Origin of the sequence: Hydrogenophaga sp. (assembly GCF_011772445.1) — a bacterium.
In the GTDB taxonomy this organism is placed as follows: domain Bacteria; phylum Pseudomonadota; class Gammaproteobacteria; order Burkholderiales; family Burkholderiaceae_C; genus Hydrogenophaga.
Genome location: NZ_WVZN01000024.1, coordinates 1 through 55791 on the forward strand (window position 1 = coordinate 1; position 55791 = coordinate 55791).

Annotated in this window: 53 protein-coding genes, 2 rRNA genes and 3 pseudogenes (1 of these 58 only partly in view); 46 read left to right on the forward strand and 12 right to left on the reverse strand. The window is 69.2% G+C overall.

Going from position 1 to position 55791, the window contains the following annotated elements; translation table 11 throughout:
* Nucleotides 1-642, forward strand: a 23S ribosomal RNA gene (locus GTO19_RS10555); the annotation flags it as partial.
* A 154-nt stretch (nt 643-796) separates the two neighbouring features.
* A 5S ribosomal RNA gene (gene rrf / locus GTO19_RS10560) occupies nt 797-909 on the forward strand.
* 88 nt (nt 910-997) lie between these two features.
* Here rrf and GTO19_RS10565 read toward each other — a convergent pair.
* Complete coding sequence (locus tag GTO19_RS10565) at nt 998-1957, reverse strand: MBL fold metallo-hydrolase (RefSeq protein WP_291020894.1); 960 nt, start codon at nt 1955-1957, stop codon at nt 998-1000.
* A gap of 26 nt (nt 1958-1983) precedes the next feature.
* Nucleotides 1984-2724 (reverse strand): hypothetical protein, encoded by a 741-nt coding sequence (locus GTO19_RS10570; protein ID WP_291020895.1) that lies wholly within the window; start codon nt 2722-2724, stop codon nt 1984-1986.
* A gap of 94 nt (nt 2725-2818) precedes the next feature.
* Between GTO19_RS10570 and GTO19_RS10575 the strand changes: the two genes are divergently transcribed.
* Complete coding sequence (locus GTO19_RS10575; RefSeq protein WP_291020896.1) at nt 2819-3754, forward strand: alpha/beta fold hydrolase; 936 nt, start codon at nt 2819-2821, stop codon at nt 3752-3754.
* On the opposite strand, the gene phhA is transcribed toward GTO19_RS10575, so the two are convergent.
* Nucleotides 3676-4530, reverse strand: a complete 855-nt coding sequence (gene phhA, locus GTO19_RS10580; protein WP_291020897.1) for a phenylalanine 4-monooxygenase — start codon at nt 4528-4530, stop codon at nt 3676-3678. The genes GTO19_RS10575 and phhA overlap by 79 nt on opposite strands.
* 17 nt (nt 4531-4547) lie before the next feature.
* Nucleotides 4548-5669: a 4-hydroxyphenylpyruvate dioxygenase gene (hppD, locus tag GTO19_RS10585; RefSeq protein ID WP_291020898.1), complete on the reverse strand. Its 1122-nt coding sequence runs from the start codon at nt 5667-5669 to the stop codon at nt 4548-4550.
* A 117-nt stretch (nt 5670-5786) separates the two neighbouring features.
* Here hppD and GTO19_RS10590 point away from each other — a divergent pair, with 117 nt between their 5' ends.
* The 9 genes from GTO19_RS10590 to GTO19_RS10630 all read left to right on the forward strand — a co-directional run bounded on the left by GTO19_RS10590 (nt 5787) and on the right by GTO19_RS10630 (nt 15301).
* Nucleotides 5787-6260, forward strand: a complete 474-nt coding sequence (locus GTO19_RS10590) for an Lrp/AsnC family transcriptional regulator (protein ID WP_291020899.1) — start codon at nt 5787-5789, stop codon at nt 6258-6260.
* Nucleotides 6261-6333: 73 nt separating this feature from the next.
* Complete coding sequence (locus GTO19_RS10595) at nt 6334-7005, forward strand: GNAT family N-acetyltransferase (protein WP_291020900.1); 672 nt, start codon at nt 6334-6336, stop codon at nt 7003-7005.
* A 95-nt stretch (nt 7006-7100) separates the two neighbouring features.
* A complete protein-coding gene (locus GTO19_RS10600) occupies nt 7101-7967 on the forward strand; it encodes an HlyC/CorC family transporter (RefSeq protein WP_291020901.1) in 867 nt (288 codons plus the stop codon).
* 73 nt (nt 7968-8040) lie between these two features.
* The gene (gene lnt, locus GTO19_RS10605; protein WP_291020902.1) at nt 8041-9852 is read left to right on the forward strand and encodes an apolipoprotein N-acyltransferase; all 1812 of its coding nucleotides are present in this window, start codon (nt 8041-8043) and stop codon (nt 9850-9852) included.
* 127 nt (nt 9853-9979) lie between these two features.
* Nucleotides 9980-10885: a glycine--tRNA ligase subunit alpha gene (glyQ, locus tag GTO19_RS10610; RefSeq protein ID WP_291020903.1), complete on the forward strand. Its 906-nt coding sequence runs from the start codon at nt 9980-9982 to the stop codon at nt 10883-10885.
* A 21-nt stretch (nt 10886-10906) separates the two neighbouring features.
* Nucleotides 10907-13057, forward strand: a complete 2151-nt coding sequence (gene glyS, locus GTO19_RS10615) for a glycine--tRNA ligase subunit beta (RefSeq protein ID WP_291020904.1) — start codon at nt 10907-10909, stop codon at nt 13055-13057.
* Between the two features lie 7 nt (nt 13058-13064).
* On the forward strand, nt 13065-13643 hold the full coding sequence (gmhB, locus tag GTO19_RS10620) for a D-glycero-beta-D-manno-heptose 1,7-bisphosphate 7-phosphatase (RefSeq protein ID WP_291020905.1): 579 nt from the start codon (nt 13065-13067) through the stop codon (nt 13641-13643).
* Nucleotides 13644-13653: 10 nt separating this feature from the next.
* Nucleotides 13654-14397 carry a 1-acyl-sn-glycerol-3-phosphate acyltransferase gene (locus GTO19_RS10625; protein ID WP_291020906.1) on the forward strand — a complete coding sequence of 248 codons (744 nt, stop codon included), beginning with the start codon at nt 13654-13656 and terminating at the stop codon, nt 14395-14397.
* A 7-nt stretch (nt 14398-14404) separates the two neighbouring features.
* Nucleotides 14405-15301 (forward strand): M48 family metallopeptidase, encoded by an 897-nt coding sequence (locus tag GTO19_RS10630; protein ID WP_291020907.1) that lies wholly within the window; start codon nt 14405-14407, stop codon nt 15299-15301.
* Here GTO19_RS10630 and GTO19_RS10635 read toward each other — a convergent pair.
* Nucleotides 15288-16355, reverse strand: a complete 1068-nt coding sequence (locus GTO19_RS10635) for an MBL fold metallo-hydrolase (RefSeq protein WP_291020908.1) — start codon at nt 16353-16355, stop codon at nt 15288-15290. The two genes, GTO19_RS10630 and GTO19_RS10635, sit on opposite strands and share 14 nt — an antisense overlap.
* Before the next feature lie 123 nt (nt 16356-16478).
* Here GTO19_RS10635 and GTO19_RS10640 point away from each other — a divergent pair, with 123 nt between their 5' ends.
* From GTO19_RS10640 to GTO19_RS10685, 10 genes and pseudogenes are all read left to right on the forward strand, one after another.
* Complete coding sequence (locus tag GTO19_RS10640; RefSeq protein ID WP_291020909.1) at nt 16479-16883, forward strand: MerR family DNA-binding transcriptional regulator; 405 nt, start codon at nt 16479-16481, stop codon at nt 16881-16883.
* A gap of 97 nt (nt 16884-16980) precedes the next feature.
* The gene (locus tag GTO19_RS10645) at nt 16981-17439 is read left to right on the forward strand and encodes a PaaI family thioesterase (RefSeq protein WP_291020910.1); all 459 of its coding nucleotides are present in this window, start codon (nt 16981-16983) and stop codon (nt 17437-17439) included.
* Between the two features lie 33 nt (nt 17440-17472).
* A complete protein-coding gene (locus GTO19_RS10650) occupies nt 17473-18654 on the forward strand; it encodes an isovaleryl-CoA dehydrogenase (RefSeq protein WP_291020911.1) in 1182 nt (393 codons plus the stop codon).
* A 37-nt stretch (nt 18655-18691) separates the two neighbouring features.
* Nucleotides 18692-19348: a carbonate dehydratase gene (gene can, locus GTO19_RS10655; RefSeq protein WP_291020912.1), complete on the forward strand. Its 657-nt coding sequence runs from the start codon at nt 18692-18694 to the stop codon at nt 19346-19348.
* A gap of 31 nt (nt 19349-19379) precedes the next feature.
* On the forward strand, nt 19380-20561 hold the full coding sequence (locus GTO19_RS10660) for an acetyl-CoA C-acyltransferase (RefSeq protein ID WP_291020913.1): 1182 nt from the start codon (nt 19380-19382) through the stop codon (nt 20559-20561).
* A gap of 10 nt (nt 20562-20571) precedes the next feature.
* Nucleotides 20572-21148 (forward strand): annotated as a pseudogene (locus tag GTO19_RS10665) (SDR family NAD(P)-dependent oxidoreductase).
* Between the two features lie 12 nt (nt 21149-21160).
* The gene (locus GTO19_RS10670) at nt 21161-21793 is read left to right on the forward strand and encodes a pyridoxamine 5'-phosphate oxidase family protein (RefSeq protein WP_291020914.1); all 633 of its coding nucleotides are present in this window, start codon (nt 21161-21163) and stop codon (nt 21791-21793) included.
* A gap of 2 nt (nt 21794-21795) precedes the next feature.
* Nucleotides 21796-22926 (forward strand): annotated as a pseudogene (locus GTO19_RS10675) (acyl-CoA dehydrogenase family protein).
* 120 nt (nt 22927-23046) lie between these two features.
* The gene (gene trkA / locus GTO19_RS10680) at nt 23047-24438 is read left to right on the forward strand and encodes a Trk system potassium transporter TrkA (RefSeq protein ID WP_291020915.1); all 1392 of its coding nucleotides are present in this window, start codon (nt 23047-23049) and stop codon (nt 24436-24438) included.
* A gap of 13 nt (nt 24439-24451) precedes the next feature.
* Nucleotides 24452-25915, forward strand: a complete 1464-nt coding sequence (locus GTO19_RS10685) for a TrkH family potassium uptake protein (protein WP_291020916.1) — start codon at nt 24452-24454, stop codon at nt 25913-25915.
* 3 nt (nt 25916-25918) lie between these two features.
* On the opposite strand, the gene GTO19_RS10690 is transcribed toward GTO19_RS10685, so the two are convergent.
* Nucleotides 25919-26623 carry a glutathione binding-like protein gene (locus GTO19_RS10690; protein ID WP_291020917.1) on the reverse strand — a complete coding sequence of 235 codons (705 nt, stop codon included), beginning with the start codon at nt 26621-26623 and terminating at the stop codon, nt 25919-25921.
* A gap of 98 nt (nt 26624-26721) precedes the next feature.
* On the opposite strand from GTO19_RS10690, the pseudogene GTO19_RS10695 reads away from it, so the two are divergent.
* Nucleotides 26722-27068, forward strand: a pseudogene (locus tag GTO19_RS10695) (YchJ family protein).
* Nucleotides 27065-27706, forward strand: coding sequence for an HAD family phosphatase (locus GTO19_RS10700; protein ID WP_291020918.1), 642 nt, complete (start codon nt 27065-27067; stop codon nt 27704-27706). Before GTO19_RS10695 ends, GTO19_RS10700 begins: the two are co-directional and overlap by 4 nt.
* A 9-nt stretch (nt 27707-27715) precedes the next feature.
* Here GTO19_RS10700 and GTO19_RS10705 read toward each other — a convergent pair whose 3' ends face one another.
* From GTO19_RS10705 to GTO19_RS10715, 3 genes are read right to left on the reverse strand one after another with little or no spacing between them, the layout of a single operon-like run.
* A complete protein-coding gene (locus GTO19_RS10705; RefSeq protein WP_291020919.1) occupies nt 27716-28831 on the reverse strand; it encodes an alpha-hydroxy acid oxidase in 1116 nt (371 codons plus the stop codon).
* The gene (locus GTO19_RS10710) at nt 28816-29496 is read right to left on the reverse strand and encodes a Fe2+-dependent dioxygenase (RefSeq protein WP_291020920.1); all 681 of its coding nucleotides are present in this window, start codon (nt 29494-29496) and stop codon (nt 28816-28818) included. The genes GTO19_RS10705 and GTO19_RS10710 overlap by 16 nt, the downstream gene beginning before the upstream one ends.
* A gap of 55 nt (nt 29497-29551) precedes the next feature.
* Nucleotides 29552-30526: an AraC family transcriptional regulator gene (locus GTO19_RS10715; protein ID WP_291020990.1), complete on the reverse strand. Its 975-nt coding sequence runs from the start codon at nt 30524-30526 to the stop codon at nt 29552-29554.
* 167 nt (nt 30527-30693) lie between these two features.
* Here GTO19_RS10715 and GTO19_RS10720 point away from each other — a divergent pair, with 167 nt between their 5' ends.
* The 15 genes from GTO19_RS10720 to GTO19_RS10790 all read left to right on the forward strand — a co-directional run bounded on the left by GTO19_RS10720 (nt 30694) and on the right by GTO19_RS10790 (nt 42263).
* On the forward strand, nt 30694-32301 hold the full coding sequence (locus tag GTO19_RS10720; protein WP_291020921.1) for a carboxyl transferase domain-containing protein: 1608 nt from the start codon (nt 30694-30696) through the stop codon (nt 32299-32301).
* A gap of 43 nt (nt 32302-32344) precedes the next feature.
* Entirely contained in the window at nt 32345-32674 is a 330-nt protein-coding gene (locus tag GTO19_RS10725) for a type II toxin-antitoxin system VapB family antitoxin (RefSeq protein WP_291020922.1), read from the forward strand.
* Complete coding sequence (locus tag GTO19_RS10730; protein WP_291020923.1) at nt 32671-33072, forward strand: PIN domain nuclease; 402 nt, start codon at nt 32671-32673, stop codon at nt 33070-33072. Before GTO19_RS10725 ends, GTO19_RS10730 begins: the two co-directional genes overlap by 4 nt.
* A complete protein-coding gene (locus tag GTO19_RS10735; RefSeq protein WP_291020924.1) occupies nt 33060-33587 on the forward strand; it encodes a DinB family protein in 528 nt (175 codons plus the stop codon). Before GTO19_RS10730 ends, GTO19_RS10735 begins: the two co-directional genes overlap by 13 nt.
* 27 nt (nt 33588-33614) lie before the next feature.
* On the forward strand, nt 33615-34751 hold the full coding sequence (locus GTO19_RS10740) for an acyl-CoA dehydrogenase family protein (protein ID WP_291020925.1): 1137 nt from the start codon (nt 33615-33617) through the stop codon (nt 34749-34751).
* 1 nt (nt 34752) lies between these two features.
* Nucleotides 34753-35535 carry an enoyl-CoA hydratase/isomerase family protein gene (locus tag GTO19_RS10745; RefSeq protein WP_291020926.1) on the forward strand — a complete coding sequence of 261 codons (783 nt, stop codon included), beginning with the start codon at nt 34753-34755 and terminating at the stop codon, nt 35533-35535.
* 117 nt (nt 35536-35652) lie between these two features.
* Entirely contained in the window at nt 35653-36273 is a 621-nt protein-coding gene (locus tag GTO19_RS10750; RefSeq protein WP_291020927.1) for a DUF4126 domain-containing protein, read from the forward strand.
* A gap of 1 nt (nt 36274) precedes the next feature.
* Nucleotides 36275-38284: an acetyl/propionyl/methylcrotonyl-CoA carboxylase subunit alpha gene (locus tag GTO19_RS10755; RefSeq protein WP_291020928.1), complete on the forward strand. Its 2010-nt coding sequence runs from the start codon at nt 36275-36277 to the stop codon at nt 38282-38284.
* A 36-nt stretch (nt 38285-38320) separates the two neighbouring features.
* Nucleotides 38321-39241, forward strand: a complete 921-nt coding sequence (locus GTO19_RS10760) for a glyoxylate/hydroxypyruvate reductase A (protein WP_291020929.1) — start codon at nt 38321-38323, stop codon at nt 39239-39241.
* A 13-nt stretch (nt 39242-39254) separates the two neighbouring features.
* On the forward strand, nt 39255-40166 hold the full coding sequence (locus GTO19_RS10765; RefSeq protein WP_291020930.1) for a hydroxymethylglutaryl-CoA lyase: 912 nt from the start codon (nt 39255-39257) through the stop codon (nt 40164-40166).
* Nucleotides 40167-40223: 57 nt separating this feature from the next.
* Nucleotides 40224-40448 carry a type II toxin-antitoxin system PrlF family antitoxin gene (locus tag GTO19_RS10770; protein ID WP_291020931.1) on the forward strand — a complete coding sequence of 75 codons (225 nt, stop codon included), beginning with the start codon at nt 40224-40226 and terminating at the stop codon, nt 40446-40448.
* Nucleotides 40441-40857: a PIN domain-containing protein gene (locus GTO19_RS10775; protein ID WP_291020932.1), complete on the forward strand. Its 417-nt coding sequence runs from the start codon at nt 40441-40443 to the stop codon at nt 40855-40857. Before GTO19_RS10770 ends, GTO19_RS10775 begins: the two co-directional genes overlap by 8 nt.
* Complete coding sequence (locus GTO19_RS10780) at nt 40854-41369, forward strand: YbaK/EbsC family protein (protein WP_291020933.1); 516 nt, start codon at nt 40854-40856, stop codon at nt 41367-41369. Before GTO19_RS10775 ends, GTO19_RS10780 begins: the two co-directional genes overlap by 4 nt.
* 1 nt (nt 41370) lies before the next feature.
* Nucleotides 41371-41595 (forward strand): DUF1289 domain-containing protein, encoded by a 225-nt coding sequence (locus GTO19_RS10785; protein WP_291020934.1) that lies wholly within the window; start codon nt 41371-41373, stop codon nt 41593-41595.
* Nucleotides 41592-42263 carry a 2-hydroxychromene-2-carboxylate isomerase gene (locus tag GTO19_RS10790; protein ID WP_291020935.1) on the forward strand — a complete coding sequence of 224 codons (672 nt, stop codon included), beginning with the start codon at nt 41592-41594 and terminating at the stop codon, nt 42261-42263. Before GTO19_RS10785 ends, GTO19_RS10790 begins: the two co-directional genes overlap by 4 nt.
* Before the next feature lie 3 nt (nt 42264-42266).
* Here the strand turns inward: GTO19_RS10790 and GTO19_RS10795 are convergent, their stop codons facing one another.
* Both GTO19_RS10795 and GTO19_RS10800 read right to left on the reverse strand, forming a co-directional pair.
* Nucleotides 42267-43559: a serine hydrolase gene (locus tag GTO19_RS10795; RefSeq protein WP_291020936.1), complete on the reverse strand. Its 1293-nt coding sequence runs from the start codon at nt 43557-43559 to the stop codon at nt 42267-42269.
* Nucleotides 43560-43619: 60 nt separating this feature from the next.
* A complete protein-coding gene (locus tag GTO19_RS10800) occupies nt 43620-44732 on the reverse strand; it encodes a substrate-binding domain-containing protein (protein ID WP_291020937.1) in 1113 nt (370 codons plus the stop codon).
* An 88-nt stretch (nt 44733-44820) separates the two neighbouring features.
* Between GTO19_RS10800 and GTO19_RS10805 the strand changes: the two genes are divergently transcribed.
* From GTO19_RS10805 to GTO19_RS10830, 6 genes are all read left to right on the forward strand, one after another.
* Nucleotides 44821-46545 carry an NADH-ubiquinone oxidoreductase-F iron-sulfur binding region domain-containing protein gene (locus GTO19_RS10805; protein WP_291020938.1) on the forward strand — a complete coding sequence of 575 codons (1725 nt, stop codon included), beginning with the start codon at nt 44821-44823 and terminating at the stop codon, nt 46543-46545.
* Entirely contained in the window at nt 46542-49370 is a 2829-nt protein-coding gene (locus GTO19_RS10810; RefSeq protein ID WP_291020939.1) for a molybdopterin-dependent oxidoreductase, read from the forward strand. Before GTO19_RS10805 ends, GTO19_RS10810 begins: the two co-directional genes overlap by 4 nt.
* A gap of 70 nt (nt 49371-49440) precedes the next feature.
* Nucleotides 49441-49878, forward strand: a complete 438-nt coding sequence (locus GTO19_RS10815) for a universal stress protein (protein ID WP_291020940.1) — start codon at nt 49441-49443, stop codon at nt 49876-49878.
* A 182-nt stretch (nt 49879-50060) separates the two neighbouring features.
* Nucleotides 50061-50540: a type III secretion system chaperone gene (locus GTO19_RS10820; RefSeq protein WP_291020941.1), complete on the forward strand. Its 480-nt coding sequence runs from the start codon at nt 50061-50063 to the stop codon at nt 50538-50540.
* A 10-nt stretch (nt 50541-50550) separates the two neighbouring features.
* Nucleotides 50551-51012, forward strand: a complete 462-nt coding sequence (locus tag GTO19_RS10825) for a hypothetical protein (RefSeq protein ID WP_291020942.1) — start codon at nt 50551-50553, stop codon at nt 51010-51012.
* Between the two features lie 49 nt (nt 51013-51061).
* Nucleotides 51062-54064, forward strand: a complete 3003-nt coding sequence (locus GTO19_RS10830) for a hypothetical protein (RefSeq protein ID WP_291020943.1) — start codon at nt 51062-51064, stop codon at nt 54062-54064.
* Nucleotides 54065-54081: 17 nt separating this feature from the next.
* Here the strand turns inward: GTO19_RS10830 and GTO19_RS10835 are convergent, their stop codons facing one another.
* Nucleotides 54082-55194: an ABC transporter substrate-binding protein gene (locus GTO19_RS10835; protein ID WP_291020944.1), complete on the reverse strand. Its 1113-nt coding sequence runs from the start codon at nt 55192-55194 to the stop codon at nt 54082-54084.
* Nucleotides 55195-55329: 135 nt separating this feature from the next.
* Here GTO19_RS10835 and uvrA point away from each other — a divergent pair, with 135 nt between their 5' ends.
* Nucleotides 55330-55791, forward strand: partial view of an excinuclease ABC subunit UvrA gene (gene uvrA / locus GTO19_RS10840; protein WP_291020945.1) — the start only. Its footprint extends 5361 nt past the window's final position; only the first 462 of its 5823 coding nucleotides appear in the window; it begins with the start codon at nt 55330-55332; its stop codon lies beyond the right edge, outside the window.

Sequence of the window (55791 nt, forward strand, 5' to 3'; positions counted from 1 at the left end):
TGTTTGGAGTTCTAACCTAGGTCCATTATCTGGATCGGGGACAGTGCATGGTGGGCAGTTTGACTGGGGCGGTCTCCTCCCAAAGCGTAACGGAGGAGTTCGAAGGTACGCTAGGCACGGTCGGACATCGTGCTAATAGTGCAATGGCATAAGCGTGCTTAACTGCGAGACTGACAAGTCGAGCAGATGCGAAAGCAGGACATAGTGATCCGGTGGTTCCGTGTGGAAGGGCCATCGCTCAACGGATAAAAGGTACTCCGGGNNGCTGTAGCCGGTCCCAAGGGTATGGCTGTTCGCCAATTAAAGTGGTACGTGAGCTGGGTTTAAAACGTCGTGAGACAGTTTGGTCCCTATCTTTCGTGGGCGCAGGATATTTGAGGGAGCCTGCTCCTAGTACGAGAGGACCGGAGTGGACGCACCTCTGGTGTACCGGTTGTCACGCCAGTGGCATTGCCGGGTAGCTAAGTGCGGAAGAGATAACCGCTGAAAGCATCTAAGCGGGAAACTCGTTCCAAGATGAGATCTGCCGGGGCCTTGAGCCCCCTGAAGGGTCGTCGTAGACCACGACGTTGATAGGCTGGGTGTGGAAGCGCAGCAATGCGTGGAGCTAACCAGTACTAATCGCCCGTGAGGCTTGACCCTATAACTTTGATGTCACCATCAAAGGCAAATGCAACGATATGCCATCGTTGTTCGCAATCAAATGACACGCTGATGTGATCCGCCCCGAAAGAAGGCCGATCCGACTCTATGAATTCGCCTGGCTGAGCAACAAGCAGCCAGGATACCCGTTATGCCTGACGACCATAGCAAGGTGGCCCCACTCCTTCCCATCCCGAACAGGACAGTGAAACGCCTTTGCGCCGATGATAGTGCGGATTCCCGTGTGAAAGTAGGTCATCGTCAGGCTCTTATCCCTCAACCCCCCTCCGCGAAACGGTGGGGGGTTGTTTTTTTGGCTCCGGCCGGAGAAAAAGTGCTCGGCGTACGCTGGAATTTAGTGGTTGAGAATCCAGTCGCCCGCCATCACCAAGGCCCCCGTTTGACTCAGGTCCTTCAGCACGGCTTCGAGTATTTCAGGCGACGATTGCTTCCTATCAATGCTGGCGATTCGCGTGAAGTAATCGGAGCAATCGAACCACGTTTGTAATTCCTTTCGCTGAATTCGTTGCAATTCAAGTAGCTTGAATTTGACTAACACCTTGAGCGCGTGCCATCGATGTTTGGCGGGGTCGCTCCTGAATTGCAGTAGCCGGCTGCGGGCGCGGCCGAGCGCAGTTGGAATCTCCAAGTCTTGAAACGGGGGGCCATGCCCTGGGATGACGACTGATGGCGCCAGTGCTTCAATGAGATCCAGCGTGTCCGCCACCTCATCAAACGCGTCGGCACCATCGAGTTCAGGGAACACGACGCCGAAGCCGTTTTGCCATAAGGCGTCACCTGAGATCAGAATGCCTCGACTCGACTCGTGCAGAAGAATGGCGTGGGGGTCGTGCCCTGGCGCCGCGTGCGCCGTCCAATGCAGGCGCCCAATCTGGAGCCGATCACCTGGCTGGATGAGATCGTCGTAGTCGAAGCGTGGACAGAACTGCCCCGTCGGCACATAGGTCAAGGCGACCGGATCCCATTCGCGAACCGCTGCCGCCTGCCCAGGAGGAATGCCGATGCGCACCTGCGGCCAAGCGTGACGGAGAGCGGCGTTTCCGCCGCAATGGTCGCTGTGCAAGTGGGTGTTCACCACGCGTGCAAGCGGCAGGCCCTCGAGCGCCTCGCGAATGAGGGCCACGGTCTGGTCGGCGTGCTTGGCGTAGCCGGTATCGACGACCAAGCCGTCTGTTTCCCCGCGCATCACGACGTTGTTGGCGGACAACCAGCCACGTTCAAGAACCGTGATGCCAAGGTCCGCGAGTCGTGCGCCAACTGTCGGTTGCAGTGCTGGTGTGATGGGCGTCGTCATGCGCGATTGTGTGACGGGCAGGCCCGTCAAGGGTTCGAACGGGAGAGCTCGTCGGCGAGGCGGTGGCAGGCGTCTGTCAGCGGAGCGTCAAACAGGGTGTCGATCCATTGCGCCTCCCGTTGCGCGATGGTCGCCAAGAACGACGAAGCGTCGCCAAGCGCGGTGAACGCATCGAAGCCGCTCTCCAGAAAGTGCTGCAAAGCATCCAGGCCCGCCGCATTGGCGGGCTTGCGCATCATGCGCAGACCCAGGCGCAGCGAGCGCATTCGGGTCAGCCGCTGCAATTCGGCACCCATGTGTTGCACGACGGCCAACTGGCGTTCACGCTCCCCGCGGGCGCCACAACGGCGCCAGGACACGACGTAGCGCTCAGCGTTGCTGGTGTCCGCAGGAAGGTCCTGCCAGTGGCTGGCCAAGGCATGGTCGAGTGTTTCGGTGAGCGCATGCATTTCCGCCAGGTCCACCGCGAGTTGACCGACGGCGGCGGGAAAGAGGTGTTCAATGGCGCCGGCGATACGTCCGAACTGCTCATCCCGATGAGAGAAGTCGTGTTCACCGTACAACTCATCAAGAAAGAACCGTACCGCGGGCCGGGTGCGAGTATGGCCACTGAGGTCGCTGTACGTGCCCTGAAATCGTTGGGCCTGGAGTCGCTTCACGGCGTGAACCGCCGCCAGCCGATCGGCGTCCGCGGCTTGCGTGCGCAGACTAGCCACCTGTTGAAGGTGGTGACGGATTCGGGCAGCGAAGCTGTTGTGGGATGTCATGGCGAGAACCCGGCGTTATCAGCGGCGATGAGGGCCGATGACGTGAGATAGTTGGCGCATGCACGAAGCGATGCCACATCCTACCCCCCGATCAGTGCTGGCCGACCTGCAACGCATGCTGGTGATCGGAGGCGTGCTGGCCTTGCTGGGCGCCGCGGTGCTATGGGGCAAAGGGCACCCGGTCGCAGCGCTGCTGGTGGCGATCGTGGTCTTGTTCGGATACGCAGGGGCGCTGGGCCTTGAGTTCGCGCTGGCGGCATGGGTGAATCGGCGTGAAGCGGCCGCCACCACGACGCTGGGCGCCTGGTGGCGCGCCTGGTGGCGGGAGGTGCGCGTGGCACCGCAGGTCTTCGCTTGGCGACAGCCGTTTCGCTGGCAGGCGCTGCCGGACAGCGAGGCTCCCCTGAAGGGCGCCGCGGTGGTGCTGGTGCATGGCTTCGTGTGCAACCGCGGGTTCTGGCTGCCCTGGTTGCGGGCCTTGCGCGAGCGAGGCACGGCGTACGCGACGGTCAATCTCGAGCCCGTGTTCGGTTCGATCGATGCCTATGTACCGCAGGTCGAGGCCGCCATCCGGCGGGCCGAGCGGCTTGGTGATGAGAAGCCTGTTCTGGTCTGCCACAGCATGGGCGGGCTGGCGGCGCGGGCCTGGCTGGCGGCGGACCCCCGCAACGCTGAGCGTGTACAGTGGCTGATCACCATCGGCAGTCCGCATCGCGGCACCTGGATCGGGCGTTTCAGTCGCGTGGCCAACGGCCGCCAGATGCGCGTGGACTGCGACTGGCTGTGCCAACTCGCGGTGCGCGAGCGCGAACAACGCGGCGATTCGCCATACGCGCAGTTCGTTTGCTGGTACGCCGACACCGACAACATCGTCTTTCCGGCGTCCACCGCCACACTACCCGGTGCCGACAACCGGCTGGTGCCGGGCGCGGCCCACGTGGACCTGGCGTTTCACCCCAAAGTAATGGGCGAGTCGCTGGCGATGCTGGCGTCGGCCGGCAGTTCGCCGAGCGAGCGCACGGACCCGTAGATCGGCGTGAAGTCGGGCGCCGTCATTTCGAAGAGTTGCTCGAAGCTCTCGATGACGAAGTAGGTGGCCTGGTAGTCGTCGATCTTGTAGCGGGTGCGCATGCAGCGCACCAGGTCGAGCGCGATGCGCTGCGCGCGCGGGCTGGTGACACTGTGGCGCAGCTCACCCGACGAGCTCAGGATGCCGGCGCCATACGCGCGCAGGCCCTGCGGCTCGCGGATCAAGCCGAATTCGATGGTGTACCAGTACAGGCGCGACAGCAGTTCGCCGGCGCCGAGGTCGTGCGCCTTCAACCCGCCTTGGCCGTAGCGTTGTACGTAGTCTGCGAACACCGGGTTGAACAGCAGTGGCACGTGGCCGAACAGGTCGTGAAAGACGTCGGGCTCGACGATGTAGTCGAACTCCTCCGGCGAGCGGATCCAGTCGGTGACCGGGAAGCGCCGGTGCGCCAGCAGATCGAAGAAGGGCCGCTCGGGGATCAGCCCCGGCACGGCCACGATCTCCCAGCCGGTGGCCGGGCGCAGGCGTTCGTTGATCTCGTCAAAGCGCGGGATGCGGTCGCGCACGCCCAGCGCGGGCAGAGCGTCGATGAAGGCCTGCGACGCCAGACCGGGAAGCAGGGCGCTCTGGCGCTCGTACAGCCGGCGGTAGGTGTCGTGGTCTGCCTCGGTGTAGGCCGCCCAGTTCTGTGGGCAGGTGTAGTCCTCGCGGGCGCGCGAATAGTCGCCGCGCGGCGGGCGCTCGCTGGCGCCGTAGACGACGGGTTCGACGGCCATGGTGGTCCCCGCGAAGCTCAAGCCTTCTGCAGCACGCCGCGGCGCATCTGATCGAGCTCCATGGTCTCGAACAGGGCCTTGAAGTTGCCTTCGCCGAAGCCCTGGTTGCCCTTGCGTTGGATGAACTCGAAGAAGATCGGGCCGAGCTGGTTCTCGCTGAAGATCTGCAACAGCAGTTCGCCGGGCGCGCCGTCCACGAGAATGTTGCGCTGCTTCAGCGCCTCGATGTCCTCGGCCAGGTTCGGAATGCGCTTGGGCAGCAGCTCGTAATAGGTCTCGCTGGTATTGAGCAGCTTCACGCCCGCCATCTGCAGCGCGTCCACCGTGTCGTACAGATTGGTCGAGCCCATGGCAATGTGCTGGATGCCCTCGCCGTGGTAGCGGTCCAGGTACTCCTGGATCTGGCCCGACTTCTCGTTGCCTTCTTCGTTGATGGGGATGCGGATCTTGCCGCAGGGGCTGGTCATGGCCTTGCTCTTGAGGCCAGTGGCCTGTCCCTCGATGTCGAAGTAGCGCACCTCGCGGAAGTTGAACAGGCGCTCGTAGAAGTCGGCCCACTCGGCCATGCGGCCGCGGTGCACGTTGTGCGTGAGGTGGTCGATATAGGTGAGGCCATGGCCCACCGGGTTGAGCTCGGCTCCCGGCAGCGGTTCGAAGTCCACGTCGAAGAAGCCGATGTTGCCGATTTCGCCGTCCTTGGCGCCATTCTTGCCGCGCCAGCGGTCGATGAAATAGATGATGGAGTCGCCGATACCCTTGATGGCCGGGATGTTCAACTCACCGGGGCCGGCCTGGCCCGCATAGCCCCAGGCGCCCAGCGAGATGGCCCGTTCGTAGGCCGCCTTGGCATCCTTCACGCGGAAGGCGATGGCGCAGACGCTGGGCCCGTGCAGGCGGGCGAAACGCTGCGCGAAGCTGTCGGGCTCGGCGTTGATGATGAAGTTGATCTCGCCCTGGCGGTACAGGGTCACGGCCTTGTGACGGTGCCTGGCGATCGCCTTGAAGCCCATGCGTTCGAACAGCGCGCCCATGGCCACCGGGTCGGGTGCGGCGTATTCGATGAACTCGAAGCCATCGGTCCCCATCGGGTTGTCCCAGGTCTGAAAGGCGGTGGCGGAAGCGGGCAGGGCGGCGTTCATGGCGGTTCCTTCGTGGGTTCTGGGGATGGGCCACTGTATCGATGCAGCGTGTCACGATTCCGGCGTATTGGGGCGTGCCATTCGTCCAAGACGCAGGATTCATGCACAATGAACTTCATGGAAGCCTTGGATAAGCTTGATAGAGCCATCCTGCGCAGCCTGCAGGCAGACGGACGCGCCACCTACGACCAGGTGGCCGAGACCGTGGGCCTGTCGGCCAGCGCCGTGCTGCGCCGCGTGCGCCGCCTCGAGGAGGCGGGTGTGATCGCGCGCTACGTGGCCCTGCTGCGGCCCGAGGCCGTGGGCCTGGGCCTCACGGCCCATGTGAACGTGCGCCTGGAAAAACACGCCGAAGGCAACAAGCGCAACCCGATGGATGAGTTTCGGGCCAGTGTGATGGCCTGGCCCGAGGTGGTGGAGTGCGTGGCCCTGACCGGCGACATGGACTACCAGCTGCGCCTGGTGGTGGCCGACATGGCGGCCTATTCGCGATTCATGATGGACACCTTGCTCAAGCACCCCAGCGTGCAGGACTGCAAGACCAGCTTCGTCATGGACCGGGTCAAGAGCACCACCGCGCTGCCGCTCTGAGCGCTCGCTGCGCTTGCGGCCGATCCCCGGGCGTGCCAAGCTTGGGACTTTCGCCCCGCACCACCGCGTCTCGATGGCCACGCCCGCTCCCAAGACCCCGCGCGACGCCCGTGCCGACACGGCCACGGTGCCCATTCGTGCGCTTGACGATGGCCACCGCGTCCAGATCGCGCAGCATCTGCTCTCGCTGGACCAGTCCGACCGCTACCTGCGCTTCGGCTACGCCGCCACCGATGAGCAGATCCGACGCTACGCCGAGCGCATCGACTTCGACCGCGACGCGGTCTTCGGCATCTTCAACCGGCGCCTGCACCTCATCGCCATGGCCCACCTGGCGTTCTCGGTCGACCCCCAACTGCGCACCTGCGCCGAGTTCGGCGTGTCCGTGTCCAAGGCCTCGCGTGGCAAGGGCTATGGCAGCCGCCTGTTCGAGCGCGCCGTCGTGCATGCGCGCAACGAGGGCGTCTCCCAGCTCTTCATCCACGCCCTGTCCGAAAACACGGCCATGCTCAAGATCGCGCGCAACGCGGGCGCCGTGCTCGAGCGGGCCGGCTCCGAGACCGAGGCGCACCTGCGCCTGCCGCCCGCCGACTTCGATTCGCGCGTCAGCGAGATGCTCGGTGAGCAACTGGCCGTGACCGACTACCACCTGAAGGCCCAGGCCAAGCAATTCTGGGGAGTGATCCGCCTGCTGCAGGAGATCCGCCAGGGCGTGCGCGACGCCCGCGACCGCGTGCGCGGCTGAGAGGTCGCGCCGGCCGTGTCGCCGGCTTGCGTGGGGTTTGGCCCTTCAAACCCATGGGGTATCCTTGCCCGTTGTTACAACCACCGTCCTCCCCAGTGGCCGACCACCCACCCAGTAGCGGGCCGCAGCGCGGCCTGCGGCTTCCCGACAAACGCGGATTCCTGCAAAAGCTCGCCGAGTTCCTGCACCCCGGGCCGGACTCCAAGGACGAGCTGATCGAGACCCTCGCCGACGCCGAGGACAACGACATCATCAACGCCGAATCGCGGGTGATGCTCGAAGGCGTGATCCGCATCGCCGACATGACCGCTGGCGACGTGATGGTGGCTGCGCCGCGCATGGACATGATCGACATCGACGCGCCCTACGACGCGCTGCTGCACCTGGTGATCGACACCGCGCACTCGCGCTTCCCGGTGTACGAGGGCGAACGCGAGAACATCATCGGCATCCTGTTGGCGAAAGACCTGCTCAAGCTGCAGCGTTCGCCTTCGCTCAACATCCGCGCCCTGCTGCGTCCGGCCACCTTCGTGCCCGAGAGCAAGGGCCTGAACGACCTGCTGCGCGAGTTCCGCGGCAACCGCAACCACCTGGCCATCGTCATCGACGAGTTCGGCGGCGTGGCCGGCCTCATCACCATCGAGGACGTGCTCGAGGAAATCGTCGGCGAGATCGAGGACGAGTTCGATGTCGACGAAGACGCGGGTGACATCTTCGCCCTGGCCGACAGCACCTGGCGCGTCAGCGGCGACACCCCGATCGAACGCCTCAACGAAGCCTTCGAACTCCACCTGTCCGACGAGGACTTCGACACCATCGGCGGTCTCATCGCGCACACCATGGGCCACGTGCCCAAGCGCGGCGAGGTGCACGAACTCGAGGGCCTGCGCTTCACTGTGCTGCACGCCAAGGGCGGCGCCGTGAAGTGGTTCAAGGTGGCGCCGGTGCCCACCGAACCCTGACTCCCCTTTCCCCTGCCCACGGCCCATGCGCAGCCTCTTCGGATCGCTCCACACCCCCTCGAGCTTTCATCCCATGACGCGCCGCCCCCCCGGGCGCGGGTCGCGGCTGGCGGGTTTCCTTTTCTTCTGGATCTGCCTGGCGGGCGGACTGGCCCAGGCCGCCGCCATCGCCTGGCCCACCGCGGCCTGGGCGCCACCGGGCCTGGCCTTGGGGCAGCCCAGTGGCTGGCTGCAGATCGTCTCGCTGGCCTTGCTGGTCTTCGCCTTGCAGTTCGCCACGCGCGTGGGCCAGGCCATGTGGCGCGGCTGGCTGTTCTCCACCGCCTGGCTGGCCGGCAGCTTCTGGTGGCTGTTCATTTCCATGCACACCTACGGTGGCCTGCCGGCCTGGCTGGCCGCGCTCGCCGTGCTGGCGCTGGCTGGCGCGCTGGCGCTGTACTACGCCCTCGCCGTGGGCTTCCTGTGCGCCTGGGCGCCCATGGCGCGCAGCGCGCAGGCCTTGATGTTCGCCTCCGCCTGGACCCTGGCCGAGCTCGCTCGCGGCCAGCTCTTCACCGGCTTCCCCTGGGGCGCGGGCGGCTACGCGCAGGTCGATCTGATGGCCCCCTGGGCGCCGCTGGTGGGTGTCTATGGCATGGGTTTCCTGTCGGCCATACTGGCCTATGTGCTGGCCTCCATCGTCACCGGCGCGGCGCAGGCCTTGCTGGCCTGGATGCGCAAGCCCGTGCGGCCGGTGCCCGTGCGCAACGCCGGCGGCGGGGTCTACGTGTCCACCCCCACACCCCGCGTGCAGGCGCGCACCTGGACGCCGTTGAGCCTGGCGCGTGGCGTGCTGAGCTGGCTGGTGGTGGTGTTGCTGGTGTGGAGTTGCCTCGGCGGTGGCGAGCGCTGGCGCGGCCTGGGTCAGGCCGAGACCGCCAGCACCGGCCCGCTGCGCGTGTGGCTGTTGCAAGGCAATATTCCGCAGGACCAGAAGTTCGTGCCCGGTACTGGCGTGGCGCAAGCGCTTGACTGGTACCCGCGCCAGATGCTGGAGGGTGTGGCCGCCGCCGGCGCTCGTGCCGACGGGCCGCAACTCGTGGTGGCGCCCGAGACCGCCGTGCCCCTGCTGCCCGAGCAACTCGGGGCGGCGTTCTGGCAACCGCTGCTGCAACCCATCGCCGATCAGACCGGCCCCCAGGCGGCGGCCGTGCTCACCGGCCTGCCCCTGGGCAGCCTGGAAGCCGGCTACACCAACTCCACCTGGGGCTTCACGCCCGCGGCCGCGCGCCGAGCGCTGGCCAACGCCCAGTCGCCCGAGGTGCACCGCTACGACAAGCACCACCTCGTGCCCTTCGGCGAATTCATCCCGCCCTTCTTCCGCTGGTTCACCCAGATGATGAACATCCCGCTGGGAGACTTCGCGCGCGGCGCGCTGCCGCAGCCGCCCTGGAGTTGGGCGGGCCAGCGCATCGCGCCCAACATTTGCTACGAGGATCTCTTCGGCGAGGAAATCGCCGCCGGCTTCGCCACCGCCGAGGGGGCGCCCACCGTGCTGGTCAACCTCAGCAATATCGCCTGGTTCGGCGACTCCATTGCCATCGACCAGCACCTTCAGATCTCGCGCCTGCGCGCGCTGGAGTTCGGCCGACCCATGCTGCGCGCCACCAACACGGGCGCCACCGCCGCCATCGACCACCGCGGCGTCGTCACGCACCAGTTGCCGCGCCTGGAGCGCGGCCGGCTGGAAGCGGTGGTGGAGGGCCGCAGCGGCCTCACGCCGTACGCGCAGTGGGCGGCGCGCTGGGGCCTCATGCCGCTGTGGGTGGTCTGCGGCGCGCTGCTGCTGGTCATCGCCTCGCTGCGCCACCTGGGCCGCCGGGGCGGACGCACGCGCCGCCGCTGAGTCACGGGCGGGCAAGACCCCGCCCCGTAAAATCGCGCATTCCTCCGGTGCCGCCGCCCGCGCGGCGCGCCGCGATCCCCGACAAGACCTTTCCTTCCGCCGGCCCGCGCGCGCGGGCCTCACGCGCATGTTGACCTTCCAGCAAATCATTCTCACGTTGCAGACGTACTGGGCCAACCAGGGCTGCGCCCTGCTGCAGCCCTACGACATGGAGGTGGGCGCGGGTACCAGCCACACCGCCACCTTTCTGCGCGCCATCGGTCCCGAGCCCTGGAAGGCCGCCTACGTGCAGCCCAGCCGCCGCCCCAAGGATGGCCGCTACGGCGAGAACCCCAACCGCCTGCAGCATTACTACCAATACCAGGTCGTGCTCAAGCCCGCACCGGCCAACATCCTCGAGCTTTATCTGGGTTCCCTCGAAGCGCTCGGCTTCGACCTGAAGAAGAACGACATCCGCTTCGTCGAGGACGACTGGGAGAGCCCCACGCTGGGCGCCTGGGGCCTGGGCTGGGAGGTCTGGCTCGACGGCATGGAGGTGACGCAGTTCACCTACTTCCAGCAGGTCGGCGGCATCGACTGCCGTCCCGTCACTGGCGAGATCACCTACGGTCTGGAGCGCCTGGCCATGTACCTGCAGGGCGTGGACAACGTCTACAACCTCACCTGGACCGATGGCCTGAGCTACGGCGACGTCTACAAGCAGAACGAGGTCGAGCAGTCCACCTACAACTTCGAGCACAGCGACGCCGACTTCCTGTTCACCGCCTTCGCCGCGCACGAGAAGCAGGCGAAGCACCTGATGGCCGAACAACTGGCGCTGCCCGCCTATGAGCAGGTGCTCAAGTGCGCGCACAGCTTCAACCTGCTGGACGCGCGCGGCGCCATCAGCGTGACCGAGCGCGCCGCCTACATCGGCCGCATCCGCAACCTCGCGCGCAGCGTGGCCCAGAGCTACTACGAGAGCCGCGAGCGCCTGGGATTTCCCATGGCACCGCGCGAGTGGGTGGCCCAGATCGAGAAAAAGGCCGCCTGAGCCGGGAAGAGAAGAACAACGATGTCCGCACAGAACCTGCTCGTCGAACTCTTCGTCGAGGAACTGCCGCCCAAGGCGCTCAAAAAGCTCGGCGACGCCTTCGCCACCGTGCTGGCCAACAGCCTCAAGGCGCAGGGCCTGGCCCCGGCCGACGCGGCCGTGACGGCCTTCGCCTCGCCGCGCCGCCTGGCCGCGCACGTGGCGGGCGTGCTCGCCAAGGGCGTCGATGAGCCAACGAAAAGCAAGCTCATGCCGACGACCGTCGCGCTCAAGGACGGACAGCCAACGGAAGCCCTGCGAAAGAAGCTGGCTGGTATGGGGCGAGCCCATCTCGCCGACCTGTGGCCGCAGGCGGTTGACGGCCCCGACGAACTGGTCGTTGAAGGCGACGGGAAGGCTGAGGCCGTTTACTTGAAGAGTCTGGCGAAAGGTGTGTCGCTTGGCGCAGGGTTGCAGAACGCGCTTGACGATGCCATCAAGCAACTGCCCATTCCCAAGGTCATGACCTACCAGCTCGAGTCGGGCTGCGATCTGCCGGGCTGGGACAGCGTGCAGTTCGTGCGGCCCGCGCACGGCCTGGTGGCGCTGCACGGCGCCGACGTGGTGCCGGTGAAGGCGCTCGGTCTCGACGCAGGCAGCAGCACGCACGGCCACCGCTTCGAGGCGGCGGTGGATCCGGTCCCGCTGGCGAATGCCGACACCTACGCCGACACGCTCGCGAAGCGCGGTGCCGTGATCGCCTCCTTCGCCGAACGCCGCGCCGAGATCGTGCGCCAGCTCGCGTCCGCTGCCGAGCGGGTGGGCGGCGGTTGCCGGCCCATCGAGGACGAGGCCCTGCTCGACGAAGTGACCGCACTCGTCGAGCGCCCGAACGTGCTCGTCTGCGAGTTCGAACAGCAGTTCCTCGACGTGCCGCAGGAATGCCTCATCCTCACGATGAAGGCCAACCAGAAGTACTTCCCGCTGCTCGACGCCCAGGGCCGCCTGACCAACAAGTTCCTCGTGGTCAGCAACATCAGCCCCACCGACGCCAGCGCCGTGATCGGCGGCAACGAACGCGTGGTGCGCCCGCGCCTGGCCGACGCCAAGTTCTTCTTCGACCAGGACCGCAAGAAAACGCTCGAATCGCGCGTCGAGGGCCTGGGCAAGGTGGTCTATCACAACCAGCTCGGCACGCAGGGCGAGCGCGTGGAGCGCGTGCGCGCCATCGCGAAGGCCATTGGCCAGCAACTGGGGGGCGACGTGCTCGCCAGGCAGGCCGACACGGCCGCGCGCCTGGCCAAGACCGACCTGCTCACCGACATGGTGGGCGAATTCCCCGAGCTGCAGGGCGTCATGGGTGGCTACTACGCGCGCCACGACGGTCTGAGCGAAGACATCGCCTTCGCCATCGAGGACCACTACAAGCCGCGCTTCGCGGGTGACGCGCTGCCGCGCAACGCGGTGGGCACCGTGGTGGCGCTGGCCGACAAGCTGGAAACGCTGGCCGGCATGTTCGGCATCGGCAACCTGCCCACGGGCGACAAGGACCCGTTCGCGCTGCGCCGGCACGCGCTGGGCGTGGCGCGCATGCTCATCGAGGGCGCGCTGCCGCTGCAGTTCCACGAACTCACGCGCCTGGCTTTCTCCGTGTTCCCGGCCGGCCGCTTGCAGGACACCGTCGTACCGCTCGACGAATTCCTCATCGAGCGCCTCAAGGGGTACCTCAAGGACGGCGGCTATTCCGCAGCCGAGGTCGACGCGGCGCTGTACGCGCAGCAACTCGGTCTGTGGTCCACGGTGCCACGCCGCTTGGCCGCCGTGCGCGAGTTCCAGGCCTTGCCCGAAGCCCCGGCCCTGGCCGCCGCCAACAAGCGCATCGGCAACATCCTCAAGAAAGCCGACGAAGCCGGGGACAGCGTCAACGCCGACCTGCTCAAGGAGCCCGCCGAGCGCGCCCTGTTCGACGCCATGCGGGCCACCGTGCCCGGCGCCGACGCGAAGTTCGAAGCCGGCGATTTCACCGCCAGCCTGCAGGCACTGGCCGCGCTGCGCGCGCCGGTGGACGCCTTCTTCGACGGCGTGATGGTCAATGCCGAGGACCCCGCGCTCAAGGCCAACCGCCTGGCGCTTCTGCGGCAACTGCACCGCGCGATGAACCGCGTGGCCGATCTCGCGCGACTCGCGGCATGATCGCGGCATGAAGCTCCTCATCCTCGACCGCGACGGCACGCTCAACCGCGGCCGCGACGACAAGGTGGCGTCGCCGGACGAGTGGGAGCCGCTGCCCGGCGCGCTCGAGGCCGTCGCACGGCTCAACCACGGTGGCTGGCGTGTGGTGCTCGCCACCAACCAGTCGGGCATCGGCCGGGGCCTGTTCGACATGGCCTCGCTCAACGCCATCCACCTGAAGATGCACCGGCTGATGGCCGCCGCCGGCGCGCGCGTGGAAGCCATCTTCATCTGTCCGCACGCCCCCGAGGACGCCTGCGGCTGCCGCAAGCCCGCGCCCGGCCTGTTCCACCAGATCGGCGCGCGCTTCGGCGTGCCGCTGGCCGAGGTGCCGGCCGCCGGCAACTCGCTGCGCCACGTGCAGGCGGCGGCCGCCGCCGGTTGCGCCACGCACCTGTTGCTTACCGGCCAGTCGGCCGCGCTGGGCACCCAGGCCGCCGCGGCCATGCCCGGCCTGCCCCCGGGCACCCAGGTCCACGCCGACCTCGGCGCCTTCGCCGACTGGCTGCTGGCCCAGGTTCCGCCCGCGTCCAAGCTTCCCGCCTGAACAAGCCCGCATGATCGCCGTCAACTTCCTGCGCTCCGTCCTGCACCTGCTGGTGATGGTGATCACCGTGATTCCCTGGGCGCTGGTGGTCATCGCCGCCTCGCCGTTCGTGAGCAGCACCACGCTGTACTGGATGTGCGCCAACTGGCTGCGCGTGGCCGTGCACAGCGGCACCTGGATCCTGGGCATCCGCAACCGCGTCACGGGGTGGGAGAACCTGCCCGTGGGCAGCACCGCGCCGGCCGTGCTGCTGCTCAAGCACCAGTCCACGTGGGAAACCTTCGCCATGCCCACGCTCATGCCGCACCCGCTGGCCTACGTGTTCAAGAAGGAGCTGCTCTACGTGCCCTTCTTCGGCTGGGCCATGGGCCGCCTGGACATGATCCACATCGACCGCAGCAAGCGCACCCAGGCCTTCAACAAGGTGGTCGAGCAGGGCCAGAGGCTGCTCGACCAGGGCACCTGGGTGATCATGTTTCCCGAAGGCACGCGCATTCCGCGCGGCGAGAAGGGCACCTACAAGACCGGCGGCACGCGCCTGGCCGTGGCCACCGGCGCGCCGGTGATCCCCATCGCCGTCAGCTCGGCCAAGTGCTGGCCGCGCAAGGCCTTCATCAAGCGCCCCGGCGTGGTCGACTTCTCCATCGGCAAGCCCATTCCCAGCCAGGGCCGCGAGGCCGACGAACTCATGCGCGAGGTCGAGGCCTGGATCGAGGGCGAAATGCGGCGCCTCGACCCCGAGGCCTATCGCTGAACCGGCCATGCAGCGCTTCGTGCAGCTCGCGTTCGATCTGTTCGGTGCCGCCGAGCCCGAGCCCCCGCGCGAAGCGCCCGTCGCCACGCCGCCAGCCCCCGTCGTGTCGGTGGGCACCGATCACGCGCTGCCTCTGGCCGAGGTCTTTCAGCCCGGCACCTGGCACCACCCGCGCGCCAATCGCCTGGTGCGCCTGCGCGGCTGCGAGGTGGGCTACGAATTCCTGCGCGGCAAGCGCCGCACCATCGGCCTGAGTGTCGGCAATGAAGGCCTGAGCGTGCGCGCGCCGCGCTGGAGCACGCTGGGCGATGTCGAGGCCGTGCTGCAGGAAAAGGCCGGCTGGGTGCTCGACAAGCTGGCCGAGGCGCGCGAGCGCGCCGAACGCCAGGCCAGCTCCCGCATCCGCTGGGCCGACGGCACCGAGCTGCCGCTGCTGGGCGAAGCCGCGCGCCTGGTGCTCGACCCGGCGCATGGCTTTTCCGGTCGCGGCGGCGCCTTCGACGCGGCCACGCGCACGCTGAGCATCGGCCTGCCGCGCCACGCCAGCGAGGCGCAGATCCGCGACGCCGCGCAGGCCTGGCTCATGCGCCACGCGCGCGCCGTGTTCACGCAGCGGCTGGACCTCTTCGCACCGCGTGTGGGCGTGCAGTGGACGAAGCTGAGCCTGTCCAACGCCGACACGCGCTGGGGCAGCGCCAGCGCCGACGGGCGCATCCGCCTCAACTGGCGGCTCATTCACCTGTCGATGGACATGATCGACTACGTGGTGGTGCACGAGCTGAGTCACCTGCACCACATGGACCACAGCCCGCGCTTCTGGGACGTGGTGGCCAGCGTGATGCCCGACCACGCCGAGCGCCGCCGCGCGCTCAAGGACGCGGCGCTGCCCCTCAGCGAAGGCTGAAGCGCCAGACGCCGTCGTCGCCGCGCGTGCGGGCCAGCGTGCCCGCGTGCCACAGGCGGTTCATGTGCGCCACCGCTTCGCCCATGGCGAAGGTGGTCTGGTGCAGGTCCAGCTGGCGCTGGAACAGCACGGGCAGCGCGTCGAAGGCGCTCAGCGGCTTTTCCCGGCAGGCGGCGACCAGCTCGGCCAGGCGCTCCTCGTGGTGCGTGTGCAGCTGCTGGATGCGCTCGTGCAGGCCGGTGAACGGGCGGCCGTGCGAGGGCAGCACCAGCGTGTCCGGCGGCAGCGGCAGGAACTTGTCGATGGAGTCGAGAAAGAGTTTGAGCGAATCCGCCTCGGGCTCCTGCTCGTAGACGCTCACGTTGGTGGAGATGCGCGGCAGCACCATGTCGCCACTGATCAGCAGCTTCAGCGCCTCGCACCACAGGGCGATGTGCTCGGGCGCGTGGCCGTAGCCGCTGATGCAGCGCCAGTCGTGGTCGCCGATGCGCACCACCAGGCCGTCGATCAGGCGACGCGACTGCGCCGGCACGGCCGGCACCAGGTTCGGGTAGTAGCCCGCGCGCGCCCGCACCTTGTGCACGCTCTCGGGGTCCAGCAGGCCGTGGCTGGCGAAATAGGCCGCCGCCGCATCGCCGCCGAAGCCGGTGGTGGTCTGCGTCCCCAGGCGCGCCATCACGTAGTCGGTGGCGCTGATCCAGAGCCGGCAGTTCCACTTCTCGCACAGCCAGTGCGCCAGACCGATGTGGTCCGGGTGCATGTGCGTCACGATGACGCGCAGCACGGGCAAGCCATCGAGTTCGTGCTGGAACACCTGCTCCCACTGCGCCTTCGCCTCGTCGCGCGCGATGCAGCAATCCACCACCGTCCAACCCTCGCGCCCGTCCAGCGTGTCGCGCAGCAGCCAGAGGTTGATGTGGTCCAGCGCGAAGGGCAGGGTCATGCGGATCCACTTCACGCCGGCAGCCACTTCCAGCGCGCGGCCGGCCTCGGGCAGGGCGGTCCCCAGTGGGTAATGCAGTCGGGCTTCGAGCTGGTCGCGGGTAAGGCTCATGGCGTGGGGGGACGATTTCAGTAAGATGCGCGCGCCTTGACGTTGACGTAAACGTCAAGAAAAGGGCATTCTACGGAGCCCACGCATCCGCACCTGTCCGTCACCCGACACCGACCTCGGCACATGGCCACCAACCCCACCTACACCATCAGCGACCTGGCGCGTGAATTCGACCTGACCACGCGCGCCATCCGCTTCTACGAAGACGTGGGCCTGCTGCAACCGCTGCGCGAAGGTCCCGGTGGTCGCAACCGCGTCTACAGCGCGCGCGACCGCACGCGGCTCAAGCTCACGCTGCGCGCCAAGCGCCTGGGCCTCTCGCTCACCGAAGCGCGCGACATCATCGACATGTACGACAGCCCGCGCGACACGGGGCCGCAGCTGCGCAAGTTCCTCGCCGTGCTGGCCGAACACCGCCGCCAGCTCGAGGAGCAGATGGCCGATCTGGTGGCCAACCTGGACGAGGTGAAGACGCACGAGAAGGAGGCGCGCGCCCTGCTCAACAAGATCGAGCGAAAGGGCGCCTGAGCCGTTTCGGCCCGCCCGACCGTCGGTTTGACGTTTACGTAAACGTCAACCTAGAATCCGGGGCTGTCCAGTCTTTCGGCCCTCGCGGCCCGCACCGATGAGCACCCCCTTCCAGGCACAGGACCCGAACTTCGAGGCGCGCGTGCGCGACAGTTTTGCGCGCCAGGCCGCCATGGACACGCTGGGCGCCACCCTCGCCGAGGTGGCGCCGGGCCGCGTGGTCATCACGCTGCCCTGGGCCGCGCACCTCACGCAACAGCACGGCTTCCTGCACGCCGGCATGGTGTCCACCGCGCTCGATTCGGCCTGCGGCTACGCAGGTTTCTCGCTCATGCCCGCCGAGGCGGCCGTGCTCACCATCGAATTCAAGATCAACCTGCTCGCGCCGGCGCAAGGCGAGTCCTTCCGCATGGTCGGCACCGTCATCAAGCCCGGGCGCACCGTTACCGTGGCCGAGGGCCAGGCCTACGCCCTGCACCAGGGCAAGGAAAAGCTCGTGGCCACCATGGGCTGCACCCTCATGACCGTGCTCGGCCGCGAGAACGTGCGCGGCTGATCCCCACACACCATCGACACCAGGAGACACCCCATGACCTCATTGCCCGGCCTGAACTTCCAGCTCGGCGACGACATCGACGCGCTGCGCGACGCGGTGCGCGACTTCGCGCAGGCCGAGATCGCGCCACGCGCGGCCGAGATCGACCGCAGCGACCAGTTCCCCATGGACCTGTGGCGCAAGATGGGCGAACTGGGCGTGCTCGGCATCACCGTGCCCGAGGCCTACGGCGGCGCCAACATGGGCTACCTCGCCCACATGGTCGCCATGGAAGAGATCAGCCGCGCCAGCGCCTCGGTGGGCCTGAGCTACGGCGCGCACTCCAACCTCTGCGTCAACCAGATCAAGCGCAATGGCAACGACGCGCAGCGCCAGAAGTATTTGCCCAAACTCATCAGCGGCGAACACGTCGGTGCGCTGGCCATGAGCGAACCCGGCGCCGGCTCCGACGTCATCAGCATGAAGCTCAAGGCCGAGGACAAGGGCGGCTACTACCTGCTCAACGGCAGCAAGATGTGGATCACCAACGGCCCCGACGCCGACACGCTCGTGGTCTACGCCAAGAGCGAGCCCGAACTGGGTGCCCGCGGCGTCACGGCCTTCCTGATCGAGAAGGGCATGAAGGGCTTCAGCATTGCGCAGAAGCTCGACAAGCTGGGCATGCGCGGCAGCCACACCGGCGAGCTGGTGTTCCAGAACGTGGAGGTGCCAGCCGAGAACATCCTGGGCGGCCTCAACAACGGCGCCAAGGTCCTGATGAGCGGGCTCGACTACGAGCGCGCCGTGCTCACCGGCGGCCCGCTGGGCATCATGCAGGCGGTGATGGACAACGTGATCCCCTACATTCACGACCGCAAGCAGTTCGGCCAGAGCATCGGCGAGTTCCAGCTCATCCAGGGCAAGGTGGCCGACATGTACACCGTGCTGCAGGCCGCGCGCAGCTTCGCCTACACCGTGGCCAAGAACCTGGACATGCTGGGCAGCGAGCACGTGCGACAGGTGCGCAAGGACTGCGCCTCGGTGATCCTGTGGACCGCCGAAAAGGCCACCTGGATGGCCGGCGAAGGCGTGCAGATCTTCGGCGGCAACGGCTACATCAACGAGTACCCGCTGGGCCGCCTGTGGCGCGACGCCAAGCTCTACGAGATCGGCGCCGGCACCAGCGAGATCCGGCGCATGCTGATCGGCCGCGAGCTGTTTGCCGAAACCATGTGAAGGCGCGGGCGTCTCGCGGGCACGACAATCCATCCCCATGAACGACGATCTCCAACACCTGCTCGACCACAACCGGCGCTGGGCGGCCCAGGTCGAGGCCGAGCGCCCCGGCTTCTTCACCAGGCTCTCGCAGCAGCAGAGCCCGCGCTACATGTGGATCGGCTGCTCCGACAGCCGCGTCCCGGCCAACCAGATCACCGGCCTGGACCCGGGCGAGGTCTTCGTGCACCGCAACGTGGCCAACGTCGTGGTGCCCACCGACCTCAACTGCCTGTCCACCGTGCAGTTCGCGGTCGACGTGCTCAAGGTCGAGCACCTGATGGTGGTGGGCCACTACGGGTGCGGTGGCGTGCTGGCCGCGCTGCGCGACACCCGCGTGGGCCTGGCGGACAACTGGCTGCGCCACATCAAGGACGTGCGCGACAAGCACGCCGTCCTGCTGGCCGGCCTGCCGGAGGCGCAGCGCCACGACGCGCTGTGCGAATTGAACGTGATCGAACAGGTGATGAACACCGTGCAGACCACCGTGCTGCAGGACGCCTGGGACCGTGGGCAGAACGTCACGCTGCACGGCTGGGTGTATGGCCTCAAGGACGGCCTGCTGCAAGACCTGTTCATGACCGTGCGCGGCAACGACGACCTTGACCAGGCCTACCGCAAGGCCGTGGCCGAGGTCGGCTCGCGCCAGCGCTGAACCCGAACCCTCTCAGAACCAGGAGCACTCCATGTCCGACCCCATCGTCATCCTCGGCGCCGCGCGCACGCCCATGGGCGCCTTCCAGGGCGACTTCACCGCGCTGGCCGCGCACGACCTCGGCGGTGCCGCCATCAAGGCCGCCATCGAACGCAGCGGCGTCGATCCGAAAAGCGTCGACGAGGTGCTGTTCGGCAACTGCCTGATGGCTGGCCAGGGGCAGGCGCCCGCGCGCCAGGCCGCACTCAAGGGCGGATTGCCGCTGTCCACCGGGGCCGTCACGCTGTCCAAGATGTGCGGTTCGGGCATGAAGGCCACGATGCTGGCGCACGACATGCTCATGGCCGGCAGCGCGCGGGTGATGGTGTCGGGCGGCATGGAGAGCATGACCAACGCCCCCTACCTGCTGCAGAAGGCCCGCGGCGGCTACCGCATGGGCCACGACAAGATCTTCGATCACATGATGCTCGACGGCCTGGAAGACGCTTACGAACCCGGCCGCAGCATGGGCACCTTCGGCGAGGACTGCGCCGCCAAGTACAGCTTCACGCGCGAGCAGCAGGACGCCTTCGCCACCGCGTCCGTGTCGCGCGCCAAGGCCGCCACCGACAGCGGCGCCTTCGCGAAGGAAATCACCCCCGTCACCGTGAAGGACCGCAGCGGCGAGCGCGTGGTCTCCATCGACGAGGGCCCGGGCAAGATCAAGCTCGACAAGATCCCGGCGCTCAAGCCCGCGTTCAAGAAGGACGGCACCATCACGGCAGCCTCCAGCTCCTCCATCAACGACGGCGCCGCTGCCCTGGTCCTGGCCAAGGAATCCACCGCGAAGACGCTGGGCGCCAAGCCGATCGCGCGCATCGTGGGCCACACCACGCACGCGCAGGAGCCCAACTGGTTCACCACCGCGCCCGTCTACGCCACGCAGAAGCTGCTGGCCGCCACCGGCTGGAAGGTGGAGGACGTGGACCTGTGGGAGGTGAACGAGGCCTTCGCCGTGGTGCCCATGGCCCTGATGGCCGAGCTCAAGGTGTCGCACGACAGGCTCAACGTCAACGGCGGCGCCTGCGCGCTGGGCCACCCCATCGGCGCCAGCGGCGCGCGCATCCTCGTCACGCTCATCCACGCGCTGCAGGCGCGCGGCGGCAAGAAGGGCGTGGCCACGCTGTGCATCGGCGGCGGCGAAGCCACCGCCATGGCCATAGAACTGATCTGATCGGCGCACCGTGGCCACGGTCCTCGTCATCGGCGCGTCGCGCGGCATCGGCCTCGAATTCGTGGGCCAGTACCGCGAGGCGGGTGATCGTGTGATCGCCACGGCGCGCGACGACGCCGGCCTCGCGCGTCTGCGCGACCTCGGCGCCGAGGCCTTGCGTGTGGACGTGGCCGACCCCGCCAGCGTGAGCGGCCTGGCCTGGCAGCTCGATGGCGAGAAGCTCGACGTGGCCCTGTACGTGGCCGGTGTGTTTCCGCAAGGCAGCGCCGCGTCGCCGCCCACGCGCGAGGCCTTTGACCACGCCATGCACGCCAACCTGCTGGGCGCCATGCAGGTGATCCCGCAGGTGGCGCCGCTGGTGGAGGCCGCGCGCGGCCGCTTCGCCTTTCTCTCCAGCGCNNGACTACCCCGAGGCCGTCCTCGTCGCCCTCTCGCCTGGCTGGGTGCAGACCGACATGGGCGGTGCCTCGGCCCCGCTCACGCCCGAGCGCAGCGTGGCGGACATGCGCCGCACGATCGCGCGCCTCACGCCCCGCGAAGGCGGCCGCTTCATCGACCACGACGGCCGGCCCTTCGACGGCTGGTGAATCGAGGCTCCCATGATCCAGACCCTCGAACAGTTGCGCAGCCTCTACGCCGCCCCGGGCGAACGGGCGCGGCTCAAGCAGCTGTCGCACGTCGACATACACGCGCGCCGCTTCATCGCGCTCTCGCCCTTCTGCGTGCTCGCCAGCGGCGGGGCCAATGGGCGTCTGCTCGATGCTTCGCCGCGCGGCGGTGATCCGGGCTTCGTCAAGGTGCTCGACGACCACACCCTGCTCTTCCCCGACTCGGGCGGCAACAACCGGCTCGATACGCTGGAGAACCTGCTCGCCGACCCGCGCCTGTCGCTGATCTTCCTGCTGCCCGGCGTGGATGAGACCCTGCGCGTCAATGGCCGCGCGCGCCTGCGCGACGAGGCCGAATTCGTCGACCGCTTCGCGCAGGAGCGCCAGCGTCCGAAGCTCGTGATCGAGATCGCCGTGCAAGAGCTTTACCTGCACTGCGCCAAGGCCTTCATGCGGTCGCGGCTCTGGACGCCCGAGACCTGGCCCGACCGCGCCGGCCTCCCCAGCATGAACCAGATGATTCGCGACCAACTGGGCGCCCACCTGGTGCTGGAGAGCGAGGAGGCGACCCGGGCGCGCTACCTCGCACAACTGGCGCAGGAACGAACCCCCGACAAGGATTGAGCATGCTGCTGAGCACCGACCAGGAAGCCATCCGCGAGGCCGTGCGCGCCTTCGCCCAGGCCGAGCTCTGGCCCCACGCCGCAAAGTGGGACAAGGAACACCACTTTCCGAAAGACGCGCACCGGGGCCTCGCCGAGCTCGGCGCCTATGGCATCTGCGTGCCCGAAGCGCTGGGCGGTGCTGGCCTGGACTACGTGACCCTGGCTGTCGTGCTCGAAGAAATCGCGGCCGGCGATGGCGGCACCAGCACGGCCATCAGCGTGACCAACTGCCCCGTCAACGCCATCCTCATGCGCTACGGCAACCCGCGGCAGCAGGAGCGCTGGCTGCGCCCGCTCGCGGCCGGGCAGATGCTGGGTGTGTTCTGCCTCACCGAGCCACACGTGGGTTCCGACGCTTCGGCCTTGCGCACCACGGCGGTCAAGCAGGGCGGCGACTACGTGCTCAATGGCGTCAAGCAATTCATCACCAGCGGCAGGAACGGCCAGCTCGCCATCGTGATCGCGGTGACCGACAAGGCCGCAGGCAAGCGCGGCATGAGCGCCTTCGTGGTGCCCACCGACACGCCGGGCTACGTGGTGGCGCGGCTGGAGGACAAGGTCGGCCAGCACAGCAGCGACACCGCGCAGATCAACTTCGAGAACTGCCGCATTCCGGCCGAGAACCTCATTGGCGAGGAGGGTGAGGGCTACCGGATCGCCTTGTCGGCGCTGGAGGGCGGGCGCATCGGCATCGCGGCCCAGAGCATCGGCATGGCGCGCAGCGCCTTCGAGTGCGCCGTGGCCTACGCCAAACAGCGCGAAAGCTTCGGCCAGCCCATCTTCAACCACCAGGCGGTGGGCTTTCGTCTGGCCGAGATGGCCACGCAGATCGAGGCGGCGCGAGCGCTCACCCACCACGCGGCGGCGCTGCGCGACGCCGGCCGGCCCTGCCTGAAGGAAGCCGCCATGGCCAAGCTGTTCGCCAGCGAAATGGCGGAGAAGGTGTGCAGCGACGCCATCCAGGTGCACGGCGGCTACGGCTACGTGAACGACTTTCCGGTCGAGCGCATCTAGCGCGACGTGCGCGTGTGCCAGATCTACGAGGGCACCTCGGACGTGCAGAAGATCCTGATCCAGCGCGCATTGGCTTGAGTCGACGATGCCTGCGGCGCGCGGGCCGATCGAGGATGCCGCGGATCCGGCTCCGCCGGTCCGCAGGCATCGCCCCCTGGGGGGTGACGCCGCAGGCGGCGCGGGGGGTACCATTTCCACATGAACATCATCATCCTCGGGGCGGGCCGTGTGGGTGAGAGCGTGGCCGAGAGCCTGGTCTCCGAGCAAAACGACATCACCGTCATCGACCTGGACCCGGCCCGCCTGCGCGAGCTCGAGGACCGACTCGACCTGCGCGGCGTGGTCGGCAACGGCATCCAGCCCTCGGTGTTGCGCGACGCTGGCGCCAAGGACGCGGACATGGTCATCGCCTGCGCCGCGATGGACGAGACCAACCTCGTGGTCTGCAAAGTGGCGCACGACGTTTTCAATGTGCCCACCACCATTGCGCGCCTGCGCTCGCCTGAATTCGCCGAAGGCGACGAACTGCTCTCGCAGACCGGCTTCTCCGTCAGCCACGTGCTGTGCCCCGAAGAATCGGTCACGGGCTATATCCGTCAGCTCATCAGTTACCCCGAGGCCCTGCAGGTGCTGGAGTTCGCCGGCGGCCGCGCCAGCCTGATCGCCGTGCGCGCCAACCACGGCGGCTCCCTCGTGGGCCACACCATCGGCGAATTCCGCGAGCGCTACACGCGCTGCGAGATGCGCGTGGTCGCGCTGTACCGGCTCGACACCGAGATGGAGGCCACGCCGTCCACGCGCATCCTCGCGGGCGACGAGATCTTCGTGCTGGCCGACACCGACAAGATCCGCGACGTGCTCTCGGCCATCCACAACATCGACAAGCCCGTGCAGCGCGTGATGATCGCCGGGGGCGGCAAGGTGGGCCTGCGCCTGGCGCGCAGCCTGGTCGGCCAGTGCGAGGTGAAGCTGCTCGAGCGCGACAAGAAGCGCTGCGAGTACCTGGCAAGCCAGTTGCCGTCGAGCATGCTGATCCTGCAGGGCGATGGCGCCGACGAGGACCTGCTGGAGGAGGAAAACGTCGGCCAGATGGACATGTTCCTTGCGCTCACCAGCGACGACGAGGACAACATCATGTCGGCCATGCTCGCCAAGCGCCTCGGCGCCGGACGCGTGATGGCGCTCATCAACCGCCGCGCCTACGCCGACATGATGCAGGGCAGCACCATCGACATCGCCATCTCGCCTTCGCAGGCGGTCATCGGCGAGCTGCTCACCCACATCCGACGCGGCGACGTGGCGGCCGTGCACAGCCTGCGGCGCGGCGCGGCCGAGGCCTTCGAGGGCATCGCGCGCGGCGACGTGAAGACCAGCAAACTCGTGGGCCGCCGCATCGAGGAAGTGAAGTTGCCCAAGGGCGCTCGCATTGGCGCCCTCGTGCGCGGTGAGGGGCGCAATTCCGAGGTGTTGATGCCGCACCACGACCTGCTGATCGAGGACGGCGATCACCTCATCCTGTTCATTCCGCACAAGCGCCTGGTGCGCGAGGTCGAAAAGCTGTTCCAGGTGAGCGCCACCTTCTTCGGCTGAGCGTCGAGCGACCATGCAATCCCTCTGGCTGCCCGTTCTCTCGGTCTTTTCCCGCGTGCTGCTGGCGTTTTCGCCGGCCTTCCTGGTGCCCATGGCCTGGGCCTGGTTCCTCGACCAGGAGCACCACGTGCTGATCTGGGCCTTCGGCTTCGCGGCGGCCGTGCTCAGTGGCTGGCTGCTGTCGCTGGCCACTCGCCACCACCGACGCGAGCTGCTGCCGCGCGACGGATTCCTGCTGGTGAACCTGGTCTGGCTGGTGCTGCCGGCCTACGCGGCGGCGCCGCTCGTCTACGCCGTGCCCGAGCTGAGCCTGAGCAAGGCGTACTTCGAGGCCATGAGCGCGCTCACCGCCACGGGCGCCACCGCCATCTCTGGGCTGGATCTGCTGCCCGTGTCCATCAACGTCTGGCGCTGCTTCCTGCAGCTCATCGGTGGCCTGGGCATCATGCTGCTGGTGGTGGCCATCCTGCCGCTGCTGGGCCTGGGTGGCATGCAGCTGTACCGGGCCGAGACGCCGGGGCCCATGAAGGACACCAAGTTCACGCCACGCATCGCCGAGACGGCTCGCGGCCTCTGGGGCGTTTACGCGCTGTTCGCCGGCGCTTGCATGCTGGCCTACCGCTGGGCCGGCATGAGCTGGGCCGACGCCTTCATGCACATGTGCACCACCATGGGCCTGGGCGGACTCTCCCCCTACGACGGCAGCATCGGCCACTTCGATTCGGCGCGCGTCGAATGGGTGGCCACCGCCTTCATGACCATGGCGGGCATCAGCTTCCTGCGCTATTTCGTGATGATCAAGCGCCGTTCGCTGCGGCCCATCATCGGTGACCGCGAGATCCGGACCTACCTCGTGGTGCTTGTCCTGGCCATCGCCGTGGTGACCTTGCTGTTGCTGGTGAACGGCGTGTACACGGACGTGGGCACCGCACTGCGCAGCGCGGCGTTTCATGTGGTGTCCGTGGCCACCACGACGGGCTACTCGTCCGCCGACTACGCGCAGTGGCCGGTGTTTGCACCGGTGCTGCTGATCTTCCTCGGCTGCTTCGCCTCCTGCGCGGGATCGACGGGGGGCGGCATCAAGATGGTCCGCATGGTGCTGCTGATCAAGCAGGCACGGCGCGAGCTGGTGCGCATCATTCACCCGCGCGTGGTGAACCCGGTGACGCTGGCCGGCGGCGTGGTGCCGCCGCAGGTGATGAATGCGGTGCTGGGCTACATGCTCATCTATGGCGCCGCCACCGTGGGCCTGACGATGGCGCTGCTGCTGAGCGGACTGGACATCGTCACCGCGTTCTCGGCCGTGATCGCCACCGTCAACAACATCGGTCCCGGCCTTGGCTTGGTGGGGCCGTCGAGCAACTACGGCGTGTTGAACGACGGCCAGATCTGGGTGCTGAGCTTCGCGATGTTGCTGGGCCGGCTGGAGTTCCTCACGGTCCTCGTTCTCTTCACCGGCCACTTCTGGAAAAAGTGACGCTCAGTCCCGTGCGGGGATGTTGAGGCCGCGCTGCACCGCAGGCCGTGCAGCGAAGGCGTCGAGCACGCGCTGGACTTCGGGGAAGTCGCTGAAGCCGACGATCTCGCCGGCACCGTAGAAGCCCACGAGGTTGCGCACCCAGGGAAAGGTGGCGATGTCGGCGATGGTGTACTGGTCGCCCATGATCCAGCGCCGGCCCTTCAGGTGCTGGTTCAGCACGGCCAACAGGCGCTTGCTCTCGTTCACGTAGCGGTCGCGCGGGCGCTTGTCCTCGAAGTCCTTGCCGGCGAACTTGTGGAAGAAGCCGAGCTGGCCGAACATGGGGCCGATGCCGCCCATCTGGAACATCAGCCACTGCAGGGTCTCGTAGCGCTCGCTGGTGCCGGCGGGCATCAGCTGCCCCGTCTTGCTGGCCAGGTAGACCAGGATGGCGCCCGATTCCCACAGCGCGATCGGCTTGCCCTCAGGGCCGTTCGGGTCGATGACGGCGGGGATCTTGTTGTTCGGGTTGAGCGAGAGGAACTCGGGCGAGAACTGGTCGTTGGTGTCGAAGCGCACCAGGTGCGGCTCGTACGGCAGGCCGGTTTCTTCCAGTGCAATGGACACCTTCACGCCGTTGGGCGTGGGCAGCGAGTAGAGCTGCAGGCGGTCGGGGTGGCGGGCGGGCCACTTCCTGGTGATGGGAAAGCTGTCGAGGGCGCTCATGGGTTCTCCTTTTTGGTTGGCGCGCATTGTGCGGCCCGCCCCGTGTGGCCCCAGGGTTTGCAGGGACATCGATAATCCGTTCTCTCTTGCGACCACCGATGCCTACTCCCACCAGCGAGCCCTGCCCCTGCGGGCGCGGCCCCGCCTTCGGCGCCTGCTGCGGCCGCTACCTTGGCACCGGCACGCCCGCCCCCGACGCCGANNGGCCACCTGGCACGCCAGCACGCGGCCCGTCTCGCTCGATCTCGAACCCGGCGTGAAGTGGCTCGGTCTGGAGGTGCGCGCGCACCGCGAGATCGACCCGGACCACGCCGAGGTGGAGTTCGTTGCGCGTTCGCGCGTCGGCGGGCGCGCCACCCGCCTGCACGAGCGCAGCCGCTTCGTGCGCGAGGGCGGGCACTGGTATTACCTGGACGGTGACTTCATCACGAAAGACAAGGCATGAGCTTCGACGCGGTTCTGTTTGATTGCGACGGCGTACTCGTCGACAGCGAGCCCATCACCAACGGCGTGCTGCGCGAATCGCTCGTCGAGGCCGGCTGGGCGATCACGCGCGAGGAATGCGAGCGCCTGTTCATCGGCCGCGCCGTGCGCGACCTGCGCGAACGCATCGAGACCGAGACCGGCAAGCCCTTCACCGATGCCTGGCTGCAGACCTTCTACACGCGCCGCAATGCGCGTCTCATGGCCGAGCTGCGGGCCATCGAGGGCGTGCACGACGCGGTGGCGCACCTGCACGCCTTCACGGGCGGACGCATCGCCTGCGCCTCGGGCGCCGACCGGCCCAAGGTGGTGATGCAGCTCGACAAGGTCGGCCTGTCCCGCTTCTTCGGCGACGCCGTCTTCAGCGGCCACGACCTGCCGCGCTCCAAACCCGCGCCCGACGTCTACCTGGCCGCCGCCGCGCACCTGGGCGTGGACCCGACGCGTTGTCTGGTCATCGAGGACACGGCACCCGGCGCCCAGGCCGGCCTGGCGGCGGGTGCCACCGTCTGGGGTTTCTGCACCCAAGGCCACGGCCGCGCTTTCGACGGCTTGCCGGTGGCGCGTGTGTTCCACCACATGCGCGAGTTGCGTCTCTGACGCCGCGCCTCAGTCGCCCCGCCAGATCCGCGAGGCGTCGACGTCCGCCAGCGTGCGGCAACCCGTCAGCGCCATGGCCATCTCCAGTTCCGCACGCAGCAGGTGCAACACGTGCGCCACGCCCGGTGCGCCGGCGGCGGCCAGGCCGTGCAGCACGGGCCGGCCCACCAGCACGGCCGAGGCGCCCAGGGCCAGGGCCTTGAATACGTCGGTGCCGCGGCGCACCCCGCCGTCCAGCAGCAGGGGCAGGCGCCCGGCGACGGCGCGCGCGATGGCGGGCAGGGCGACGATGGTGGCGGGCACGGTGTCGAGCACGCGCCCGCCGTGGTTGGAAACGATCACGCCGGCCAGGCCTTCGTCGGCCGCGCGTGCGGCGTCTTCGGGCGAGAGCACGCCTTTGAGCAGGATGGGCAGCACGGTCTGCTGGCGCAGCCAGGCGATGTCGCGCCAGGTGAGGGCGGTGTCCACCAGCGGGCTGCCGAACAGCGGCGGCGTACCGGGCGGCGCGGTATGCGGCGGCAGGCTGTGGGCGCCCTGCAGGTTCACCGCACTCAGCCCGGGCGGCAGCGCGAAGCCGGAGCGCTGCTCGCGGTTGCGCGTGCCGCTCACGGGGGCATCCACCGTCACCACCAAGGCGCGGTAGCCGGCCGCTTCCACGCGATGCACCAGTTCGCGGGTGAAGCCGCGGTCGTGCTGCACGTAGAGCTGGAACCACAGCGGCACCTTGGCCTGGCGCGCCAGCGACTCCAGCGGCAGGCCGGCCTGTGTGCTCACCACCATGCCCGCGCCCAGGGCCGATGCCGCGAGCACGGTGGCCATTTCGCCGTCGGGGTGCGCCAGCTGCTGGTAGGCCACGGGGGCCACGAAGACCGGGTGGTCGAAGGCCTGGCCCAGCAGGGTGAGCCGTGTGTGGCCGCCGGCCAGATCGGCCAGCACGCGCGGCGCCAGGCGCAGGCGCTGGAAGGCGGCCTGGTTCTCGCGCACGGTGATCTCGTCGGCCGCACCGCCCTGCAGCCAGGACCAGGCGGCCTGCGTCATGCGCTCGCGCGCCAGGGGCTCGTAGTCGCTGACGGCGGCCACCTCGGGCGGGATGCGCGTCAGGGGCGGCTTCAGGTGTTCGCCCATTGGCGCAGCAGGTTGTGGTACACGCCGGTGAGCTTGTCCAGCGAGGGGTGGCCGGGGGTGTCGCGCGCGAGCTGCTGGATGGCGGTGTCCAGTTCCAGCATCAGCGCGCGCTGGCTGTCGTCGCGCACCAGGCTCTGGATCCAGAAGAAGGACGCCAGCCGCACACCGCGCGAGACCGGCGTGACATGGTGCAGGCTGGTGCCGGGGTAGAGCACCAGGTCGCCCGCCGCCAGCTTGGCGCTGTGCTGGCCGAAGCTGTCCTGCACGGTCAGTTCGCCACCCTCGTACTCGTGCGGTTCGCTGAAAAACAGGGTGGCCGACAAGTCGCTGCGGATGCGGTGCGGCGTACCCGGCACGCTGAAGATGGCCGCGTCCACATGCGCGCCGTACTGGCCGCCGCCCTGGTAGCGGTTGAAGCGCGGCGGCAGCACCTTCAGCGGCAAGGCGGCCGACATGAAGAGGGGGTGCTGAGCCAGGGCCTGCAGGATCAGGTCGCCCACCTGCCGTGCCGCGGGCTGGTCGTCGCCGAGCTGCTGGTTGTCCTTGACCTTCGCGGCGAGGTGGCCGGCGGTGGCGCGGCCGTCGGTCCAGTCGGCCGTCTCCAGCAGTTGGCGGCACTGGCGCACCTGCTCGGGCGTCAGCACCTGGGGAATGCGCAGCATCATGGGCGTCGTGGACCTTGATCGAATGAGAACGATTCCCGATTGTGAGGCCATCGGCTCATCGCCGCCGCCACTCCCCCGGCGACTGCCCCGTCCAGGCGCGGAACGCGCGGATGAAGCTCTTCTCGTTGCGGAACCCCGCCGCCTCGGCCACCTGCTTGATCGGGCGGTCGGTGCGCAGCAGCCACTGGCTAGCGCGCTCGCGCCGCACCTCGTCCTTCAGCGCCTGCAGGCTGGCGCCTTCCTCTTTCAGTTGCCGGTGCAGCGTGCGGGCCGAGGTGTGCAGCAGGGCGGCCAGGTCGTCGGCGTTGTGCGTGTCCAGCGGCTGGCTGGCCAGCAACTGGCGCACGCGTTGCACCAGCAGGCGGTCGCGCCGGTAGGAGCGCACCGTCAGCGGCAGCGCGCGCTGCAGCAACTGGCTCATGGCCGCTTCGTCGCGGCGCAGCGGCAGCGCCAGGTAGCGCGCGTCGAAGGCGATCGCACCCTCGTCGGTGCCGAAGCGGGCCGGGGCGTCGAACAGCACCGGGTAGGCGTCGACGTGCGGCGGTGGCGCATAGGGGAAGCGCGCCTCCAGCAGCGGGATGCGCGAGTCCACGAACCAGGCCGCCAGGCCATGGATGTTGCGCAGCACCGAGACCACGCACAGCTCGGTGAGCGGGCCCGGGTCGTGGTGCAGGCGCAGCACGATCTCGGCGCGTTCGCCGCTGGTCTCCACGTTCAGCGCGACGGCCTCGGCCAGCAGCCCGTGGTGGCGGCACCAGCGCTTGAGCGCCACGCCCAGCGTGGGCGCCGACAAGGAGGCCCGCCCCAGCAGCCCGTAGCTGCCCCAGGGCAGGGCGCGCTCGAAGCAGCCCAGGGCCTCGTCGTCCAGCTCGCGCATGGCGGCGTACGACACGGCCTCCATCTGCGCGGCCGTGATGCGCGCGCGCGGATCGTTCAGGTCGGCTGGCGGAATTTGTGCCTGAGCCAGCGCGTTCGACGGGTCCATCCCGCGCGCCCGGTAGGCCAGCGCCATGGCCTTGACGAGCGCCATGGGCGTGAGGGCGGGGCCCTGCAGCAGATCGGGGTTGTCGGTGGCCACCGCAGGAGTGTGCCAGCAAGCCACCGAAGTGGCGCGATTTGCAACCGCCTTGGCGCCCGGCCCCTTGCGCCCCGGGTGTACCCTCCCCCCTCGTTCGCCCACACAAGACGAGACCGGCCATGTCCATCCTGGAGACCAAACTCAACCCCCGATCGGCCGACTTCCAGGCCAACGCCGAGGCCATGCGCGCCCAGGTGGAGGACCTGAAGGTCCAGCTCGCCAAGGCCGCGCAAGGCGGCGGCGAGGCCGCGCGCGCCAAGCACGTCAAGCGCGGCAAGCTGCTGCCGCGCGACCGCGTGCAGATGCTGCTGGACCCGGGCACGCCTTTCCTGGAACTGGCTCCCCTGGCCGCGCACGGCATGTACCACGGCGACGCGCCCTGCGCCGGCCTGATCGCCGGCATCGGCCGCGTCAGCGGGGTCGACTGCCTCATCGTCTGCAACGACGCCACGGTGAAGGGCGGCACCTACTACCCGATGACGGTGAAGAAGCACCTGCGCGCGCAGGAGATCGCCATGCAGAACCACCTGCCCTGCATCTACCTGGTGGACTCGGGCGGCGCCAACCTGCCCAACCAGGACGAGGTCTTCCCCGACCGCGAGCACTTCGGCCGCATCTTCTACAACCAGGCCAACATGAGCGCGCAGGGCATCCCGCAGATCGCGGTGGTCATGGGCTCGTGCACGGCCGGTGGCGCCTACGTGCCCGCCATGAGCGACGAGACCATCATCGTCAAGAACCAGGGCACCATCTTCCTGGGTGGCCCGCCGCTGGTGAAGGCCGCCATCGGCGAGATCGTGAGCGCCGAAGACCTGGGCGGCGGCGACGTGCACACGCGCCTCTCGGGCGTGGCCGATCACCTGGCGCAGAACGACGCGCACGCCATCGCGCTGGCGCGCCAGGCCGTGGCCACGCTCAACCACCGCAAGGAGGTGGCGCAGGCGCTGATCGAGCCGCGCGCGCCCAGGTACGCGCCGGAGGAAATCTACGGCGTCATCCCCACCGACACGCGCAAGCCGTACGACGTGCGTGAGGTCATCGCGCGCCTGGTGGACGGCTCGGCGTTCCACGAGTTCAAGGCGCGCTACGGCGCCACCCTGGTCTGCGGCTTCGCGCACATCGAGGGCATGCCCATCGGCATCGTGGCCAACAACGGCGTGCTGTTCTCGGAGAGCGCGCTGAAGGGCGCGCACTTCATCGAGCTGTGCGGCCAGCGCAAGGTGCCGCTGCTGTTCCTGCAGAACATCACCGGCTTCATGGTGGGCCGCAAGTACGAAAGCGAAGGCATCGCGCGCCACGGCGCCAAGATGGTGACGGCCGTGGCCACGGTGCAGGTGCCCAAGTTCACCGTCATCATCGGCGGCAGCTACGGCGCGGGCAACTACGGCATGTGCGGGCGCGCCTACAGCCCGCGCTTTCTCTGGATGTGGCCCAACGCGCGCATCAGCGTCATGGGCGGCGAGCAGGCCGCGAGCGTGCTGGCCACCGTCAAGCGCGACGGCATCGAGGCCAAGGGCGGATCCTGGAGCGCGGAGGAAGAGGCGAAGTTCAAGCAGCCCCTGCTCGACCAGTTCGCGCACCAGTCGCACCCGTACTTCTCCAGCGCGCGCCTGTGGGACGACGGCGTGATCGACCCGGCCGACACGCGCCGCGTGCTGGCCCTGGCCATGTCGGCCACGCTGAACGCGCCGATCGGCGAGCCGAAATTTGGTGTGTTCCGCATGTGATGTGTATGATTTCGCATTTTCATACACATCAAAGGTGGGTCGCATGCGAACGAACATCGATATCGACGATGACTTGATGGCCGCCGCCATGGAGGCGGGCGGCTTCAAGACCAAGAAGGAGGCGGTCGAAGAAGGCTTGCGGCTCGTGCGTCGCCGCAAGGTGTACGACGGCTTGCTGGCCTTGCGCGGCAAGCTCCAGTGGGACGACTCCGACGAGGGCTGGGCGCAGGCCCTTGAAGAGGGCGCCCCCACACTCACGGTGCAAGAGCCGGTGCCGTCCTATGCCGCAACTGGCAAGGCCGCCTCTGCGGGTAAGGCCCAACCGGCGAAGCCAGGCAAGGCCTCGGCCCGCGCGCGGAGCAAGCGCCCATGATCCTGGTGGATTCCAGCGTCTGGATCGACTTCTTCCGGGGCGGGCACAGCGCACCGTCACTGGTGTTGGCGCAATGCCTGGGCGATTCCAGCCGGGAGCTCGGCATGCCCGACCTCGTCCTGTTCGAGGTGATGCGGGGATTCCGGAGCGGCCCTCTGATGCGGGAGGCGCAGGCCTTGATGGGCGCCTTGCCGCAGGTGGAGATTGGCGGTGCGGACAACGCACTGCAGGCCGCCGAACACTACCGCCGCCTGCGCGCCAAGGGGCGCACCGTTCGCAGCCCCATCGACGTGCTGCTGGCGAGCTACTGCATGACGCACGGTCACGTGCTGCTGCACCGAGACGCCGACTTCGAGTCGCTCAAGGACCTGGGAGGCCTGGACACATGGCCGCACTGAGCCCCTGGCGTGGCCACTTCCTCACGTTCGCGCGCTACCACGCCTGGGCCACGCGGCGCCTGCTGGACGCGGTGGCGCCCTTGAGCGACGAGGCCTACCGCCGCGACGTCGGCCTGTTCTTCAAAAGCGTGCACGGCACGCTGAACCACCTGCTGGTGGGCGAGACCTTGCTGTGGTTCCGCCGCTTCGCGCACGGCGAATCTCCCGCGCTCAAGCTGGACATGGAGGCCGAGCCCGACCGCGCGCGGCTCGCGCAGGCGGTGCTGGATGGCGCGATGGCCTGGGAAGCGGCCATCTCGGCCTGGCCGGCCGAGCGCTTCGATGGCCGCATCCGCTACACCCGAATGACGGGCGCCGTGGTGGGCCTGCCGTTCGCGCCGACCCTGGCCCATGTGTTCAACCACGCCACGCACCACCGCGGCCAGATCACGGCGGCGCTCACCCTGCTCGGGCAGCCCGGTCCCGAGCTCGACCTCGTGTACTTCCTGCAGATGCAGGAAGCCCAGACCGGCTGAAGCCGGCGCCACCATGGAGACAAGCCCTTGGACACCACGATCTACGACACCCCCGAACACCAGACCCTGCGCGAGCAGGTGGCGCGTTTCATCGCGCGCGAGGTGGAGCCGCACGCCCAGGCCTGGGAAGAGCGCGGCATGGTGCCGCGCGAGGTGCTGCGCCGCATGGGCCAGGCCGGCCTGCTGGGCATCGCCTTCGAAGGCGAATACGGTGGCGGCGACGCGGACGCGCTGACCAACCTCGTGTTCGCCGAGGCGCTGTCGCAAAGCACCTTCGCGGGCTTCGTCATCACCGTGCTGGTGCACACCGACATGGCCGGTCCGCACCTGCACCACGCCGGCAACGCCGCGCAGAAAGCGAAGCACTTGCCCAAGGTCTGCGCAGGCGAGTCGATCTGCGCGGTGGCCATCACCGAGCCCGGCGCGGGCTCCGACGTCGCCGGCATACGCACGCGCGCCGTGCGCGACGGCGACGACTGGGTCATCAACGGCACCAAGATGTTCATCACCAACGGCGTGCACGCCGACCTCTACTTCGTCGCGGCCAAGACCGGACCGGGCAAGCGCGAGGTCTCGATGTTCATCGTCGAGAAAGGCACGCCCGGCTTCACCGTGGGCCGCGCCCTGCACAAGACGGGCTGGCTCAGCTCCGACACCGCCGAGCTGGTGTTCGACAAGGTGCGCGTGCCCGCGGCCAACCTGCTGGGCGAGGAGGGCAAAGGCTTCTACGCCGTCATGAAGAACTTCCAGACCGAGCGCATTGCCCTGGGCGCCATGGCCGTGGGCCACTGCCAGCGCGCTTTGCAGCTCACGCTGGACCACGTGCGCCAGCGCCAGGCCTTCGGCGGGCCGCTGTGGGACCAGCAAGTCATCCGCCAGCGCCTGTCCATGCTCGACGCCAAGGTGCGCGCGGCCCGGCAGTTCATGTACCACTGCGCCTGGGCCGTCACGCAAGGCAAAGACATCGTGCAGGACGTGTCCATGCTCAAGGCCCTCACCGGCGAGCTGGTGAACGAGGTGGTGCAGACCTGCCAGCAGTTCCACGGCGGCATGGGCTTCATCCGCGAGACGGCGATCGAACGCCTGTGGCGCGACGCGCGCGTGCTGGCCATCGGCGGCGGCGCGACCGAGGTGATGCTGGAAGAAGTGGCAAAGAGGTATTGAGATGAGCGACGTGATCGATGTGTCCCGCCCCTGCGCCCACGTGGCGCGCGTGTGGCTCAACCGCCCCGACGTGCGCAACGCCTTCAACGACGAGGTGATCGCCGCGCTCACGCGCACCTTCGAATCCCTGTCGCAGGACAAGGACCTGCGCGTGGTGGTGCTCGGCGCGCACGGCAAGGCCTTCTGCGCCGGCGCCGACCTGAACTGGATGAAGGCCATGGCCGGCTACTCGTGGGACGAGAACCGCGCCGACGCGCAGCGCCTGGCCGACATGCTCTGGACCCTGGACCAGTGCCCCGTGCCCGTGGTGGGCCGTGTGCAGGGCGACTGCTACGCCGGCGGCATGGGCCTGGCGGCCATCTGCGACGTGCTGGTGGCCGTGGAGGGCGCGACGTTCTGCCTGTCCGAAGCGCGCCTGGGCCTGCTGCCCGCCACCATCAGCCCCTACGTCATCCGCGCGATGGGCGCACAGGCCGCGCGCCGCTACATGGTCACGGCCGAGCGCTTCAGCGCCGCGCAGGCGCATGCGCTGGGCATGGTGCACGAACTGGCCACGCCCGACACGCTGGATGCCCAGGTCGACGAGATCGTCACCACGCTCGTGAACAACGGTCCCGCCGCCGCACGCGCCTGCAAGGCCCTGGTGCGCGACGTGGCGGGCCAGCCGCTCACCGCCGAACTGCGCGCCGACACCGCGCGCCGCATCGCCGACATCCGCGCCAGCGACGAAGGCCGCGAAGGCCTGGCCTCCTTCCTGAACAAGCGCGCGCCCAACTGGTTGTGAGATGAAGCACCCCCCGCGCCGCTTCGCGGCTCCCCCCTCTCTCGCCTGCGGCGGGAGTGGGGCGCACCCAGAGGCCTGGCAAAGCCAGTTCCTCGGGAGCCCTGGAGGCAACGCGACATGAATCACGCGCTGCAGTCCCTGGGCACCCCCGAGCTGCTGGCGCTGGCCGCCGCGCTGGGCTGGGCCAGTGGCCTGCGCCTGTACCTGGTGGTCTTCCTCACCGGCCTGGCGGGCTGGCTCGGATGGCTGCCGCTGCCCCCGGGCCTGCAGGTGCTGCAGCACCCCGCGCTGCTGGGCGCCAGCGGCTTCATGCTCTTCATCGAGTTCTTCGCCGACAAGATCCCCTGGGTCGATTCCGTGTGGGACCTGGTCAACAGCGTGATCCGCGTGCCCGCGGGTGCCGCGCTGGCGGCCGGCGCGCTCGGCGCCGACAGCGCCACCATGGCGCTGACCGCCGCGCTGCTGGGCGGCACCCTGGCCGCCACCAGCCAGGCCGCCAAGACCAGCACGCGCGCGGCGGCCAATGCCTCGCCCGAGCCCTTTTCCAACCTGGGCCTGAGCCTGCTCGAGGACGGCCTGGTCGTTGGCGCCCTGTGGCTGGCCACGCAGCATCCCCTGGTGTTCGCCGTCTTGCTGGTGATGGCCGTGCTGGCCATGTGGGCCCTCACCTGGCTGCTGTTCAAGTTCTTCCGCGCGGCCTGGCGCCGCGCATTCCCCGCGCTCCCGAAGGAAAGCTGAGATGTTCAACAAGATCCTCATCGCCAACCGCGGCGAAATCGCCTGCCGCGTCGCCGCCACCGCGCGCCGCCTGGGTGTCAGAACCGTCGCCGTGTATTCCGACGCCGACGCGCGCGCCAAACACGTCGCGGCCTGCGACGAAGCCGTGCACATCGGCGGTTCCGCGCCCAAGGAGAGCTACCTGCAGTGGGAGCGCATCATCGCGGCCGCCCAGGCCACCGGTGCGCAGGCCATCCACCCCGGCTACGGCTTCCTCAGCGAGAACGAGGCCTTCGCCGACGCCTGCGCGAAGGCCGGCCTGGTGTTCATCGGCCCGCCCTCGTCGGCCATCGAGGCCATGGGCCTCAAGGCCGAATCCAAGCGCCTGATGGAAAAGGCCGGCGTGCCGCTGGTGCCCGGCTACCACGGCACCGACCAGGACCCGGCCCTGCTGCAGCGCGAGGCCGACCGCATCGGCTACCCCGCGCTCATCAAGGCCAGCGCGGGCGGCGGCGGCAAGGGCATGCGCGTGGTCGAGAAGAGCGAGGACTTCGCCGCCGCGCTGGCGAGCTGCCAGCGCGAGGCGCGCAACAGCTTCGGCAGCGACGCGGTGCTGATCGAGAAGTACGTGCAGCGCCCGCGCCACATCGAGATCCAGGTGTTCGGCGACACGCACGGCAACTGCGTCCACCTGTTCGAGCGCGACTGCTCGGTGCAGCGGCGCCACCAGAAGGTGCTGGAGGAAGCGCCCGCGCCCGGCATGACGCCCGAACTGCGCCAGCGCATGGGCGAGGCGGCGGTGGCGGCGGCCAAGGCCGTGAACTACGTGGGCGCCGGCACGGTGGAATTCATCGTCGAGCAGCCCGAAGGCTACGACCACCCCGAGGCCATGCGCTTCTATTTCATGGAGATGAACACGCGCCTGCAGGTGGAGCACCCGGTGACGGAAGCCATCACCGGCCTGGATCTGGTGGAGTGGCAGTTGCGCGTGGCCGGCGGCGAGCCGCTTCCGTTGCAGCAGCACGAGCTGCGCATGAACGGCCACGCCATCGAGGCACGCATCTGCGCCGAGAACCCGGACAACCAGTTCCTACCCGCCACCGGCACGCTGCGTGTCTACCGCAAGCCGGCGCACGCGGCCTTCGAACGCGGCGTGGTGCGCGTCGACGACGGCGTGCGCGAGGGCGATGCCATCAGCCCCTTCTACGACTCCATGATCGCCAAGCTCATCGTGCACGGCGACACCCGCGAGCAGGCGCTGGCGCGCCTGGATGCCGCGCTGGCCGAGACGCGCATCGTGGGCCTGGCCACCAACGTGCAGTTTCTGCGGCACGTGGTGGGCAGCGAGTCCTTCGCCAAGGCGCGGCTCGACACGGCCTTGATTCAACGCGAGTCGGCCGTGCTGTTCCAGCAGGACCGCGTGGGCACGCCCACGGCCGTGGCCGCTGCCGTGGCACAGACCCTGCTCGGCGAGCGCGCGCTCGAAGGCGCCGACCCCTTCTCCCGTCGCGATGGCTTCCGCTCGCACGGCCTCACCACGCGCCGCTTCGATTTCGAGCTGGCCGGTGCCACCTTGCAGGCCACGCTCACCTATGGCCGCGACGGTGCGCTCACGCTTGCGCTGGGTGACGTGCAGGGCCCGCTGCTGATCGAGCCCCTGGACGACGGACGCTTCGACCTGCAGTTCGCCGGCCGCCGCGACACCGTGCAGACCTGGACCACCGGCGAGACCGTGCACGTGTTCACCGCGCGCGGCGCCACCAGCCTGGTCGAGATCGACCTGCTGGCCCATGCGGGCGAAGGCGAGGGCGAGGGCGGGCGCCTCACCGCGCCCATGCCGGGCAAGGTGGTGTCCTTCGCCGTGAAGGCCGGCGACGCGGTGAAGAAGGGCCAGGCGCTGGCGGTGATGGAGGCCATGAAGATGGAGCACACCATCGCCGCGCCGGCCGACGGCACCGTGGCCGAGCTGCTGTACGCCCCCGGTGACCAGGTGGCGGAGGGCGCGGAACTGCTGAAGCTGGCCGGCGCGTGACAGGGCCGCGCCCCGCGCCCGCGTAAGCTCGCCGCCATGCACATCACCGTCTGCGTCAGCCAACAGAAACCCGAACCCTGGCAGCAGGGCCTTCAGGCCGCCTTCCCCGACGCCACCGTCAGCGTGTGGCAGCCCGGCACACCCGCCGCCGACTACGCCGTGGTCTGGGCGCCGCCTCAGGCCTTCTTCGACGAACAGCCCGGCCTGAAGGCCGCGTTCAACACCGGTGCTGGCGTGGACGCGCTGCTCAAGCTGCGCGTCGCGCCGGGCACGCGCATCGTGCGGCTGGACGACGCCGGCATGTCGGTGCAGATGGCCGAGTTCGCCTGCCACGCGGTGATCCGCCATTTCCGCGAGCTCGACGGCTACGAGGCCGACGTGCGCGAGGGGCGCTGGAGCTACCGCAAGCCGCGCGCCCGCGCCGACTACCCGGTGGGCGTGATGGGCCTGGGCGTGCTCGGCGAGCGCGTGGCGCGCGCGCTCACGGTGTTCGACTTTCCGGTGCACGGCTGGAGCCGCACGCCCAAGGCCATCCCGGGTGTCACCGGCCACGCGGGCGACGCGCAGTTCGACACCTTCCTGTCGAGCTGCCGTGTGCTCATCAACCTGCTGCCGCTCACACCCGAGACCGAGAACATCCTCAACCGCCGCACCCTGGGTCTGCTGCGGCCCGGCGGCTACCTGATCAACCTCGCGCGCGGCGCGCACCTGGTGGACGATGACCTGCTGGACTTGCTGGACAACGGCCACCTGGCCGGCGCCACGCTCGACGTTTTCCGCACCGAACCCCTGCCCGCCGGGCATGGTTTCTGGAAGCACCCGAAAATCACGGTCACGCCGCACACCTCGGCCCGCACCCTGCGCGAGGAGAGCATCGAGCAGATCGCCCGCAAGATTGCCGCGCTGGGTCGCGGTGAATCCGTCGCTGGCGAAGTGGACCGCCAGCGCGGCTATTGAAAAGGACATCGCCATGAACACGCTCCCCAATCGCGTCAAGCTCGTCGACGTCGGCCCGCGCGACGGCCTGCAGAACGAGAAGCAGCCCGTGCCCGCCGCGGTCAAGATCGAACTCGTGCACCGCCTGCAGGCCGCCGGCCTGAGGGAGATCGAAGTCACCAGCTACGTGAGCCCCAAGTGGGTGCCGCAGATGGCCGACAACCATGAGGTGATGCAGGGCGTGCGGCGCCAGAGCGGCGTGCGCTACTCGGTGCTCACGCCCAACATGAAGGGCTTCGAGGCGTCCCTGGCCGACCGGCCCGACGAGATCGTGGTCTTCGGCGCCGCCAGCGAGGCCTTCAGCCAGAAGAACATCAACTGCAGCATCGCCGAAAGCATCGAGCGCTTCGCGCCGGTGGTCGAGGCGGCCAAGGCCAAGGGCATCGCCGTGCGCGGCGCCATGAGCTGCACCGTGGGTTGCCCTTACGAGGGCGAGGTCCCGCCCTCGCGCGTGGAGTACCTGGCGGGCCTGATGAAGGGCATCGGCGTGGAGCACGTGGGCGTGGCCGACACCATCGGCGTGGGCACGCCGAAGAAGGTGCAGGCCGCCTTCGACGCCACGCTCAAGCACTACGACATCGATTCCGTCTCGGGCCACTTCCACGACACCTACGGCCAGGCCGTGGGCAACACCCTGGCCGCGCTGGAGATGGGCGTGTGGCAGTTCGACGCCTCGGTCGCCGGCCTGGGCGGCTGCCCCTACGCCAAGGGCGCCACCGGCAACGTCGCCACCGAGGACGTGGTCTACATGCTGCACGGCATGGGCATCGACACCGGCATCGACCTCGACGCGCTGATCGACGCCGGCGCCTACATCAGCGAACAGTTGGGCCGGCCCACCAACTCGCGCGTGGCGCGCGCGGTGCTGGCCAAGCGCAAGGCTTGAGCCAGGCGCGGGGCCGACCTAGAATCCTTACCAATCGACAAGAAGTAAGGAGTAGAGATGTACAACGCCACCCTCACCTCCAAGGGCCAGACCACCATACCCAAGGAAGTGCGCGAAGGCCTGGGTCTCCAACCGCACGACCAGCTCAACTTCACGCTGATGGACGACGGCACGGTGATCATGCGGGCCAAGCGCCGCGGCCTGAAGGATCTTGCGGGCATCGCCGGGTACAAGGGCAAGCCCATCCCGGCCGAGCAACTCAAGGCGCCGCGCCGTGGCTGAGGTGGCCGATGGCCCGGTCGGGCTCGACACCCATGTCATCGCGCGCCTGGTGTTGGCCGACGACGCGGAGCAGACCCGGCGTGCGCAGCGGATGCTGGTCAAGGCCGCGACGCGCGGGCAGCTCGTGATGATCGCGCTGGGTGTTCTGCTCGAACTCGAATGGGTGCTGCGCAGCCGCGCGGGCCTGGACAAGGCCGCCGTGTTGCGCGTGTTCAAGGGCTTGCTCGAAACGCGCGACCTGCGCATCGAGCACGAGGCCAGCGTCGAGCGGGCCGTGTACGCCTGGGAACAGGGTTCGGCCGATTTCGCCGATTGCCTGCACCTTGCCCGATACCGCGACATGGGTTGCGACACCATGCTCACCTTTGACCGCACCGCTGCCCGCCTGAGCGGCGCCACCGCCTTATGACCCCCGTGTCCGAACTGCAGACCTCTCCCGCCATCCGCCGCGTGGCCGACTGCCTGGCCGCGCTGGGCCACGCGCACGCACCCGTCATGCTCGACGACGCCGCGCGCACCGCGCAGCAGGCGGCCGACGCGCTGGGCGTGGCCCTGGGCCAGATCGCCAAGAGCATCATCTTCCGCCGCAAGGGCGACGAGCGCGCGGTACTGGTCATCACCTCGGGTGACCGGCGCGTGGACGAGAAGCGCGTGCAGGCCCTGGTCTGCGGCGAAGGCCACAAGCTTGGCCGCGCCGACGCGGACTTCGTGAAGGCCCAGACCGGCTTCTCCATCGGCGGCGTATCGCCGCTGGCGCACGCGAACGAGCCCGTCACGCTGATCGACCGCGAGCTGTTCCGCTTCGACGTGGTCTGGGCCGCGGCCGGGCACCCGCACGCGGTGTTCCCACTCACCCCACAGGAGCTGGAGCGTTACACCGGTGCACCGGTGGCCGACGTGGTTCAGGCCCTGGCCGAATGACATGAACGCCCCCGAACGCCCCAACCTCAAGCGCGCCCGCATGCGCCAGCCCGCCGTGGCCGTGCCCTCGCCCTGCCTGAGCGTGTGCCGGCTCGACGAGCGCCGCAACGTGTGCGTGGGTTGCCTGCGCACCTTGAGCGAGATCGGCGCCTGGAGCCGCATGAGCGACGAGGACAAGCTGGCCGTGTGGGCGCAGCTCGAAACGCGGGAGTTGATCGTCGAATGAAAGACGTGCAGTTCTTCTACGACCCCATCTCGCCCTACGCGCACCTGGCCTTCGCGGCCTTGCCGCAGGCGCTCATGGGCCACAGCGTGCACCTGCACCACCGCCCGGTGCTGTTCGCTGGCCTGCTCAAGGCGCACGGCCAACTGGGCCCGGCCGAGATCCCGGCCAAGCGCGACTGGACTTACCGCCAGATCCAGTGGCTGGCGCACACGCACGGCATCCGGCTCGAGCTGCCCGCCTCCCACCCCTTCAACCCGCTGCCCCTGCTGCGCCTGGGCCTGGCCACCGCCACCGACGAAGCGCCCGGCGAGACCAACCGCTACGTCACCGAGCTGCTGTTCCAGCACGTGTGGCACGGCGGCGCCGACGCGGCCGACCCTGCGCGCCTGGCCGAGCTGCAGGCCCGTTTGCAGGACCACATGGCCCAGCGCGGCCGTCCCTGGCTTGAACCCGACAGCGACACCGTGAAGCAGCGCCTGCGCGCCAACACCGACGAGGCCCTGGCCCTGGGCCTGTTCGGGGTGCCCGCGCTGGTGGTGGACGGGCGCATCTTCTGGGGCTTCGACGCCCTGCCCATGCTCAAGGCCTGGCTCGATGGCGACGCCTGGTTCGACAGCGGCGCCTGGGAGGCCCCTGCACGCACCGCGGTGGGCGCGCAGCGGCGCTGACGCTCAGGGCTGCACCATCAGGTGCCGCGCGAGCGCGTGGTACGCCGGCAGCGAGGTCGGGTCGTTCGCCGCGTTGCCCGCCGTGGGGTGCGAAGCCAGTCGAGCGATCACCATCTCCGCCTTCGGGTCGATGTACAGCGCCTGCCCGTGCACGCCACGGGCCATGTAGGCGCCGTGTTCGTTGTGCGTCACCCACCACATGTTGCGGTAGCTCCAGCCCTTGAGCAGGGTGTAGCCGGCCTTCTCGAAATCCGCCTGGGAGCCGCCGCGCCGGATGTCGGCCACCGCCGCGCGCGGGATGATCTGTTGGCCGCCGAGCCGGCCTTCGTTGCGCAGCAGCTCGCCCACGCGCGCGAGATCGCGCAGGCCGGCGTTGAGCCCACCACCTGCGAAGGGCGAGCCGATCGAATCGACGGTGAAGTAGGCGTCCTGTTCGGCCCCGATGCGCCGCCACAGGCGCCGCGACAGCAGCTCGGCGACCGACTGGCCGCTGACCCGCGCGATCACCCAGCCCAAGGCGTCGCTGTTGGCGGTCTTGTAGCCGAAGGCCTCCCCGTGGCGGCCCTGTGGACGTACCGTGCGCAGGTACTCGAAGTAGCTGCGCGGCCCCTGGTAGTCGGGGGGCTTGGGCAAGGGATTGCCAGCCCGCGCGTGTTGCCACACGTCGGCGTTGGGGTCGGCGTAGTCCTCGCTGAAGCGGATGCCGGTGGTCATGTCCAGCAGTTGCCGCACGGAGGCGTCGCCGAAGGCTGACGACGCGAGTTCGGGCACGTAGTGGTCCACGCGCTGGTCCGGGTCGAGCGTGCCCTCAGCCACCAGGACCGCGCCCAGCAGGCCGGTGAACGACTTGGTGACCGACATCAGGCCGTGCTGGCCGTCTTCGGTCAGCGAGCCGGCGTAGCGCTCGTAGACGATGCGGCCGCGGTGCAGCACCACGATGCCGTCGGTGTAGTTGAGCGCCAGAGACTGCGCCCAGGTGATGGGCTCGCCGCCACCCAGGGGCGTGAAACGCAGGCCGTCGATGTCCTGGCGTTCGGCGCGCGGCAGCGCACGCGGCGCGCCCAGGCCGCGCGACACCTGCACGGTGGGCATCAGTTCGCGGAAATGCGACACGCTCCAGCGCCAGGCCGGGAAGTCGGCGTAGCTGCCGTCGGCGAAGCGGATGGTGCGCTCGGCCGGCGGTGGGTCGCCTTTCATCCAGCCCAGCCGGGCCGGGTCGCTGGCCTCGGCATCGGGGGGCGCGGCGGGCGCGGGCAGGGCCGTCAGCAGGGCCAGGGACAGCAACAGTGATCGCATGGTTGTTCCTCCCGGATGGGGCAGTAGACGGCGGTGGTCCGCGAGCGTCAAGCGGCCCGCTCAGTCGCCAAAAGTTTCGTCCAGCGTCAGCACGCGCCCGGTCTGCGCAGCCTCGTAGCCCTTGAGCGCAGCCACGCGCGCGCGAAACGCCGGTGAACGCAGCACCGCAAGCACGGGGCGCAGCTGCGGGCGTTGCAGCGCGTCGGCCGGCACCGCGAAGAAATAGCGCTCGCGCAGCAGCGGAATGAAGTGCAGGCCGAAGCGGTGCGCCGCCGTCTGCACGCCGATGCCCGCGTCCGCCATGCCGCTGGCCACGTAGGCCGCCACGGCCGCGTGTGTGAACTCGGTGTTGTCGTAGCCCAGCAGCGCACGCGGTGCGATGCCCTGGCGCTGCAACAGCAACTCGATCAGCACGCGCGTGCCCGAGCCTTCGGGCCGGTTGACGAAGCGCAGGCCAGGTCGCGCCAGGTCTTGCAGCCCCTGCAGGCCCAGCGGGTTGCCGGGCGCCACGAACAGACCCTGGGTGCGCACGGCCAGATGCACCAGGCGGTGTTGCTCGGGCCGCAGCCAGGCCAGGTAGCGCCGGGCGGCGGCGGCCTCGAACTCGCCCAGGGGCACGTGAAACCCGGCCAGGTCGCACTCGCCGTGCGCCAGCGCCGACACCGCCTCCAGGCTGGAGCGGTAGCGCAGCTCCACCGGCACCTGGCGCGCCCCGAGCTGCTCGCGCAGCGCGGCCACCGCGAAACCGTGGCTGGCGTGCAGACGCGCCATGGGCGGCGTGGGCGCCACGGCGGGCGTGCGGCGCTGCGCGCGGCCCAGCTCGCCCTCCAGCTCCGAGGCCAGCGACTCCAGCAGCGGCTGCAGCCGCGCGGCGACGCGGGCGTCGGCCCAGACCAGCTTCTCACCCAGCGCGGTGAGCGCCGAGCCGCGCCCGCGCCCGCGCAGCAGCAGCGGCTCGCCGAACAGGTCCTCGGCCTGGCGCAGCAGGCCCCAGGCGTGGCGGTACGACAGCCCGGCCTCGCGCCCGGCCTGCGCGATGCTGCCGGTGGCCTGCACGGTGGCCAGCAGGTCGAGCAGGGCGGTGGCGTCCAGCGGGTCGGCGTCCGCGCGGCCCACGCGCCAGTGCGGCTGAAGGCTCACGCGCAGCGGGTCGGGGTTGGTGCGGCTGGCCATGTGGGGTCATATGTGAAACGGTGAACATATTAAGTGCTGTTCATGGTGCTAGCCTGCTGGCTCCCATGAACCGGCCCGCAGAGGCGCGATGAACACCACCCACGACACCCCCCGGGTCATCCCCATTCGCCCACTGGACCGGCAGGCCCGCGGGGCGGCGCGCCGCACGCCCAAGGGCCGCCAGGTCGCGCCCGCCGCGCGCGAGCGCGTGGCCGCGTTGTGCGCCGAGCTGGCGCCGCGCGCCGACCTGCTGATCGAGCACCTGCACCGCCTCAACGACGGCGAGGGCGCGCTGCGCCGGGGCCACCTGGCCGCGCTGGCCGAGCGCCTGCGGCTGAGCCAGGTCGAGGTCTATGAGGTCGCGAGCTTCTACCACCACTTCAAGGTGGTCGATGACGAGGCCGCCGTGGCCACCACCACCGTGCGCGTGTGCACCAGCCTGGCCTGCGCGATGGCCGGCGGCGAAGCGCTGTTCGCCCGCACGCGCGAGGCACTTGCCGGCCGCGCCGACGTGGCAGTGGAAGAAGCGCCCTGCATCGGCCAGTGCCATCAGGCGCCCGCGGCCTGCGCGGGGCAACGCCAGTTGCCCCGGGCCACGGCCGAGTCGATTGCCGACCACGTGGCGCGCCACGAGACCGGCCCCCGCCAGTTGCCGCCGCCGCTGCCCACCGACCTGGCGCAACTGCAGCGCCTGCTGGCGGGTGACACCACAGCCGACGCTGTCATCGCCGAACTGAAGGCCGCCCACCTGCGCGGCCTGGGCGGTGCGGGCTTTCCCGCCTGGCGCAAATGGGACATCGTGCGCGCGCAACCCGGTCCGCGCCACGGCGTGGTCAACATCGACGAAGGCGAGGTCGGCACGTTCAAGGACTGGCAGGTGTTGAGCGAGGGCGCGCCCCAGGTGCTCGAAGGCGTGCTGATCGCGGCCGAGGTGGTGGGCCTGGACCAGGTGTGGCTCTATCTGCGCGACGAATACCACGACCTGCGGCCGATGCTGCGGCGCGAGATCGACGCGCTGGCACCGCGCCTGCAGGCGCTGAAGACGCGCTTCCCGAACTACCAGCCGCCGCGCATCGAGCTGCGGCGCGGCGCGGGCGCCTACATCTGCGGCGAGGAGTCCGCGCTCATCGAATCCATCGAAGGCAAGCGCGGCCTGCCGCGTTTGAAGCCACCCATCGTCGCCCTCCACGGCGTGTTCGGCCGGCCCACGCTGGCGCACAACCTGGAGACGCTGTGGTGGGTGCCCGCGCTGCTGGCGCACGGCGGGGCGGCCTGGGCCGCCCTGGGCCGGCGCGGGCGCCACGGGCTGCGGCGCTTCTCGGTGTCGGGCCGGGTGAACAAGCCCGGCGTGCACCTGGCCCCCGCGGGCATCACGCTGCGCGAGCTGATCGACGAACACTGCGGCGGCATGGCCAAGGGCCACACGCTGCACGCCTACCTGCCGGGCGGCGCGTCCGGCGGCATCCTGCCGGCCGCGCTGGCCGACGTGCCGCTGGACTTCGACACGCTCGCCGAACACGGGGCTTTCGTGGGTTCCATGGCCGTGGTGGTGATGAGCCAGCACGACAGCACGCGCGACGCCGCGCTCAATCTCATGCGCTTCTTCGAACACGAGTCCTGCGGCCAGTGCACACCCTGCCGCGCCGGCACGGGCCAACTGGTGCGCCTGATGCAGGCGCCGCGCTGGGACGCCGAGCGCATGGACGAACTCTCGGCCGTGATGCGCGAGGCCAGCATCTGCGGCCTGGGCCAGGCCGCGCCCAACCCGGTGGACAGCGTGCGGCGCTTCTTCGCCAAGGAGGTGGGCCTGTGAACACGAACGACCTGCCGCGCGAAGCGGCGCCCGTGCCCTTCACGCTCGACGGCCGCGCGGTGGAAGCCGCGCCCGGCGAGACCCTGCTGCAGGCGGCCGAGCGCGCGGGCGTGGTGCTGCCGCGCCTGTGCGCCAGCGAGGGCCTGCGCCCGGCGGGCAACTGCCGCGCCTGCGTGGTCGAGATCGAGGGCGAGCGCGTGCTCGCACCGTCTTGCTGCCGCGCGCCGACGGCGGGTATGGTGGTCCGCAGCGACACACCGCGCGCCGCGAACGCGCGCCGCACGGTGCTCGAGCTCTTGTTGGCCGACGCGCCCACGACGAACGCGCTCAAGCACGACAGCGAACTCGGGCACTGGGCGCGCGCGAGCGGCGCGCGAGAGCGCCGCTTTGCCCTGCGCCAGGTGGTCGGCGACGACCACTCCCACCCCGCCATGACCGTCAACCGCGATGCCTGCATCCAGTGCACGCGCTGCATCCGCGCCTGCCGCGAGACGCAGGGCAACGACGTGCTGGGCCTGGCCTTTCGCGGCGGTCACGCGCAGATCGTGTTCGACCAGAACGACCCGATAGGGGCGAGCACCTGCGTGGCCTGCGGCGAGTGCGTGCAGGCCTGCCCCACGGGCGCCATCGCGCCGGCCAACGGCGCCTTCGCCAAACCCTCGCTCAAACAGGTCGATTCGGTCTGCCCCTTCTGCGGCGTGGGCTGCCAGTTGCGCTACCACGTCGACGAGAACGACCGCATCGCGCACGTCGAGGGCATAGCCGGCCCGGCCAACGAAGGCCGGCTGTGCGTCAAGGGCCGCTTCGGCTTCGACTACGCGCACAGCCCCGAGCGCCTCACGCGTCCGCTGATCCGGCGCGCCGACGCCCCCAAGGACCCGATGGCCATCGAACGGCGCAGTTGGAGGGAGCTGTTCCGCGAGGCCAGCTGGGATGAGGCGCTTGACGCCGCCGCCGCCGGTTTTCGCGCCGCGCTCACGGCCAGCGCTGCGCGCGGGCGCGCCAGCCCGGTCGCTGGCTTCGGCTCGGCCAAGGGCACCAACGAAGAGGCCTACCTGTTCCAGAAGCTCGTGCGCACCGGCTTCGGCACGAACAACGTGGACCACTGCACCCGCCTGTGCCACGCCTCCAGCGTGGCCGCGCTCATGGAAGGCCTGGGCTCGGCCGTGGTGAGCAACCCGCTGCGCGACGTGGCGCACGCCGATCTGGTGCTGTTGATCGGCGCCAACCCCGCGCAGAACCACCCGGTGGGCGCCACCTGGATCAAGAACGCGATCCGCGGCGGCACGCGCCTGGTGCTGGCCGATCCGCGCCGCACGGAGCTCGCGCGCCACGCCTGGCGCTACCTGGGCTTTGCGCCCGGCAGCGACGTGGCCCTGCTCAACGCCATGCTGCACGTGATCGTGGACGAAGGCCTGGGTGATCCCGCCTATGTCGCCGCGCACACGCGCGACTTCGACGCCATCAAGGCCCACGTCGCGGCCTTCACGCCCGAGGCCATGGCGCCCGTCTGCGGCATCGAGCCCGAGGCCATCCGCGAGGTCGCGCGCGCCTTCGCCACCGCCAAGAGCGCCATGATCCTCTGGGGCATGGGCGTGAGCCAGCACGCGCACGGCACGGAGAACGCGCGCGCGCTGATCGCGCTGTCGCTCATCACGGGGCAGATCGGCCGACCCGGCACCGGCCTGCACCCCCTGCGCGGCCAGAACAACGTGCAGGGCGCCAGCGACGCCGGCCTCATCCCCATGGTGCTGCCCGACTACGCCCGCGTGGGCGACGCGGCCGCGCGCGAACGCGCCGAGGCCTTGTGGCACCTGGCGCCCGGCACCCTGGGCGCCGAGCCCGGCCTCACCGTGGTTGAGATCATCGACGCGGCGTACCGCGGCGACATCACGGCCATGCTGGTGCAGGGCGAGAACCCGGCCATGAGCGACCCCGACGCCGCGCACGCGCGCGAGGCGCTCGCGGGCCTGAAGCACCTGGTGGTGCAGGACATCTTCCTCACCGAGACCGCTGCGCTCGCCGACGTGGTGCTGCCCGCCACCGCCTGGCCCGAGAAGACCGGCAGCGTCACCAACACCGACCGTTGCGTGCAGCTCGGCCGCAAGGCCGTGGGCTCGCCCGGCGAGGCGCGCGCCGACGCCTGGATCACCGAACAACTGGCCGTGCGACTCGGCCTGGGCTGGGGCTACGGGATCGCGGCCGATGGCTCGGGCACGGGCGACGGGGCGCAAGGCATCGGTGCCGTGTACGAGGAGATGCGTGCCCTCATGCCCAGCATCACCGGCCTGCCCTGGCCGCGCCTGTGGCGCGAGGGCGCCGTGACCTACCCGGTGCGCGACGAGCAGGACCCCGGCCAGCCGGTCGTCTTCACCGATGGCTTTCCCATGCCCGAGGGCCGCGCGCGCCTGGTGCCCGCCGCCCTGGTGCCGCCGGCCGAAGAGCCCGACGCCCAGTACCCGCTGGTGCTCATCACCGGGCGGCAACTGGAGCACTGGCACACCGGCAGCATGACGCGGCGCAGCGTGGTGCTTGACGCGATCGAGCCCGGTCCCGTGGTGAGCCTGCACCCGGCCACGGCCGAGCGCCTGGGCCTGCGCGCGGGCGCGCTCGCACAGGTGAGTTCACGGCGTGGCGCCATTTCGCTGCCGGTGCGCATCGACGACGGCATGCCGCCCGATGCCGCGTTCATTCCCTTCGCCTACGCGGAGGCGGCGGCCAACCTGCTCACCAACCCGGCGCTGGACCCGCTGGGCAAGATCGCCGAACTCAAGTACTGTGCGGTCGACGTGCGGCCCGCGGCCGCGGAGGTGGCATCCGCTTGAGCTGCCTCAAGCCGCGGGTCGTGACCCTGGTCCACCATGGGCCATCGTTCACGCGCCAAAGGAGGCCACCATGTTCAAGAAGATCCTCGTTCCCACCGACGGCTCCGACGTCGGCAAGGAGGCCGCCGCCACCGCGGCCCAGATGGCCAGGGAGTCGGGCGGCCAGGTCGTTGGCGTGTATGTCATCGACCCCTTCCCCTACATCGGCATTGGCGATGCCTCCGCCGTGGGCCTGCAGGCCTACCTGAGCGATGCCAAGCGCGTGGCGGGCGAAGCGCTGGAGAGCGTGGGCAGCGCCTGCCGCGCGCAGAACGTGCCCTTCGCGGGCGACACCATCGAGCGCAACCTGGTGTGGGAGGGCATCCTGGAAACCGCCAAGGCCGAGGGCTGCGACCTGATCGTGATGGGCTCGCATGGCCGCCAAGGCGTCAAGGCGCTCATCCTGGGCAGCGTGGCGCAGAAGGTGCTGACGCACGCGCACATACCGGTCCTGATCGTCAAGGGCTGAGGCCGAGTTCTGACGGCGGACTGATCCAGGCATTGACTTAGGAACTCGGGCCTCGGCCCGACGACTTAGCCCTCCGAACCCCTTGGCCGGGTTCGAAGGGCGGCGAGGCCTGCGGGCAAGGGCAACAGGCCCGGCTGGCGATTGAAGGCGTGCGCTCTTCCCCTCTCAATCAGGAAGACCGCATGCACGACCCCACGATGGACGAGCGCCTGAGCCGGCTGCTCGATGCGCTGGCCGATCTGATGCCCGCCGAACAGCGCATCGACCCGCCCAGCGAGCCGGGACCTTTCGAACTCCGGTTCGATGTCGATTCGCACAGGATCCGCCTGGTCTGCCGGCTTGAGGCCGAGCCGCCCCGCATCACCGTGGCCTGCCCCCTGGGGCCCGTGCCCGATCACGACCGCGGCACGGTGCTGCGCCAGCTCCTGCGCTTGAACCTGGCGACGGCCTGGACCGGAACCCGCATGGGGTGTGATCCGGTCACGAAGGATCTGTACGCGCTGCACGCCATCGCCCTGGATGAAGCCACGCCCGCCCGCCTGCACAACTCGGTGCACGCGCTGATCCACTGGGCCGGGCAATGGAACGAGGACCCCAGCCTGGCGCGCCTGGCGCCCCGGGGCGAGGCTGTGAAATCGTCCGACCCGAGCCGACGGGCCTGACGGGGGCGCCGTGGCCTACCTTCCCTTCGACAACAGCGAGGGCATCGCTTCGCGTCGCCAGCTGCTGCAGTGGCTGGAAGACGCCGGCATCGCCTGGGTGCCGATCGACGTGGTCCTGAGCATCGATCACCCGTCGGCACTGATCGCCGAGTGCACGGTGGAAGGCACCGCCGTGCTGCTGCTGCACGACCTGGACGAGCGGGCCACCGAGGTGCGCGTCACGGCGGTGCTGGGTGCGCTGGCGCCGGAGGACGGCGACGCCCTGCTGCTGCAACTGCTGCAGACCAATTTCGTGACGGCCCTGCGCGGCCATGACCCGGTGCTCGGCCTGCGCGACACGGACGACGCGGTCTGTGTCACGCAGGCGTTCGCCCTGCATGAAGCGGCGCGCGACGCCTTCCTCATGGGGCTCTTCCACCTGGCGAGTCTGTCGTCGCGCTGGTGCGACGGGCGCTACCTCGGCGGCGATTGACACCGCTGCCGTCGACTTCACCCCACCCCACGTCCTCAAGGAACTGCCCATGGCCGTACGCCAATCGCAAGAGCCGAAAAAGTCACCGTCGTCCCTTCGCGTGCACGGAGCCGAGCGGCCACCGCCGGTCGATGCCCGGAGCGGATCACCCGAGGCCGGCGAAGACACCGCGGATGTCGACGCGGTCATCCTGGACGCGGCCCGGGCGCTGTCCGCCGCGTGCGATTTCGACGTGCAGCGCGCCTTCCAGGCGCTGCAACTGGGCGACTTCGATCCCGCGGACGCACAGGGGGTGGCACAGAAGCTGTTCCCCGACCTGGACGGCCCGGCACGGCGGGTGGCGGCCGAGCGCCTGTGGCGGCATGTGCAGGAGCATGCGCACGAGAGCGACCACCCGCTGTTCCACCAGGCCCTCGCCCACTTCCTGTCGCCCGTTCGGGCGGAGCGCGAACAGGGCGATGGCGGTGAGCCGCCAGGTACGCACGCCCCGGTGCACGAACCGGCTGTTTCGCCGGAAACGGCCTTGCAGTCGTGCATCCGTCAACTGGCCTCGGGCAAGTACAGGGACACCCACGCGATGGTGAGTCAGGCCTTTTCGGGCATCACCGGTCGCGACCTGCACGAACAACTGCTGGCGCTGGAACTGCATGTCCAGGGCGCGGAGGCACTCGATGAGATCGAGAAGGTGGCCGTGTTGAACGTGATCAGGCGGCTTCGCGACGCGGACCCGTCGAGTGGGCGGCGCAAGATCCAGTTGCCTGCCCTCTCGATCCGGGGCCCGGCCCAGGGCCTGGGCCATCAGGTCGTGCAGGAAATGCATCGCGCAGGGAAAGGCGCCGAGGCGATCAATCGCTTCCTGGACGGCTTGTCGGCCAGCGCCTTGATGGAAACCCTGGGGCGGCTGATGGACCCGGACGCCGAGGCCGATCCCGCATTGGTCCGGCTGGCCGGCGACAGGCTGCGCCTGATCGACCAGCACGAGAGGGCCCGCGTGCTCGCACCCCTGATCGCCTGGGGTGCGCGCGATTGCGCGGGAGACGCACCGCCGCTGCCGATCCCGGACGATCCCGCCAGCTCGCTGGCGCTGCTGCGGCAACTGGTGCTGGTGGCGCAACAGGAACTTCCGTCGGACGAGGGGGCGTGTCTGTTCGATGCGTTCAGCACCTATCGGGAGGCCGTGGACGTCTTGACCGCGCGTGGCCACGGGGATGAACGGTGGATCAGGCAGGTTCGCCTGGCCATGAGGGACCACGAGCGACCCGCCGAGGTGCTTCAGGCCTTGCTGAAGCAGTGCGGCTCCAAGGCCGCGGCGGCGGTGGCCCTGCAGGCCGCCAGGCAGAACGCCCAGGTCTGGACCGAGGACGAGTGGACCCGTCTGCGTCGCATCGTGGCCGAGTGGTACGCGACGGAGGGGATGCCGCCCGAGCTCATGGCCAATCCGGGAAAAGCCGCGGAGGTTCCCAAAACGCTGGCGATCGCGCCCGAGGAAATGCCCAAGCGCAAGGCGGGGCCCGCGGCACGCAGGCGCTACCACGACAAGCAACTGCAAGTGGCCGCGCAGCAGCGCATTGCCTTTGACGATGCGCAGGTGGTGCGCGGCCTGTTGTCGCACCACCTGCACTTGCGGCAAGCCGATCCGGCGGGCGGATATGGCTACGTGGACACCAGCGATGAAGAGCTTTGCGTGCAACTGCTGGCCATCTCCCCGATCCCCCGCGCCCGCCTGTTGCAGGCCCTCGCCATCGTGGCCCACGACATGCGCCTCAAAGAGCAGCCGCTGGCGCAACGCCTGATGAACAAGATGGACGAAGCCGTTCCGTCGATCATGCAGGTCAGGCCCCTGGGCCCCCGGGAAAAATTCAAGGCGGCGGTGAGCGTCTTTGCCAATGGGGTGCGCGAAGGGGCCGCCCAGTGGGTGGGCGCGGGCCTGATGCGAACGACCGTTCACTACGCGGGACCCTGGGGCACGATCGTCGTGACGGTCGTCAGCGTCGGCGTCCTGCCTCTGCTGGCGTCACGCTACCTGCACAGCCTCGAAACGCTGGACTACCAGATGCACCCCAGGAAGGTGGTCCGCTTCCTGCTCGACCTCATGCCCGGCCTCGGCGCCGCGGCCGGGATCGGCTTTTCGCTGTACGTCGGCGTCCGGTACGGTGCCTTTTCAGAGGAGGGCATCCACTCGGTGTTGATCGGCCTGGCCGCCGGCAACCTGGGCCGGTTCCTCCTGCGGCAGCCGACCCAGAGCTGGACGCAGTCGTCGCTCACGCGGGGCATCACCGTGGTCGACCGACAGGGCAATCCCCCGTCCGAGCACTTCCAGTACCGCTTCAACATCCTTCGAGACCTGGCCTACACCGTGCCCTACGTCGTGGCCAGCGTGTGCACCCTGGAATGGGTGACGGGCCTCGCGAACGAGCTGTTTCCGGTGCTTGACGACCTGGCGAGCGTGCTGGGCCATTCGTTCGTCATGACGTTCCCCAGCGCCTTGGTGGAGGCTTGGGACGGCATGGTGGTCGACATCTTCCTGGCCTTGGCCGCCGCGCTCATCGCGGACTACGTCGCGCGGCGCGGCACCCAGCCCAATCCGGGCCGGAACTGGGAGCACTGGATGCGGCATGGCCTGGCCCGGACCGTGGCCATGTGCCCGTCGGACACCCTGGCCGCGATCGCCGCCGCGCTGATGCGCGCGGGGTATCGCCCGGCGGCGCTGGTGCTCGCGGCGCTCGCCGGTGCGACGGGCGGCCCCTTCGGTGCTTTGCGCGGCCGGACCTTCAACTATGTGATGACCACCGTGTCGACGGTGCAGAACGGGTCGGTGCTGCCGGACGGCCTGGTCACGTGCGTGGGGCGCGGCGCGCGGTTCCTGGGCCGCGGCGTGGTGCAGGCCGTGGGTTCCATCGCTTCGCTGTGGGGTGGGGTCGCTGCGGCGGACCAAGCCAGCGAAGGAGATGGCGACAGCGAGCGCGTCAGCAGCACGGAGGGGGGTGTTGAGAGCGACACCTTCGACGACAGCGACAGCGAGTACCTCGACCCCGAGAACGACGCGACCTGAGCGCGGGGAACGCCCGCTTACCGGCGGAACCGCCCGCTGGCGTCGATGATCGACAGGTCCGCGAAGTCCAGCCCCGTGTGGTTCGTGGGGCTGTAGCTCACCGTCAGGCCGCCCAGGTCGAAGCGCGACATGCCCTCCAGCGCGTCGCGCAGCTTCTGCGGCGTGGGGTTGGGGCCGGCGCGGCGCAGGCCTTCCACCACCACCTTCGCGCCGGCGAAGCCTTCCATCATGGCGGGCGACACGCCCGGCAGGCCCTTGGCCTTGGCCAGGTCCTGCGCTTCCTTGATGAGCGCGTAACTGACCGAGCGCTCGTTGGGAAACACCTGCGTCACGATCACGCCCCGCGCGTGTTCGCCCAGCAGCTTGATGAAGCCGTCCGAGGCGTTGTTCGACAGCGTGACCACCTGCGCGCGCGAGCCCGCCGCGCGCAGCGCCTTCACCGCGTTCGCGGTGTTGCCGGCCGAGGCGATCACCATCACCGCGTGGGCGTTCAGCTTGGCGACCTCGGCGGCCACGGCGCTGTAGTCGGGCTTGTCGCGCGGCGTCTTCTGGCGCAACACCGGCTCCAGCTTCGCCTTGGCGAAGCCCTGCATGGCACCGGCCGCGCTGTCGGCGCCGAAGGAGTCGTCGGTCTCGATGATGGCGATGCGGTTCTGGCCGATGCTGGCCAGGTGCTCGATGGCGCGCGCGGCCTCGCGCTGGTAGGTGGCGCGCACGTTGAACACCCAGGGGTTGACGGGGTCGTGCAGCACCATGGCGCCGGTGCTGGGAGCGATCAGCGGCACCTTGTGCTCGGCCAGCAGCGGCAGCAGCGCCTGCGAATGCGGCGTGCCCCGGTTGAGGAAGAGGGCCAGCACGCCCTGCTTCGTGATCAGCTCGCGCGAGACGTCCACCGTTACCTTGGGGTCGAACTTGTCGTCCACCGACACCAGTTCGATCTTTTCACCGTGCACGCCGCCGCGCGCGTTCACGGCATCGAAATACAGCTTCGCGCCGTCGGTGTTTTCCTTGACCCCGGCCGCCACCGAGCCAGTGAAGCCCGAGGGCTGGCCAATGCGCAACTGCGCCTGGGCAGTGGTGGCCGCGACGAGCAAGGCCAGGCCCGCGCTGGCGAGGGAACGGAACCGCATCTTTGTCTCCTTTTGTAAGGGCGCGCGATTCTGTCCGAATGCTCCCCCAGGGTACCAGTGTGGAAATGACGTAGGGCGCGGCAACGGTCACGGACGGTCCCTAGAATCTTCCGCTTCCCGCTCAGGAGCCCCCGCATGTCCGACGATCAACGCCCCGACCACGCCCACCAGGCCGAACCCGATGAACGGGCGGCCGATGGCGGGGGCGCCGAGGGCCTGATCCGCATCCGCGGCGCGCGCCAGCACAACCTCAAGGGGCTGGACCTGGACATCCGCACCGGCGAGCTGACGGTGGTGACGGGCCCCAGCGGCTCGGGCAAGTCCAGCCTGGCGTTCGACACCCTGTTCGCCGAGGGCCAGCGGCGCTACGTCGAGACCTTCAGCGCCTACGCGCGCCAGTTCCTGGACCGCATGGACAAGCCGGCCGTGGACCGCGTGGAAGGCGTGCCGCCCGCCATCGCCATCGACCAGACCAACCCGGTGCGGACCTCGCGCTCCACCGTGGGCACCATGACGGAGCTCAACGACCACCTGAAGCTGCTGTTCGCGCGCGGCGCCGAGCTGTTCGACCGCGAGACCGCGCTGCCGGTGCGGCAC

Excerpts from the sequence above, each read along its gene's own strand:
- GTO19_RS10755 (WP_291020928.1), top strand. The coding sequence starts at position 36,275 with ATGTTCAACAAGATCCTCATCGCCAACCGCGGCGAAATCGCCTGCCGC.
- GTO19_RS10835 (WP_291020944.1), bottom strand. The coding sequence starts at position 55,194 with ATGCGGTTCCGTTCCCTCGCCAGCGCGGGCCTGGCCTTGCTCGTCGCG.
- hppD (WP_291020898.1), bottom strand. The coding sequence starts at position 5,669 with ATGAACGCCGCCCTGCCCGCTTCCGCCACCGCCTTTCAGACCTGGGAC.
- GTO19_RS10800 (WP_291020937.1), bottom strand. The coding sequence starts at position 44,732 with ATGGCCAGCCGCACCAACCCCGACCCGCTGCGCGTGAGCCTTCAGCCG.
- GTO19_RS10750 (WP_291020927.1), top strand. The coding sequence starts at position 35,653 with ATGAATCACGCGCTGCAGTCCCTGGGCACCCCCGAGCTGCTGGCGCTG.
- GTO19_RS10640 (WP_291020909.1), top strand. The coding sequence starts at position 16,479 with ATGGCCACCAACCCCACCTACACCATCAGCGACCTGGCGCGTGAATTC.
- GTO19_RS10700 (WP_291020918.1), top strand. The coding sequence starts at position 27,065 with ATGAGCTTCGACGCGGTTCTGTTTGATTGCGACGGCGTACTCGTCGAC.
- GTO19_RS10745 (WP_291020926.1), top strand. The coding sequence starts at position 34,753 with ATGAGCGACGTGATCGATGTGTCCCGCCCCTGCGCCCACGTGGCGCGC.
- GTO19_RS10760 (WP_291020929.1), top strand. The coding sequence starts at position 38,321 with ATGCACATCACCGTCTGCGTCAGCCAACAGAAACCCGAACCCTGGCAG.
- GTO19_RS10720 (WP_291020921.1), top strand. The coding sequence starts at position 30,694 with ATGTCCATCCTGGAGACCAAACTCAACCCCCGATCGGCCGACTTCCAG.
- gmhB (WP_291020905.1), top strand. The coding sequence starts at position 13,065 with ATGAAGCTCCTCATCCTCGACCGCGACGGCACGCTCAACCGCGGCCGC.
- GTO19_RS10630 (WP_291020907.1), top strand. The coding sequence starts at position 14,405 with ATGCAGCGCTTCGTGCAGCTCGCGTTCGATCTGTTCGGTGCCGCCGAG.
- GTO19_RS10635 (WP_291020908.1), bottom strand. The coding sequence starts at position 16,355 with ATGAGCCTTACCCGCGACCAGCTCGAAGCCCGACTGCATTACCCACTG.
- GTO19_RS10650 (WP_291020911.1), top strand. The coding sequence starts at position 17,473 with ATGACCTCATTGCCCGGCCTGAACTTCCAGCTCGGCGACGACATCGAC.
- lnt (WP_291020902.1), top strand. The coding sequence starts at position 8,041 with ATGACGCGCCGCCCCCCCGGGCGCGGGTCGCGGCTGGCGGGTTTCCTT.
- GTO19_RS10685 (WP_291020916.1), top strand. The coding sequence starts at position 24,452 with ATGCAATCCCTCTGGCTGCCCGTTCTCTCGGTCTTTTCCCGCGTGCTG.
- GTO19_RS10625 (WP_291020906.1), top strand. The coding sequence starts at position 13,654 with ATGATCGCCGTCAACTTCCTGCGCTCCGTCCTGCACCTGCTGGTGATG.
- GTO19_RS10570 (WP_291020895.1), bottom strand. The coding sequence starts at position 2,724 with ATGACATCCCACAACAGCTTCGCTGCCCGAATCCGTCACCACCTTCAA.
- trkA (WP_291020915.1), top strand. The coding sequence starts at position 23,047 with ATGAACATCATCATCCTCGGGGCGGGCCGTGTGGGTGAGAGCGTGGCC.
- GTO19_RS10815 (WP_291020940.1), top strand. The coding sequence starts at position 49,441 with ATGTTCAAGAAGATCCTCGTTCCCACCGACGGCTCCGACGTCGGCAAG.
- GTO19_RS10735 (WP_291020924.1), top strand. The coding sequence starts at position 33,060 with ATGGCCGCACTGAGCCCCTGGCGTGGCCACTTCCTCACGTTCGCGCGC.
- GTO19_RS10595 (WP_291020900.1), top strand. The coding sequence starts at position 6,334 with ATGGCCACGCCCGCTCCCAAGACCCCGCGCGACGCCCGTGCCGACACG.
- GTO19_RS10830 (WP_291020943.1), top strand. The coding sequence starts at position 51,062 with ATGGCCGTACGCCAATCGCAAGAGCCGAAAAAGTCACCGTCGTCCCTT.
- GTO19_RS10730 (WP_291020923.1), top strand. The coding sequence starts at position 32,671 with ATGATCCTGGTGGATTCCAGCGTCTGGATCGACTTCTTCCGGGGCGGG.
- GTO19_RS10790 (WP_291020935.1), top strand. The coding sequence starts at position 41,592 with ATGAAAGACGTGCAGTTCTTCTACGACCCCATCTCGCCCTACGCGCAC.
- GTO19_RS10660 (WP_291020913.1), top strand. The coding sequence starts at position 19,380 with ATGTCCGACCCCATCGTCATCCTCGGCGCCGCGCGCACGCCCATGGGC.
- GTO19_RS10590 (WP_291020899.1), top strand. The coding sequence starts at position 5,787 with ATGGAAGCCTTGGATAAGCTTGATAGAGCCATCCTGCGCAGCCTGCAG.
- GTO19_RS10645 (WP_291020910.1), top strand. The coding sequence starts at position 16,981 with ATGAGCACCCCCTTCCAGGCACAGGACCCGAACTTCGAGGCGCGCGTG.
- GTO19_RS10785 (WP_291020934.1), top strand. The coding sequence starts at position 41,371 with ATGAACGCCCCCGAACGCCCCAACCTCAAGCGCGCCCGCATGCGCCAG.
- GTO19_RS10820 (WP_291020941.1), top strand. The coding sequence starts at position 50,061 with ATGCACGACCCCACGATGGACGAGCGCCTGAGCCGGCTGCTCGATGCG.
- GTO19_RS10780 (WP_291020933.1), top strand. The coding sequence starts at position 40,854 with ATGACCCCCGTGTCCGAACTGCAGACCTCTCCCGCCATCCGCCGCGTG.
- GTO19_RS10805 (WP_291020938.1), top strand. The coding sequence starts at position 44,821 with ATGAACACCACCCACGACACCCCCCGGGTCATCCCCATTCGCCCACTG.
- GTO19_RS10795 (WP_291020936.1), bottom strand. The coding sequence starts at position 43,559 with ATGCGATCACTGTTGCTGTCCCTGGCCCTGCTGACGGCCCTGCCCGCG.
- GTO19_RS10765 (WP_291020930.1), top strand. The coding sequence starts at position 39,255 with ATGAACACGCTCCCCAATCGCGTCAAGCTCGTCGACGTCGGCCCGCGC.
- GTO19_RS10770 (WP_291020931.1), top strand. The coding sequence starts at position 40,224 with ATGTACAACGCCACCCTCACCTCCAAGGGCCAGACCACCATACCCAAG.
- glyS (WP_291020904.1), top strand. The coding sequence starts at position 10,907 with ATGTCCGCACAGAACCTGCTCGTCGAACTCTTCGTCGAGGAACTGCCG.
- GTO19_RS10710 (WP_291020920.1), bottom strand. The coding sequence starts at position 29,496 with ATGATGCTGCGCATTCCCCAGGTGCTGACGCCCGAGCAGGTGCGCCAG.
- GTO19_RS10725 (WP_291020922.1), top strand. The coding sequence starts at position 32,345 with ATGCGAACGAACATCGATATCGACGATGACTTGATGGCCGCCGCCATG.
- GTO19_RS10705 (WP_291020919.1), bottom strand. The coding sequence starts at position 28,831 with ATGGGCGAACACCTGAAGCCGCCCCTGACGCGCATCCCGCCCGAGGTG.
- GTO19_RS10690 (WP_291020917.1), bottom strand. The coding sequence starts at position 26,623 with ATGAGCGCCCTCGACAGCTTTCCCATCACCAGGAAGTGGCCCGCCCGC.
- GTO19_RS10715 (WP_291020990.1), bottom strand. The coding sequence starts at position 30,526 with ATGGCGCTCGTCAAGGCCATGGCGCTGGCCTACCGGGCGCGCGGGATG.
- GTO19_RS10565 (WP_291020894.1), bottom strand. The coding sequence starts at position 1,957 with ATGACGACGCCCATCACACCAGCACTGCAACCGACAGTTGGCGCACGA.
- GTO19_RS10670 (WP_291020914.1), top strand. The coding sequence starts at position 21,161 with ATGATCCAGACCCTCGAACAGTTGCGCAGCCTCTACGCCGCCCCGGGC.
- phhA (WP_291020897.1), bottom strand. The coding sequence starts at position 4,530 with ATGGCCGTCGAACCCGTCGTCTACGGCGCCAGCGAGCGCCCGCCGCGC.
- can (WP_291020912.1), top strand. The coding sequence starts at position 18,692 with ATGAACGACGATCTCCAACACCTGCTCGACCACAACCGGCGCTGGGCG.
- glyQ (WP_291020903.1), top strand. The coding sequence starts at position 9,980 with ATGTTGACCTTCCAGCAAATCATTCTCACGTTGCAGACGTACTGGGCC.